The organism is Streptomyces achromogenes, from assembly GCF_030816715.1.
Taxonomy (GTDB): Bacteria; Actinomycetota; Actinomycetes; order Streptomycetales; family Streptomycetaceae; genus Streptomyces; species Streptomyces achromogenes_A.
Genome location: NZ_JAUSYH010000001.1, coordinates 288,358 through 345,818, shown reverse-complemented (window position 1 = coordinate 345,818; position 57,461 = coordinate 288,358). Strand labels below are relative to the sequence as shown.

Sequence of the window (57,461 nt, the reverse complement as noted above, 5' to 3'; positions counted from 1 at the left end):
GTCACCTCGGCCACGGGGCCGCATGACCGTCACGGGCCAGCCGGCCCGGCGCGCGCTCCTCGTCGACGCCGCAGTGCGCGGTGGATGGCCTCCCGAGACGTCCTGCGGGTGTCCCGGGAGGCCGACTGCCTGGGTCTGGACCTGTTCGGCTCCATTCACATGCATCCGGACCGGCACCGCCTGGGACCGCCGTCCGAGCGGGGGGCACGTGCTCAGCGAACGGCCGGCCACCAGGGGCCGTCATCTCTTCGCCCGGACCGCATGGCCGCTCAACGTCATCTGCTACCTGGAGTGTCGAGGCGGTGTCTTCTACCACGCCCTGGCGGCCCCCGCCCGCCGTCCGACGCCGCCGCCGGGAGCGGGGCCTGAACCAGGACTGCGGCGTCCCCCGCCCCGGCCGGGGCGGCCCTGCGACCTCGAGGGCACCGGCCGTCAGTGGGCGGCGGCGCGCCGGACACGGCGGCTGGGGCGGACATCGTGACATCCGCCACCACTACGTCCGCTCGTGTGGTGATGTCGGCGACGGTGTTCGGGTTCCGTGACCGGTTGGTGAAGGTCGCGTTCATGGCCGTCCGGCAGGCCCGCAACGCCACCCTGCCGTGCTCCCGGGCCGCTAGAGTGCCCGCACCGTCGCCACAGTTCCGGAATGCGCCGGCCGCCCCACACCGCCGGTGCGCCCCTCCGGGCCTGGCCGGCGCGGTGCCCGCACGGGGACGGTTCCCCGCCCCCCATCGCCCCGGAAGGCGCACGCCGTGACCACCCGCACCACCCGCACCTCCGCTCCCGCACGTCGTCTCGCCATAGCCGTCGTCGCCTGTGTCTCTCCCCTCTCGCTGGCCGCCTGCGGCCTCGTCGACTCCGTGGGCGACGACGCGAAGGCCCCGTCCAGGAACGACGACATCACGGTCGGCCTTCTCCTGCCCGACACCGAGACCAGCCGCTTCGAGAAGTTCGACTACCCGCTCATCAAGAAGGACGTCGCCCACCTCACCGGCGGCAAGGGCACAGTGAAGTACGCCAACGCCGGGGCGGACCCGGCCGTGCAGCTGAAGCAGCTCAAGGGCATGATCGCCGCCAAGGTGGACGTGATCCTCGTGGACGCGGTGGACGCCCGGGGCATCAAGAGCGGCGTCGAGAAGGCCAAGGAGGCCGGCATCCCCGTCATCGCCTACGACCGGCTCGCCCAGGGACCGATCGACGCCTACGTCTCGCACGACAACGAACTCGTCGGCGAGGTGCAGGGCCGCTCGCTCCGGGAGGCGCTCGGCGACAAGGCGGCCACCAGCAAGATCATCATGATGAACGGCTCGCCGGAGGACCCCAACACCGCCCTGTTCAAGGAGGGCGCGCTCAACGAGCTCAAGGGCAACGTCGTCATCGCCGAGACCTACTCCACCTCGCGATGGCTGCCCAGCGTGGCGAAGGCCAACATGAAGAAGGCGATACGAGCGGTCGGACTGAACGGCATCGCCGCCGTCTACTCGGCGAACGACGGCATGGCGGGGGCCGTCATCGACGCGATGAAGGAAGCGGGCGCCACCAACCTCCCGCCGGTGACCGGGCAGGACGCGGACCTGGCCGCCGTGCAACGGATCATCTCGGGCGAGCAGTACATGACCGTGTACAAGCCGTTCCTGCTGGAGGCGGAACAAGCCGCGAAGATGGCGGTGGCCAAAGTGCAGGGGCGTTCACTCGAGTTCGACGCGCTGACCCGCGACAAGGTCGACAGCCCCACCCAGGAGGGGATTCCGGCGAGCCTGGTGCCGGTGGTCGCCGTCACGAAGGACAACATCGAGGACACGGTCGTCCGAGACGGCGTATACACCGTCAAGGAGATCTGCACCGCCGAGTACAAGGCGGACTGCGCGCGGATCGGCCTGAAGTAGCCTCCACGGCACGCACCTTCACGCAGCCCCGCACCGCACGCCCCGCACCGCAGGCCCCGCACCGCGCGCCCCGCACCCCGCGGTCGCATCCGGCGAGGCACTTCCCGACCCGCGCAGGGTGACTGTTGCCGCAGTCGGTGTCATGAGAACGGTGGTGCGGGGCACTCGCGTCGGCATGCACGGAGATGACACGTATGTGGGGAGCGGCGCGTACGCCGGTCGTGGACCCGGGGCGCAGTCCTCGCCGCAGCGCGGCGGGGGCAGGCATCGGCGCCCCGGCAGGCGAGAGGGCCGGTGGCGCCGCAGGTTTCTGGCCTATCGCGCCGTTCGGCTGATGCCCGCGGCGTCTCCTCAGGGTCCGGACGAGGAGTGCCTGCTGCTGGTGCACGTCCGCAAGGTGGTCGGGCAGGTGACGTACCGGGTGTGCGGCGAGTGCGCGGACGGCGTGATCACCGAGGTCGTCCTCGACGAACCGTTCCGTGCCTGCGGGCTGGGTACGAGGGCGGTGTCGCATCTGCGCGCCCGGTATCCCGAACTGACGTGGCGCACCACGCTCGACACCCGGCTCACGCGCGACCTGATGCACCGGCTGCGCATCCCCAGGGCGGGCGCGGCAGGAATGTGCTCTCACGTCAGGTCTCCCGCCGCCTCCGCTGCTTCCGCCGGTCACCGCCAGGCGTAGGCGCATCCGCACGGCACCGACACCGCGTGGGGTGGCGCGCGGCGAGGGGGGCGCCGGCTCGGGTGTGCTGCGCTGTCGCGGGGCTGGTCGGGGGAGTGGTCTGTGCGGCGTTCCCGGGCGAGGGGACACCGGCGGTTACGCTCACGCCGTGTGAGGGGGCCGTCGGGCAAGGAGGGCGCAAGGGCAGTGCTCCGTCGTGAGCGTCTGTTGAGGACGTTGACCTTCTGTCTCCGGCCCGCTTTCGCCCTGCGCGTCGTCGGCCGGTTCCAGGCAGTCATCGGGTTCGACCGTTCGATGGCGCTGGCTTCGAGCGCGTTCACCGCGCTGGTCCCGCTCACGCTCCTGGCCGGGGCCGTGCTGGGCGACATGGTCCAGGTCGACGCGGCACAGTGGATCATCCAGCGGTACGACCTGGCCGGGGCCGGCGCGGAGGCCGTGACGTATCTGTTCTCGCCGGCGCAGAAAGCGGACGCCGGCACCGGCGTGCTCGGTGTGCTGTTCCTGACGATCTCGGTGCTGAGTTTCGCGCGTGCTGCGCAACGGCTGGTCGAACAGACCTGGGGGCTCTCGCCGTTGAGCGTGCGCAACTCACGCAACGGGCTGTATTGGATCTTCTCTCTCGGCGGCTACGCCCTGGTCGGCGGATGGATCTCCGCGGTGCTCGGCGGATGGGCGGGAGGGCTGCCGGCGACGGTGTGCGGGGCGGCGGTGAGCGCGGTGTTCCTGGTGTGGAGCGGCTGGATCCTGTCGGCGAAACGGATCCCGGGCGTCGAGCTGATCCCGTTCGGGATCACCGGCGCGGTGCTGGTCGGCGTGTACTCCTGGGGCGCGACCCTCTACCTGCCGCGGCTGTTCAACTCCTACGCCGACCGCTACGGCGTGGTCGGCGCCGTCTTCGCCATGCTCTCGGCGCTGTTCGCCGCCATGCTCGTCATCGTCGCCTCGGCGGTGCTCGGACGTGAGGTGAGCGAGGAGCTCGCGCGTATCCGCCAGGGGCTGCGCCCCTCCGAGCACGAGGTCCGCCGCCAGTGGGAGGACGTGCGGGAACAGGCGCGCGCCCGCTGGCGCACGGTGCGCGAGGACGTGGTCCGTCGCCGTGGGAAGCGCGGCGCGACGGGACGGTGAGCGGGGGGAGGGGACGCCGTGGCCTACGGGCCGGCCCGGCAGCCGCGCGCCTCGTCGTCGACGTTGCAGGACGCGGAGCCGCGAGCGGCGCCCGGCATGACAAGCTGTGCTTTCCACTGCCCGGTCCCAGGAGGTCACCATGGCTGGAGAGTCTTCACCGTCCGAAAGCGCGGAGCCCGTCGACGGCGAGGAGGGCGCCCCCGCGCCCGACGACGACGGCCAGGACGACTTGAAGCGCAAGTTTCGAGAAGCCCTGGCGCGCAAGCGAGGGTTGCAGGCGGACGCCGCCGACGTAGCCGCGAACAGTGACACGTCGAAGGTGCACGGCACGCACGGTCCGGCTGCCAGCCAGCGCTCGTTCCGTCGCAAGAGCGGCTGATTTCCGGGGCGTGTTCCGAAAGCGGCCTCGTCTGCCCGCAGGGCGGACAACGCTTTCGGAACACACCTCCGGCGGGCATGCGTCGTCCCCACTGCCCTGGGGGGGTGGGCGTGGGGACGACGGAGCTCGGTGGCCGGGGGGAGGGCCTTGTTCCGAGCTGTAGGACGCGCATGCTCGCGATCGGCGGATGTACGCGCGCGAGACCGTATTTGTGGCGTAGATCACACCGCGTGCGGTGGCCTCCCGCCTCGTCGCCCTCGCCGCAAGGGTGTCAGCCGACGGTCCACTTCTGGCTCGTCGCGCCCGTGCCCGTCAGTTGGACGACTGCCGCTCCGGTCGTCGTCGCGTTGTTCAGCACACCGATGTTCAGTCCGCTGTGCACGGCCACCAGCATGTAGACGCTGCCGGTGTAACTGCCGACCAGGTCGAAGAAGAACTGCTGGTTGGTGCCGCCGTTGCAGGCCCACTGGATGAGCTGGCGGTTCTCGGCGGTCGACTTGCTGGGGACGTCCAGGCACAGCCCGCTGTTGACGTTCTTGAGCGTGTAGATGTTCGAGGAGACCTTGGTGAGCGTCCATCGCTGGCTCGCCCCGCCGGTACCGGTCGCCTGGACGATGTTGGCGTTGGAGGCGGCGGACCCGCCGGCGACGTCGAGCAGCAGGGAGTCGGCGGAGTTCGTCAGGGTGTGGGCCGCCGCTGTCGGTACGCCGCTGTTGGGCGTCCAGGTGCCTGCCTGGACATCCAGCGACCAGGTCGGGTACTGGCCGAGGTTCACCGTCGTACCGCTGATGGTCAGCGGCAGCCAGATGAGCTGGGACGCGCCGAGGTCGGAGGGGTTCCAGCGGTCACCGGCGTAGATGTACGTCGTGCCGGAGGCGCCGGCCACCGTGATGATGTTGGCGGTCTGGCTGCCGTACGTCTTGGTGCCCGGGGCGGCGAAGTTCCTCATCGCCGACCATGTGCCGCTGACGGAGGTGGCGGTCGAGTAGACGTTGTCGTTCAGGCTCCAGCCCGTCAGGTGCGAGGCCAGCAGGTAGTAGACACCGTTGGCCTTGACCATCGCGGGCGACTCGAAACTGTTGGCGCCGCCACCGCTGCCCAGGATGGCGACCGTGCTGACCGGGGTGAGGTAGTCGCTGGAGAGCAGGTCGATGCGGAGGCCGTTGTTGCGGTCCTCCGACATCAGGTAGGCGGTGCCGTCGGTGTCCTGGAACAGGCCTATGTCACGGCTCAGTTGGCCGAGCGGGCGGGAGCTGCCCCGGTAGTCGTAGGGACCGCACGGCGTGCTGCTGGTGGCGACGCCGACCTTGGCCTCGGAGTAGTCGGGGCTGTCGATGTGCACGTACATCACGTACTTCTGGGTGGTGGCGTTGTAGATCACCTTCGGCCGCTCGACCACCCGGGAGGGGCCGAGGTCACCACTGGCCTGCAGGGACAACGCGTCGCCCCGGTACGTCCAGTTGGCCAGGTCGGTCGAGCTGTAGCAGGCGATGGCCTGGAAGGCCGTGTTGGACGAGGTCTCGCCCGACTTGTTCTCACCGAAGCCGTACCAGGTGTCACCGACCTTGATGATGCCCATGCCGTGCAGCTGCAGGGCGTTGCCGCTGGTGTCGGTCCGTGACGCACCGGTCGTGAACGTCACGGTGCTCGCGGCCTGGGCGGCCGAGGCGGGCATGAGGAGTGCGGCGGCGGCTGCCAGCAGGCTCAGCAGGAGGGCGACGGCGGCGCGCCCTGCTCTGCGGCCACGGCCACGGCCGGAAGACGTTCCTCGGGACATGCTTCTTTCACCTCATCTTCGAGGTCCCGGACTCGTGTCCGTTCGGACGCGGCGCGGCGGTGCGGCGTGCGTGACCGAAGCGGGGAGGGGGAGCCGGGCGCGGGCGACCTGGGCGGGTAAGGGCCTGGTACGGCTGAAGCCCGGTAGGGCTGCATCGGGTCCGAGACCGGCTGACGGGAGGAGGTGTGTGTCTGCCGTCTGGCGGCTCAATGACAACGGGTGTCTGAAGCCCTGTCAAGAAGCGTGCGTTGAATTATGTTTCCTTTTGACTGCTGTCGTCGGGCGAAGAGGGGAGGGAGGCCTCGCGATCGGCGATCGGCCGTAGGTGGCTTCCGGCCCTCGCGGGGACCGGAATGGCGGCCATTCCCCGCCTACTCGACGTGCCCGTCCAGGCCCTACGTGGCCTTTTGTCGCGGTCTGCTCCCCCCTTCGAAGAGCAGCTTCGACGCGGACCCGTCGGCCGCCGCGCGGTCGATGCGCACAACGGCTCGGCAGGCCGCTCAGGTGGGTTACTGGTGGGTTTTGTTCGAGCGGCGGGACGGCCCGGCACCGCACATATCAGGCCAGGGACACGCGGGTTACCGGGACCTCACGGCCGCGCAGCCGGCGGACCGCCGGCTGCGCGGCTGGGCTCGGGGGAACGCCCGCATCCCCCGAGCCGACCTGCGGATTTCAGGGCCCGCCCGTCAGGACCGGGGGCGTGCCGACGACGGGGCGCCGGTCAGCCGACCGGTTTGATCGTCCACAGCAGGTTGGTGCTCTGCTGCCACGTCCACTGTTTGGTCACGGCCCCCGAGGTGACGTGCCCGCCGCCGTCGAGGACCAGTCCTGTACGGCGGTTGGCGATCGAGTACCGGCCCTGGCCGCGGTGGGTGATCTGCCACTGCTGGGCGTCGCCGCCGTCCCAGGCCTTCTGCCGCGCGGGGTCGCCGTCGGCGGTGGAGCCCCAGCCGTCGGCGACCATGCCGTTGGTGCGGTTGACGAGCCTGTAGTAGCCGTTGCCGAGTTCGACGGCCTGCCACTGGAGATTGGTGGAGTTCACCGCCTCCCACTGTTTCAGGTTGGAGCCGGCGGCGACGTTGCCGCCGCTGTCCAGGACCAGGTTGTTCGTGACGTTGGTCAGGCGGAAGTACGTGGCGGGGGCGAACGTCACCTTCACGGAGGCGATGGCGTCGTTGTTGCCGGTCACCCGGAGGTCGGGGGTGTCCGAGGTGAACGTCCAGGCGGTGCCGGTGAAGTTGTCACCGGAGTAGCCCGTCACCCGGAACCCGGCGGGCACCCGGAGGGAGGACGCCATGGCGGGCCCCAGACCGGCGGCGGAGAGCTGGGAGGAGGTGTAGCTGCCCAGCGGCAGGTCGGCGCGAGTGCCCTGGTAGTCGACGTGCTGGAACACCGCCGGTGCGGAGGGGCTCACGGGCATGCCCTGGACCTCGACGCACACCACGGAGACCCTCGCGTCCGGCGCGGCGGCCGGCACGGTGACGCTGATCTGGTCGGTGGCGGTGTACGGCAGCGAGACCGACGGATCGTTCATCAGGTAGACGCGGTTGATCGTGTTGTCGATCGCGGGGATCCGGAGCTTGCCGTCCGTGGGCCAGGTGAAGACATGGGCGAACAGCTTGCCGCTCTTCTTGGTGAGCCTGCCCCATGCGGGCTCGGTGACCGACGGGCTGCCGCTGGTGCCGTGAATGCTGTCGCCGTACGTCGACATCCACGAGGCCAGGCCGTTCAGGACGGTCTGGGTCCCCGTGGTGACCGAGCCGTCGCCCTTGGGGCCGATGTTCAGCAGGAGATTGCCGTCCCGGGAGACGACCGTGACGAGCTCCTGCACGATGTCCGTGACGGATCGGTACGAGTTCTCACGCGACGCGTTGTAGCCCCAGGCGCCGTTCATGGTGGCGCACCGCTCCCACGGTCGGCTCATCGGAGCGCCGGGTATCCCGAACTCCGCGACCGCGTAGTCGCCGAGACCGCGGTCCCGCTTGACCCGTTCGTTGACGATGAGGCCGGGCTTGCGGGCGATCAGCCAGTTGTAGAGGTCGACGCCGTCCGACGTCACCCACCAGTCTTCGAGGGTGGGGCTGGACGGCTCGTCGAACCAGTCGCCGTCGAACCACAGCAGAGCCGGGTCGTAGCGGTCCAGGAGTTCCTGAAGCTGCGCCTTCAGGTCGGCGATGTAGGCGGTGCGGGCGGCCTGCGAGGACATCGTGGTGAGACCGCCCTCGTGACGGTCGGTCTGCGAAGGGTGGTTCCAGTCGAGTATCGAGTAGTACAGGCAGAACTTGATGCCACGGCTTTCGCACGCCGCCTTGAGTTCCATGAGCGGGTCGGTCTGGACGCCGTGGTAGTCGTGCAGGTTGTACCGCTTGGTGCCCGTGGTGTCGGTGAAGCCGGCCACGTCGGAGTCCCACATCGCGAAGCCCTCGTGGTGCTTGGCGGTGATCACGAGGTATTTCATGCCGGCGTTCTCGGCCAGCTCGGCGATGGCGGTGGCGTCGAACCGGGTCGGGTCGAAGTTCTGGGTGACCTGGGTCTGGTAGTTCGCCTTGCTCCACTGCTGGCTGTCGAACGCCCACTCGCCCTGGCCGAGGTGGGAGTAGGACCCGAAGTGGATGAACATGCCGAACCTGGCCTGATACCACCAGTCCATCTTCGAGGGGACGGTGTACGCCTGGGCCGCGGTGGGCCACAGGCCCTGCGGCAGACCGAAGGCCGCGAGACCTCCGGCGAGGGCGGCGGCCTTCATCAGAGAGCGTCTGCTGAGGCGGGCTGAGGACGAGGACATGGGGTGCGGCTCCGTGTGTCGGGGGGAGGGCGTGGGGGAGCGGACTGCCGACCGGGGCGCGGTCTTTCCGCCGCCCCGGAACGAGAGACATCGGATGGATTTATAGAGGCATGGCGGTGGTCGCGTCTAGGTGTGGGTAAGAGTCGCGACGAAAGGAGGGCGAAGATAGTGTGCTTTCCCGGGGTGTTGCCCACGACAGACAAGAACCCGACAGTGCAGGGGAGCGGATACATCGGATCTATGGGGGGTAGGTGTCCCTCGGTCAGACGGACGACCGGCCTGCGGCGGCACGCAGGGAGCAGGCGTTCACGTAGGCCGAGTTGTTCGCCGGGGTCAGGTCTGCGCGGCGCTTTCGGGGGCACACGGCGGTGCGTCGGCCTGCACGCCTCGGGTCGACACGCCGTGCCGTGCCTACCCGTGGGAGACCTGATGCCGACCGCCGCACCGGAAAGACCGGCCGAGTTTCCTGGCCGCAGACCAGGGACCGACCGGGTCGGCCGCTCGTTCGCGCTGCCTCGAGGAACCGGCCGGGCCGCCGCGCGCATAGGGGCACTGACGATCTGCCAGGGCGCGGTCATGGTGGGATGCGGACTGCTGATCACCGGCCCGGCTCGCGGACTGTGGCCGATGACGGTCGAGGACGACGTCGACGAGGGCTTGGAAAACGCCCGGACCGGAACCCTCACCACCCTGTCGTTCTTCGGATCGGAGGCCGGCAACACCCTCACGGTGATCGCCGTCACCGTCCTGGCCTGCGCGGGTCTGATCCTGATACCCCGGCTGCCGATGTGGCGTCAGGCGGCCTTCCTCGCCGTCGCCGTGTCCCTTCAGTCGCTGGTCTTCCTGGTCATCACCGAGGCGGTGGACCGCCATCGTCCCGAAGTGCACCGCCTCGACGCCTCTCCGCCCACCTCCAGCTACACCTCGGGCCACACCGGCGCGGCCACCGCGGTCTACGGCGGACTCGCGGTACTCGCGCTGTCCCGGCTCCGCGGGCCGTGGCGGCGGATCGTCGGCGGTCTGCTGCTGGTCGTCCCGGCGGTCGTCGCCCTCGCCCGCCTCTACCGGGGCATGCACCACCCCACCGACGTCATGGGCGGGCTGGTCAACGGCAGCCTGTCCCTGCTGATCGTCGGCCGCGCCCTGCTCACCGACGCCACCGTGACCGCCGCGGCCGACGTGAGCCCGGCGCCGTCCTCGGCGAGTACGCGCACGGGCACGGCAACGCGCACGGGTGCATCGGGCGAAGGCCGCGCCGCGGTGATCATCAACCCCACGGTGACCGGTGCAGCCGATCGCGAGGCGCTGCGCGGCATCCTGGACAGACACGGCTACCGCGCACCGGTGTTCATCGAGACCACGGCCGAGGACCCGGGCACCGGTCAGACGGCGGGCGCACTCCGGGACGGCGCGGGACTGGTCGTGGTCTGCGGCGGCGACGGCACCCTGCGCGCGGCGGCGGACGCACTGGCCGGCAGCGGGGTACCGCTGGCCGTCGTGCCCTGCGGCACCGGCAATCTGCTGGCCCGCAACCTCGGACTGCCCCTGTCTCCCACCGACGCGCTCGATGCCGCACTGCGCGGCACGCCGCACCGCCTCGACCTCGGCCGCATCGAGGGCGACGCCCTCCCCGCCACCCACTTCGCCGCCATGTCCGGAGCGGGTCTGGACGCGGCGATCATGGAGCACACCAACGATCGTGCCAAGTCCGTCCTGGGCTGGCCCGCCTACGTACTGGCCGGTATCGGCACACTGCGCACACCGCGGATGCGCCTGACCGTCCGGCTCGACGACGCCCCCGCCCTGCGCCGCACGGCCCGCATGGTGCTCATCGGCAACGTCGGCACCGTGCAGGGCGGGACGACACTCCTGCCCGCCGCCCGCCCCGACGACGGCCTGCTCGACCTGCTGCTCCTCGACCCGCGCGGCATCGGCGGCTGGACGCGCGCGCTGGCCACGCTGGTGCGCGGCGGCGCGAAGGGGGTCCGGCCGTCGGCCGCCGACACCCCTTCGACGGAGGACGGCGACCGCAACGGCGTCCCGGTGGAATTCTTCACCTTCCGACGGGCCGAGCTGGCGTTCGACTCCGTGCAGTCCCGAGAGCTCGACGGTGATCCCGTGACGCGAGGCCGACGGCTCACCGCCGAGGTCAGGCCGGGGGCGCTGACCGTGCTGCTGCCCGCGGGAGGTGAGTGACGTGGGTACCGCGACCAAGGTTCCCGAGACCCGCGACATGCGGGGCGACGAACTGTCCGCCGACGAGGCACTGGCCGCGTTGCGCCGTTACGGCCGCTGGGCCCTGCTGCGTGACTCCTTCGTGCGTTTCCGGTACGCCGACGGCTTCACCCATTCCCGCGCGCTCGCCCTGCAGACCGTTCTGTCGGTGATCCCGCTGGCCATCGCGTTCGTCGGGCTCTCCACGACGCTGCACACCGAGAACATCGGCCGGATCGCCGAGCTGACGATCCACCGGATCGCCGAGGGACCCAGCGTCGAGGTGGTCGACGACGCGCTGAGCCGCAGCCGTCGCACGGCGGGCGACGGTGCGCAGATCGCGCTGTGGTTCGGTCTGGTCTTCTCGCTGGTCAACACCACCACGGCGATGTGCCAGATCGAGCGCGGAGCCAACCGTATCTACGGCAACGAGCGCGACCGGCCCTTCCGGCAGAAGTACCTGCGCGGTCTGGTGATGTCCGTCTCCGCCGGACTGCCCCTCGGACTCGGGTTCGTCGTCATGGTGGCCGGCGGCGACCTCGCCTCCGCGGCGGTGACCGTCTACCGGCTCGACGGAGGCGCCCTGACCGCCTGGCAGATACTGCGCTGGCCCTTCGGACTGCTGCTCGCGCTGATCTCGGCCAGCGTGATCTTCCGCCGGGCACCCCGCCGCAGACAGCCCGGGTACACCTGGCTGGCGTTCGGCGCGGCCGTGTACCTGGTGCTGTGGACGACGCTCACCTGGCTGCTGAGCCTGTACCTCGGGATCAGCGGCTCCTTCGACACGGTCTACGGCCCGCTCAGCGCCTTCATGTCCCTGCTGTTGTGGGCCTATCTGACCTCCATCGCCCTCTTTCTCGGGCTGGCGTTCGCCGCGCAGCTGGAGGCCGCGCGGGCCCTGCGGTCCGATCCCGTCGAACCCGATCCTGGAGTCTGAATGGCTGTGCGAGCCGCGGTCCTGCACCTTCGAGACCGTCGTCGCCGGGCGGCCGACCGCAGATTCGGCGTCCGACTCCTCGGGGCGGCCCTCGTCGCCGCCGTCGCCGCGGTGCCCTTCGCGCTGCTGCTGGTCCTCGTCGAGGGCCGCTGGGGCCCGTTGCGCCGGGTGGACATGGGCGCCGCCGAGCGACTGCACCACACGGCTGTGACGCATCCGGCGTGGACCAGCACCCTGCGCTTCCTCTCCGACCGGGTGTGGGACCCCGCAGTGCTGCGGACGGTTGTCGCGCTGCTGACCGTCTGGCTGCTGTACCGCAGGGCCTGGCGGCTGGCCGCCTGGTCCGCCGTGACGGCAGTGGCAGGCGGACTGATCGGACTCCTCGTCAAGACGGTCGTCGAGCGAGCCCGGCCGTCCCTCGAGGATCCGGTGGCACACGCGCCGGGATTCTCCTTCCCGTCGGGCCACGCGATGACGGCCACCACGTCGTTCGCCGTCCTGCTGCTGGTCCTGTTGCCCCTGGTGCCGCGGGCCTGGAGGCCTTTGTGCTGGTGCGTCGCGGTGGCGTCCGTGCTGGGCGTCGGCTTCACCCGCGTCGCGCTCGGCGTGCACTGGTTCAGCGACGTCGTGGGCGGCTGGCTGCTGGGTCTGGCCGTCGTCGCCCTCACCGCCTGGGCCTTCGAGGCCTGGCGCGCCGACGCCGGCCGGGGCCGCACCGAGGTGACCGAGGGGCTGGAGCCCGAACTCGTCGACGCCCGCCCCGAGCCCTGACCGGCGGAGACCGGGCCGCCTGCTCCCCCTGCCCACCCCCCCCGGGCATGTCCCCGCCGTACAGGCCGTTCTCCACCTGGCCGAGTGAGCAGCCCCATGGTCGCCACCTGTACCGCGAGAACCCCCGGGAGGCCCGACGACAAGCCGGCGAACCCGGGTTGCACGACCCCCGTCGACAGGGTCGACCGGGCCTGTGTGGTCGCCGACCTCTTCCGGCCGGCGGACGGCTGCCGGCCGGTGGGCGGGTGGATCAGCGCAGTCCGGCGAAGAGGTCACTCTCGGGAGTCGCCGCGCCGGTGGTGTCCTGGACACGCACGAAGGTCTCGACGCCCATCAACTCGGTGAACCTCTCCTTGCCCATCCTGAGGAAGAAGATGTTCTCGCCCTGGCTGGCGTGTGCGGCCAGCGCATCGAACTTCTGGCCGCCGAACGCGGAGGTGTCCACCCAGGTGGTGATCTCCTCGTCGGGGAGCCCGATCTCGGCCATCGCCGCGGTCTCCGCGGGATCCGGCTCCTCCTGCCCTTCCACCCCGAACTCGCGCATGGTCTCCCCGAACCGCTGCATCATCGAACGGGGCGCGGTCGTCCAGTACACCTTCGGTGTCGGTTCGGCCATCGCCAGCGCCGCCATCGTGATGCGGTTGGCCTGGATGTGGTCGGGGTGACCGTAGAAGCCGTTCTCGTCGTAGGTGACGACCACATCGGGCTGGTAGCGCCGCAGGAGTTCCGCGAGCCGGGCGGCGCCTTCCTCCACGGGTGTCTGCCAGAACGAGCCGGGGGCGTCATTGGTCGGCCAGCCCATCATCCCGGAATCGGCGTAGTCCAGGGTCTCCAGGTGACTGATCTTCAGGACTTCGCAGCTCGCCTCGAGTTCCCTGCGCCGCATCAAGGCGACGGCCGCCGGATCGTGCCCGGGGTCGCCCGGTTTGACACCCCCCGGTCCGTCACCGCAACCGCCGTCGGTACACGTCACGAGGACCGTTCGCATACCCTCCGCCGCGTATCGCGCCAGTACACCCCCGGTCCCGGTGGCCTCGTCGTCGGGGTGGGCGTGCACGGCCATGAGCGTCAAGGGCCGGTCAGTCATGAAACATCCTCCTGTGTGGACAAGGCTTTGGTCGAAGTCCGCGGCGGGCCGCCGAGCGGTCGCTTTCACACTCACCGCGCTTCTGCGGGCGGTCCAGCGCGAACTCGACACAGGCCCCCTCCGTGACCTGGACGGACGTGCGTCAGCGTGGTCCGGCCATCCTGGCAAACCGCCCGAGGGCCGCGTCCATTCCCGCCGGCGCGAAGCTCACCGCACCCGGGCACGCCGAAGCGGGACGGCCCGACGAGCCGAGCGCGGAGGCCGGGCGCCTGCGCCCGACGTCCGGCAGACGCATGGACAGTCTGCGAGCGCTCCGGGAGGCAGGCGCCGCGACGAAGGAGGGCCAGGGCCGGCCGGAGGCGCGCTGGGCTACGAAATCATCGCCCCGGCGGCGGTCGGGCCGGTGCCGCTCACGGCGCCGTTCGCAGTGCGCTGACCGTGGCGAGCAGCGGCAGGTCGTTCGGACGGCGTTCAGACGACGCGTTCAGGCGGCGAGCGCCGACCTCACCGCACCGCGGTGAGGGTCGCGTAGACCACGAGGTTGCCCTGGTAGCCGGTGTGCTCGGAGTAGCCGCCACCGCAGGTGATGACCCGCAGTTCGGCCCGCGCGGAGCTGCCGTACACCTTCTCGCTCGGGAAGCGCTTCTTGTCGTAGACCTCGAGGGCGTCGACGGTGAACACGGCTGTGCGCTGGTCTGCCCGGGTGATCTCGATGGTGTCGCCCTTGGCCAGGGCGCCGAGCAGGTAGAACACGCCCGGGGCGCCGGTGGGCAGGTCCACGTGGCCCGCGGTGACGGCTGTCCCGGAGGATCCCGGTGCCGTGCCCTCGCTGTACCAGCCGGCGCGGTGGGGACGGTCGGCGGGCGGAGGTTCGAGCGCTCCCGATGCGTCCAGGTGCAGCTTGGTGACAGGGGTGTTCACGTTGATGGCGGGGATCCGGAGCCAGAGCGGTTCCGAGGGCGGGAGCGGGGCGACGGCGGGGCCCGCCGGGGCGACGGCGGGGGCCGTCGAAGCGGCGGTGCGGGGGACTGTGGCCCCGGGCCGGGGTGAGAACGCCTGACCCGCTGACGGCTGGGGCGGCTGCTCGTCGTGCACCGCCCCGGCCACCAGCAAAGCCCCCAGCACGAGTGTCCAGGCCAAAAGCCTGGCCGAAGGGATGCACGAGGGAGAGGGGGAGCCGGCGGAGCGCCTGGGAGTCATCGCGGTGAGTCCTCTGCTCGCAGCGGGGAAGAGGGGGGCGAGTGACGAGTGACGAGGGGGCGAGGGTGGTCATGGGCTCCGGCTCCCGGCGGCTCCGCGGACGAGGGGGCTCCGGACAGCCGCCGGGGTGGGTGAGCCCGTGGACACCGGGCGGTCAGTCGCCGTTCACGTTCGAGCGGTGACGCCTCCTCACCAGCGCTCCGGCGGCGGCCGCGGCGACCAGCGCCGCGCCCACAGCGAGTTGCGGGACTTCCTGCCCGGCGTCTCCGAAACCGGCCTCGACGGCGCCGTCGGGCCGGCGCGTCGGGAGCTGGTACGAGTCCGTGATCCTGGTCCGTGGCGGGCACTTGACGGTGACGGTGTCGGTGCCGGGTGAAGCAGTGTCCGGCACCGTGAACTCACCGGTGAGAACGCCCTTGCTCTCGCCTTCGAAGAGGTGGAACGCCCCTGCCGTCTCGGACTCGCCCTTTCCGTAGGTCACGTCGGCCCCACACGCGGTGGTGCTGACGGTGACCGTGGAGCCGTGGGCGGTCTGCCGGATACGGATGTCGAGAGCTGAGTCGCCGGCAGCAGCGGCGACCGGAACCTGAAGAGCCAGGAAGCCGGCCATCAGGCCGATGCCGATGCCCACACGTGTATTGATCACAAGAACCCCTCCAGCGAAGCGGCGTCTGTTGCACGGTGCCCGAGGCGCGCACCACTGCCGAGACAACCGACGCTGTGTCACCTCCGCAACGTGACGGATCGACACGTGCCTCGCCCGGACGGGCGTATCGATGATGCGGACACGGGCGTTCACGCAGGTCAGGGATGCGGGAAGCGACGTGGTGGGAGAACCGGCAGAGATCGGCGAACAGGCTAACCGAACCGGGCGGGGGTGTGCCCGCACCCATGTCGTGGCGAACGCCCGGACGTCCCGACTGTGCGCGGACCGCGGTGTGTCACCCGTGCCGGTGATCGTCAGCGGGACCGCCCCACAGCCGCGCCCGTCGCCGCCATCCTGATGGCATGCGCCGCCCGCTCTCCCTCGCCGTCGTGTTGGCCAGTGTCCTGCTCGCCGGAGGTTGCGTCTCCGTCCCTGCCGGCGCCCCGCCGCCCGTTCCGCGCGGGGACACGGTCGCCGCACGCACGCCGTCCCCGCCGCCCCCGGCGACCCAGGCCTCCACTCGCACCGCCCTCGTCGACACCACCCCCGTCCAGAAGACGGCGAAGCGGCACGCGGAGCGCCATGCCGTACAGCGGCGCTCCTCGGGCGCCACCCGGCGCGAGCGCTCCCGCCGCCCGCCGCAGCCCCGGCAGCCGCACAGAGCCGTGCGGTCCGCGCCGACCCGGCCCGTGACACCGCGCACCCGCCGTCCCGGCCCCGCCCCGAAGCCGCCCGGCCACAGGTCGACGCGGCCGCCTACCGCCCGGCCGTCGCCGACCTACGACCTGAGCACCGTGTGCGGCTGGGCCCACCAGGTTCCCGCCCCCTCGGGCGCGGCTACCCTCTGTGACTCCTACGTGCGCTGAACCTACCCGGGCGGCCAGGCCCGGCTAGGAGTTGTCTTCAAATGTCACGCCCACATCAGGAGCGATGCGAGGGTGACGGCTGCCTGGTAGGACTCGGCGGTCTTGTCGTAGCGGGTAGGTGCGCCACGAGGCGCCATGGAATCGAGTGAGGTGAGAGACCTTCACCACCGGGTTGTCGTAGCAATCCGGTTGAAGCTGGGGGCAGTTCGGTTCGGGGGATGCCGAGCCGAGCGGTAAGCAGCCCCGACAACGCCGGGACGGGTTGGTACTGCCAGACGACCCGGGTCCGGCTAGCGAGACAGGAAGGTGCACGCGAGAAATCAGTGCCTGACGCCCCGTAATTACGACACCGGCTCGAACCTGGCGGATCTGGGCCGGACGCAGTGCACGACCACCAGCGCTCGTCGGTGGTCGACTCCGAAGCCGACTCTACTCATCGGTGGGGAGGCCACGCCGAAAGTCTGCGGCGTAAGCGTGGCGATGCTGCCGGGGTAGAGCTGGGCACCTCACCTGTCGATCGATTTCGTGGTGAACGTGGGAACTGTCCGCGGTCGCCCTCATATCGGACATCCAGTTCGATCGGGAGCAGGCCCATCGCCGGCTGATGGCCGTCGGGCAGGACGGAGGCTTCGTAGTACTCCGAGGCCGGGAAAGCCGGTCACATGGGGAAGGGGGCCAGCAAGTCAGCAGTAAGGAAACTGGAATGCCAGGAGGCTGTCGCCGGTGAATACCGACGAGCTGGAATGGGCCTTGATGAAGGCCGAACGCCGGGTACTGGAGATCCAGACCAAGCTGCACCGTTGGGCTGCCGATGATTCTCATCGCAGGTTCGACGACCTGTTCAACCTCGTGGCCGACCCTGCCTTCCTGTTGGTGGCGTGGGACCGTGTCCGGGGAAACAAGGGTGCCCGCACGGCCGGAGTAGACGGGAAGACCGCCCGCTCCATCGAAGCCGGGCAGGGAGTCGAGGCGTTTCTCGACAAGCTGCGGACCCAGCTCAGAGACCGCAGCTTCCATCCGGTTCCTGTCCGCGAGCGGATGATTCCCAAGGCGAACGGCAAGCTTCGTCGTCTCGGGATTCCGACCGTGGCGGACCGAGTGGTCCAGGCGTCCTTGAAACTGGTGCTGGAGCCGGTATTCGAAGCGGATTTCCTCCCGTGTTCCTATGGGTTCCGCCCGAACCGCCGAGCTCACGATGCGATCGCCGAGACTCGCTACCTCGCCAGCCACGGATACGAGTGGGTGGTGGAGGGCGACATCACGGCGTGCTTCGACGAGATCGCGCACCCGGCCCTCATGGAGCGGGTGCGGAATCGAATCGGGGACAAACGGGTGTTGTCCTTGGTGAAGGCGTTCTTGAAGTCTGGGATCCTGTCCCGTGACGGAGCCTTCACGGACACACGCACCGGGACCCCGCAGGGCGGGATCCTGTCGCCGCTGCTGGCCAACATCGCACTCTCGGTCCTGGACGAGCACATCGCCCAGGGCCTCGGAGGCCCAGATGGCACCTCCGAGGATCGGCGCAGGAGACGGCGCCGAGGATTGCCCAACTACCGGCTGGTCCGGTATGCGGACGACTTCCTCGTACTCGTCTTCGGGCGCCGAGATCATGCCGAGGAACTACGCGACGAGGTCGCAGAGGCATTGAAGCCAATGGGCCTTCGCCTGTCGGTGGAGAAGACAAAGATCACGCACATTGACGAGGGCCTTGATTTTCTCGGATGGCGCATCCAGCGTCACCGGAAACTTGGCACTGATCGGCAGTACATCTACACCTACCCGGCACGGAAATCAGTACGTTCCGTCACGGGCAAGGTGAAGGAACTGACCGGACGGCAGAACGTCGGCTTGTCGCTGGAGTCCTTGCTCCACCGACTGAACTCGGTGTTGCGAGGATGGTGCGCGTATTTCCGCCCCGGAGTTTCGAACGTCGCTTTCTGTTACCTCAGCCACTACGCGTGGATGAGGGTGACACGATGGATCCGACGCAAGCACCCCGGGATCACTTGGAAACAGCTCCGTCGACGCTATTACGGCGGCGGCTGGTGGCCCGTCACAAAGGAAGCGGAACTGTTCAACCCGGCAAAGGTAAGCACGACCAGATACCGATACCGGGGAAAACTCATTCCGGCTCCGTGGCCCACTACGGCATGAGGAACTGAACACCCCGGAACGGGATTTGTGGAGAGCCCGGTGCCCGGAGACGGGCACGCCGGGTTCGGGAGGCGGCTCGGGGAAACCCACGGGTGGAAACACCAGCAGGGCGCCCCGAGTCGACCTCACCGATACCGCGCCACTGCTTCAGGCGGTTGAAGCACCGTTCCACCACGTTGCGCCGCTTGTAGAGCTGCTTGTCGAAGGCCGGCGGGCGCCCGCCTCGGCTGCCGCGTCGGAGCCGGTTGCGGACCTGGTCGGCCCGCTCGGGGATGGTGTGTCCGATGCCGTGCCGTCGCAGCCAGGTGCGGATGGCCCGGGAGCTGTAGCCCTTGTCGCCCAGCACGTGGGCGGGCCGGGTGCGGGGCCGTCCGGGGCCGAGGCGGGGCACCCGTATCGCTTCCATCACGGCGGTGAACTGGGTGCAGTCGTTGGTGTTGCCGCCCGTGAGCGTGAAGGCGAGCGGACGCCCAAAGGCGTCGCAGGCCAGGTGGATCTTGCTGGTCAGGCCGCCCCGGGAGCGTCCGAGCGCGGGGCTGCGGCGCCCCCTTTTCGGGCCCCGGCGGCATGCTGGTGGGCGCGTACGACGGTGGAGTCGACCGACACCAGCCAGTCGACCTCTCCCGCCGCGTCCGCCCGGGTCTGGGCGGCCTGGAGCATCCGCTCGAAGGTGCCGTCCAGGGCCCACCGGCGAAAGCGGGTGTGCAGCGTGTGCCAGGGGCCGTACCGCTCGGGCACGTCCCGCCAGGCCGTGCCTGTCCGGAACTTCCACACAATCCCGTTGAGCACGGTTCGATCGTCCAACCGCTTCCGCCCACGCAAGGACTCGGGCAACAGCGGACGGAGGAACTCCCATTCCCCATCGGACAGTTCATGGCGACGTATCACCCAACCATGATCCACCACTCAAGATCAATTGAAGACACGACCTAGTGGCCTCGGGGCGACATGGATCTGCCTCCCGACGAGTCGAACGGCCGAGGACGAGGGCCGGCCGCCCGGTGTCCTGTACCAGGCCCGCACCGGCGGTCGAACCGTGAGACAGTCGTAAGAGGCGCCGAGGCGGGGAGACGCGGGCGCGCCGGTCCGAGACGGCGGCCACCGCCCGGCACCGTACGCACACGGTGCGGCAGCGGAGGGATCCGTCATGACCGAGGCGAGTGAAGCGATCCGCGCGGACCAAGCGCTGAAGGCGAGACACCGGGCCATGTGGGCGCTGGGTGACTACCCCCTGGTCGCCACGGACGTGATCCCTGATCTGGGGCCGGAGCTCATCCGGGCAACCGGCGTGCAGCCGGGCTGGCGCGTGCTCGACGTCGCGGCGGGTTCGGGGAACGCCGCCGTCCCGGCCGCTCTCGCGGGAGCCGACGTGGTGGCCGTGGACCTGACACCGGAACTGCTGGAGGCCGGACGGCGGCTCGCCTCCGAGCGCGGCGTCCGACTGGACTGGCGCGAGGGCGACGCGGAGGCACTGCCCTTCGCCGACGCCGCATTCGACGCCGTGGTCTCCTGCGTCGGCGTCATGTTCGCCCCGCACCACCAGCAGGCGGCCGACGAACTGGTCCGTGTGTGCCGGCCGGGCGGCAGCATCGGCCTGGTCAACTGGACCCCGGAAGGGTTCGTCGGGCAGATGTTCGCCGCCATGCGGCCGTACGCGCCCCCACCCCCGCCCGGAGCGCAGCCGCCACCGCTGTGGGGCGACGAGGAGCACGTGCGTTCTCTCCTCGGCGACCGCGTGAGTGCCTTCGACGCCCAACGCCGGGGGTTGCGCGTCGACCGATTCGCGCGGGCCGAGGAGTTCCGGGAGTTCTTCAAGTCCTGTTACGGCCCGACGCTCGCGGTGTACCGGGCCATCGCCGACGATCCCGACAAGGTGGCCGCCCTCGACGCGGCGCTCACGGATCTGGCCGCCAGGCATCTCGCGGACGGGACGATGGAGTGGGAGTACCTGCTGGTCAAGGCCGAGCGGAACACCGGCTGACAGGGGCGTCGCGACGAGCGCCGGCGGGCCGGCCGCGCGGCGTTCACGTGCGGGCGGCTCCGGCTGCCGACGGACGTCGCGACCACGGGGAAAGCGACGGTGACGCCCGTGTCGGCCGGACGAAGTTCGAAGAGCGTCATTCCTGGTGGTGCGCCGTGTAGACGGTCGCGGTCATCGCCGCCGTCACGGGACCGGCGCCGAATCGGTCCGTCATCTTCTGCGTGACCGAAGCCCGGATGGACTGTGCGTCGGGACCGGCTTCCAGGGCGGCGCGGATCGGTGTGCCGGTGAGGAACCCCGTGGCCACGGAGGCGGCCGAGGCCGCGACGCCGTCCAGCGTGATCTGGTCGGCGGCGCCCAGGGTCAGCCCGGCGGCCGCGAGGTCGGAGGCGACCAGGGCCGGATCCGTGTAACCGTGGGGCACGTCTTCGAGGAACGCTGGCGCCCTGCCGGGCATGGCCTCTTCCAGGGCGTCCTGGAAGGCCGCGCCGAATCCGTGGGTGGCCAGTGGACCCCAGCTGTTGAACAGGAATCGCCCCCGCGGGGCCAGGACCCTGCGCACCTCCGCGTAGGCGGCGGGTCTGTCGGGAAAGAACATCACCCCGAACTGGCACACCACGAGGTCGAAGCCGCCGTCCTCGAAGGGCAGTTCCCGGGCGTCCGCACGGTGCCAGTCGGCTCGCGGCTCGCGCGCGGCTCCGGCGGCCACCATCGCTTCGTTGAGGTCGCTGGCCACCACCGACGCCGTGGGCGCCACGGTGAGCAGGGCCGAGGTCAACGCCCCGGTCCCTGCGGCGAGCTCCAGCACCGTCCGGGGCCGCAGCGCGGCCGCCCTGGCTGCCAGGTCGGCGGCGAACGGGCGGAAGAGGACCGGCACGAGGTGGCGTTCGTAGGCCTCGGGCATGGACCGTGTCCACCGCCGGTTCGCGTCGTCTGCGTTCACTCGACAGACAGTAGCCCCGGGCCGGGCGCGACGGCGGACGGCAGGCGGGGCTCTGCTCCCCCTGACCCGGACGGGCCTGACGCTAGACAGCCCGTGTCGCGCGAGAGGGGTGCGCCTCGCGGGGCAGGGGCGGCCCCTGCCCCGCGAGGCCGGCTCACACGCGGTCGGCCGCGATCAGGACGTGCTGGAAGGAGCCGTCCCGATAGGACTCGATGAACGCCTCCTCGATTCCGGTGACCAGCGACGACGTGGCCCGCAGCTCCCAGTAGGGCAGTGTGTCCGGGGTGAGGTCGACGATGGTGTGCGGCACGAGCCGGTTGTCGGCCATGGCGCGCAGATACTCGCGCCGGGAGTGGATGTTGCACTCGAAGTGGGCGTTGATCTGGGAGACCCACTTCGACGGCTGGCCGTACCGGGGGTTCCAGCAGCCGGTGATCGTGACGTACCGGCCGCCCACCTTCAGAAAGCGCGAGTGCTCGGCGAACAGGTCATGGAGATCGACGTACATGGTCGACTCGTTGTTCCACGAGGCCGCGATGCTGCCCTTGGCGAAGGGCGTGTCGAGCATGTTGCACACGCGGGAGCGGACGTGGTCCTCGATCCGCAGTTCCCGCGCGCGCCTGTTGCCGAAGTCGGCCTGGGTGGCGGAGAGGGTGACGCCCTCGACCTTGCAGCCGAAGCGGCGGTGCGCCATGACCATCGACCCGCCACGCCCGCAGCCGGCGTCGACGAGGGTGTCGTCGGGACCGACGGCGCCGAGGTGGTCCATGAGGAACTCCGCTTGTGCCGACTCCAGCCGGTGCAGTTCCGCGATGAGCTTCTTCTCGTATTCGCTGTGGGCAGGGTCGCCGAGCGCGGTGTGGTCCACGTCCCCGATGCCGTAGTGGTGGTGGTAGAGCCCGTCCACGTCACCGAGGCGGAGGTTGACCGGTCGTGCCTCGTTGTTCCAGTAGCGGGCGATGTCCTCCTGGTACGCGGTCGCCGGAGCCGGGATCTTCGCGGTGGCGGTCGCGGTGGCGGTGGAGGTCGTCTCAGTGGTCACAGAAAGGGTCCGTTCTCTACCAGAAGTCGGGCAGGCTGTATCGGTAGGTGTTGGTGCGGTGCCAGTCGTGGTTGCCGTCGACCCAGGCGGCCACTCCCCGCAGGAAGCGCAGGACAGGGGGCAGGGGGCAGGCCTTCGCGAGGTCGGCCGCGGCGGCCTCGAAGGCGTGCTGGAGGTCGTTGTGGACTTCGACGGCCTTCAGGTAGGCGTCGCGCTCGGAGAGCTGTTCGTGGTGCGCGATCACCACCGGCAGGTTCAGGTGAAGGCCCGGGCTGTCGAGTTCCTTGGTGTACGAGTAAAGGTCGTTGACGATGGTGGTCGCGTTGCCCGCGAGGGCGATGACCCGCTGCATGTCCGGCCGTGCGTGGAGATCCGCGGGCAGTTCGTAGTCGCCGACGGTGTCGGTGATGGTGGGGCACGGACGGAAGTTGTTGAACTGACGCATCGCCAGGTACTCCCACACCTGCGGGACATGGCCGGTCTGCGCCCACGCGGCCTCGGCGAGGTAGCCCAGGTGCAGCCGGGCCATGTCGTGCCGGTAGCGGTCGGCCTGCGAGGGTGTGGCCGCGCGGACGAAGTGGCCCATCGCGCTGCGGTACGCCCGTCGCGGGGCGTCCGAGAGGAGGGACTCCTGCCACGCCGACGCGTACTCCGCGGTGGTGTGGACATGGTCGAGCGCCGTGTGCGCGAGGAGGAGGCGCCCGCCGAGACCGACGGGTGACCCGCCGTGGTCCTCGCAGTAGCAGTCGTCCACCGCGTTCTCCGCGACCATCAGGCGCGTGGCGAGCATCAGGTGGTCGACCGTCGGAGCGTCGGGGTGGCAGGCGACCATGTAGCGGCCGACGGAGAAACCGTCGAACTGTCCCTCCCACTCCTCGGGATAGAGCTGCACCTCGTCCTCGGCCCAGCGCTTGATCCGGCGGCTGACCTCCTCGACGCGCGAGGGGTCGGGCTCCGGGACGGGATGGTGGTAGAGACCGGGGACGGCTCGCCCCGCGGCGGGCGGAGCGGGTGCCGCGGACACCGGTTCCGGGAGCGGGGGTCTGTCCCTGACGGACAGGGCGAGGGAGGTCGTGCCCAGTCCCGTGGGTCCGCGCAGGATCCCCTGGAGATCGATCTCCGGGCGGGTGATCCCCGGGCGGGCGATCCCCTGGGGGCCGGTCCCCTTGAGGGCGGAGCCGGACGCGGCCGTGTCCGGCGGGCGCTGTACGGCGGTGGCGGGCGTCGGAGGCGGTGGGCCGGGGAACGCGACCGGCGGGTGCAGTGCTGCCAGAAAGCCGGAGACCGCCGGCGGGGCCGCAGGGTGCGCGACCACCGGCGAGGGGGCGTCCGGCACGGTCGTGTGCGGCGTCGGCCGCAGTTCGGGCGGGGATGATCCGAGGGGCCCGGGGTCGGGCATCGTCGGCTCCTTGGTGCGGTGGGGTGGGCGGTCCGTCGTGCTCGGACGTGTCAGGCGTGGGCCTGCGGCGGATCAGGGCTTCAGCGCGGCCTGGGGGCGATCTGCACGTTCTCCATCACGCCGAGGGCGTCGGGCAGCAGCACCGCGGCGGAGTAGTAGGTGCTGACGAGGTAGGAGATGATCGCCTGTTCGTTGATGCCCATGAACCGCACGGAGAGCCCCGGTTCGTACTCGTCCAGCAGTCCCGTCTGCCGCAGACCGATGACGCCCTGGTTCTTCTCGCCGGTGCGCATCGCGATGATGGAGCTGGTCTGCTCCTTGCTGATCGGGATCTTGTTGCACGGCAGGATGGGTACCCCGCGCCAGGCGGGGACGGACTGCCCGCCGAGGTCGACATGATCGGGGTAGAGACCGCAGGCGTTGAACCCACGTCCGATGGCGGCGATCGTCCTGGGGTGCGCGAGGAACATCTTGGTGCCGCGCCGACGGCAGAGCAGATCGTCCATGTCGTCCGGGGTCGGCGGGCCGAAACGAGGCTGGATGCGTTGCTTGAAGTCCGCGTTGTTCAGCAGCCCGAACTCGGGGTTGTTGATCAGCTCGTGTTCCTGTCGCTCTCGCAACGCCTCGATGGTGAGCCTGAGTTGCTCCTCGCTCTGGTCCATCGGACCGTTGTAGAGGTCGGCGACCCGGGTGTGGATCCGCAGCACGGTCTGCGCGACGGACAGCTCGTACTCGCGAGGCTTCGGCTCGTAGTCGACGAAGGTGCCCGGCAGTTCGGCCTCGCCGACGTGACCTGCCGACAGGGCGATCTCTGCCTCGCCGTGTTTGTTCTGCCGCTGCCGCGTGCGGGAGCTGAACGCGTCGACGTGGGCCTGTAGACGGGGTGCGCGGTTCAGGACGGCGGTGAAGTCGGCGTGGGAGAGGGTGAGGAGGGTGCCGGAGGTCTCGGCGGTGACGGTGCAGTCGTGACGGGCGTCGCAGTCCGACAGGGCGTTCTCGCCGAAGTGGTCGCCGTCAGCGAGCACCGCGAGGGAGTTCTCTCCGCCGTACTGGCCCTCGGAGGTCTGGATGAGCCGGCCGTGGGCGATCAGGTGGATCCGGTCCGCGGGGCTGCCGCGCTCGACGAGGACCTCGCCCGCGGTGAAATCGCGCTGCGTGCAGCGGTCGGCGAGGGAGGTGAGCACGTCCGTGTCCTCGAAACCGCGCAGTAGGGCCAGTTCACCGAGCTCTCGGGGGATCACCCGGACCGTGGCGCCCTCCTGGACGAACTCGATGCGTCCGTCGCCGAGGGTATGGCGCAACCGGCGGTTGACCCGGTAGGCGCCGCCCTTGGCCTCCACCCAGGGCAGCATCCGCAGCAACCAGCGGGAGGTGATCTCCTGCATCTGCGGGGCGGACTTGGTGGTGGTGGCGAGGTTGCGGGCGGCGGCGGTACTCAGGGACTGCTGCGCCGCGACGGGTGTGGTGGGAGTCTCCGGAATGCTGTCGACGGACATCGGGGGCTTTCTCCTTGCGCGGCAGGTCGTCCGGGCGCACACGGGTGCGCCGGACGGGAGACAGGGAGGATGGGGCGACGAGCGGGAAGGATCACGGGTATCCGTCCACCTGCAGAAAGCTAGCCGCTGAACCGCCCGCATCCACCGGGGAGACGGGATGCTTACCTCGAAGCGGTGACAATCAGTTGAATGCGGTTTATCAGCCCGCCATGCGTCATCGCCCCCGCGCCGCGCAGAGTTGTCCGGGCGAGCCACCGGTGCAGGCTGTCACGGCCGGCCTCCGCCGTTCAGCGACCGGGTCCCGGCCGGCTGACGGCCGGCTGTACAGCGACCGGGTCCCGGCCCGGAGGCCGCCGAAGCGGGCCGCACCGCTGCGGGTGGCGGGCACCTGGTGATGTGGGCTCAGAGGCGGGTCGCTGCGCGGATCAGGTCGGCGACCGGGCGCAGGCGGCTGTGCGACGGCGAAGCGATCGCCGTGGTGACGGGCAAGGCGAACAGGGGGAGTTGAGGCGGTGTGGTGACCTCGACCGGCCGGAGGTGGGGGGCGTCCCCCAGTACGCGGAGGAGTTGAGGGGCACCGGCATCCTGATCGGCAACGCCTGCCCCGGGTGTGTGGCCACCGATCTCGACGGATTCAGCGGGACGCGGACCGCCGCGCAGGGCTCGGCGTCGCCGCCGATCGCGAGCCGGGACGACCCCGCCCCCTCCGGCGGTACGCCGGCGACCTCGGCCAGACCCCGACGCCCGTACAGCGACAACTTCACAGGGCTCCCCGAGGCGTCGAACTCGACGTACTTGCCGCCGAAGCCCTTCGCCGCCTTGAGGACGCGCTCGACAGAGAACCGCTTGCTCGCGGCCATGTCCGCCACGCCCAGCAGTACGACGATCTCGTCGATCTGCCGGCTCTCCGGGCCGGAGTCCTTCTCAGGGGCATCGAGGCGTCGCAGGCCGCGCGGGGCGGTCAGCGGGGCGCGACGGGGAAGAGCATGCAACTGCTGATGGCCTGGGCCAGCAGCCGGTCCTCGGAGTCACGCAGCTCCGCCTGGGCGAGCGCGGTACGGCGGCCGCCGTGGAGCACGGTGCCGATGGCGCGGATTTTGCCGGTGTCGACGGTGACCGGGCGCAGGAACTTCAAGGTCAGGTCGAGCGAGGTGTAACCCGTGCCCTGAGGCAGCACGGACTGGACGGCGCAGCCTGCCGCCGAGTCGAGGAGCGTGGCGAAGACGCCGCCGTGGACGCTGCCGATCGGGTTGTAGTGCTCCTCGCCCGGCACCAGCACGAAGACCGCGCGGCCGTGCTCGGCCTCCTCCAGGGTGAAGCCCAGGGCGGCGGCGACCGGCGGTGCGGGCAGCCGGCCGGCCAGGATCTCGCGGAGGAAGTCGAGACCGCTGTGACTTCCGATGGCTCCGGCAGAGACGGCGGGGTCCGACCACTCGAACGTACGTGACCTGCGCATTCCCACTCCCTGACATGGCTGACTTCTGCAATTGAAGTTAGCCGCGCCCCCCTCTGGCTGTCAATCACGAAGCCAGCCTAGGATGGGCGCATGAGGTGGCTGGAGACGAGCGCGGAGAACTGCACGGTCCATCGCACTTTGGACCTGGTCGGCGAGAAGTGGTCGCTGTTGCTGATCAGGGACGCCATGAACGGCGTCCGGCGTTTCGACGACTTCCGGCGGCACGTCGGACTGTCCGAGGCCGTCCTGGCCGACCGGCTGCGCAAGCTGGTGGCGGCCGGGATCCTGGAGACCGTCGCCTACCGCGAGCAGGGCCGTCGTACCCGGCACGAGTACCGGCTCACCCGCAAGGGCTGGGATCTGTGGCCCACGATGATCGCGCTCAAGCAGTGGGGCGACCGGTACACGGCGGACCCGGAGGGGCCGCCCCTGGAGGTTCGCCATGCGGACTGTGGTGAACCTCTGCGCGCGGTGGTCGTCTGCGCGGAGGACCACGGGCCGTTGAATCCTCGGGAGGCCCGTACGCGCCCGGGCCCGTCGGCGCAGTCTCTCGGTTGAGGGGCAGGACGCCGCTCGCCAGGCCGGAGTCAACGACACCGGGGTGCTCCGCCCGGTCGTCGACCCATCCGCCGAGAGGGAGGCCGAGCGGGCCCTGGCCGAGGGGCCCGGGAGCGTGGCCTGGTGTCAGCCGGCCGGGCTGCCCGCGACCCACTCGCTCCACGGCACGTTCCAGTCGCTGAGGCCGTTGTCCGGGGCCGGCATGGTCTTGTCCTTGGGGTTCTTGACGATCACGACGTCACCGATCAACGAGTGGTCGAAGAACCACGCGGCCGGCAGCCTGCTGTTGCCGCCGTTCCTGACGTCCTTGAGACCTACGCAGCCGTGGCTGGTGTTGACCTTGCCGAAGACCGAGTCGGCGCCCCAGTAGTTGCCGTGGATGAACGTGCCCGAGTCGGTCAGACGCATGGCGTGCGGCACGGCCTTGATGTCGTACGAGGGCTTGCCGTTCTTCTCCTTGAGGCCGACGCTCGCACCGTTCATGTGGATGTGCCGGAACTTCTCGGATATCACCATCCGACCGTTGTACGTCGGGTGCTCGGCGCTGCCGGACGAGATCGGGATGGTTCTGATCGTCTTGCCGTTGCGGACGACGGTCATCTGCTTCGTCTTCGCGTCCACGGTGCTGATCTGGCTCCGGCCGATCGTGAACGTGACCGTCTTCTGGACGCCGTAGCGGGTGAGCGTGACGGTGACGGTGGAGCCGGGCATCCAGTAGTTCTCGGGGCGGAAGTCGAGGCGGTGGTCGGTGAGCCAGCGGCCGACGACCTGCTGGCCGCTGCTGGAGCTGACCTGGATCTCCGACTCCACGGCGGCCTTGTCGCCGACCGCCCTGTCGAAGGTGACCGTCACCGGCATGCCCACGCCGACGGTCGAGCCGTCCTCGGGGGAGAGGTGGCCGATGAAGTCGTTGGCCGGCGAGACCGTGGTGATCGTGGCGTTACCGCTGGCGGGGCGCCTCTTGGCGTCCTCGGCCTCTGCGGCGATCTGATACGCGGTGGCACGCTCCAGCGGGCCGTTCGGCTTCCAGGAGACGCCGTCCGCGGACACGGTGCCCGCAACCTCGGCCCCGGTCGCGACGGCGGTCATGGTCACCTTGGTGAGCTTGCCCTTGCTGACGGTGACACCGACCGGGTCGTCGATCCCGACGTTGTGGGTGCCCTGCCCGGGCGTGATCTGTATGCGGGCCTCGGAGGTTTCCGCAGCGCCCTCCTGCTGCGCCCGCGCCGGTGACGCGGAGTGGGTGCCGGGGCTGGGGCTGTCGGTACCTGTGGCAGCGATGCTTGTACCGCCGAGGGCCGTGACCGCGAGTACGCCGCCGAGTACGCCGGTCGTAGCCACCAGTCCGGTGCGTCGTTTCCTCAGCATGATCAAACACTTCTCCCATGGCACTGTCTGTCTCTGCATCCCTGCGCTGATCACCGAAGAAGCGCAACCAGCCTTGAGACTACTTATAGCCATGCGTATGTCCATAAATGGGTAAATTGTGGCGAAGGCCACGCTTTGCTGAACCCGTGCGCGGACGTCGCACTCAGCAATTCGGATGACATCGTGATCCGGCGCTGTCTACGGTCGAGCCATGGCCTTCGACCTCGCAAGTCTCACCCGCCGCCCGATCGCCGCGAGGGACGCCGCCGCCCTGGCCGAACTGCTCAACGCGATCGAGGCCGCCGACGTGTTCGGCGAGTACTACTCCGAGTCGGATGCCGCCGAGCAGATCAACGCCCCTCTGCTCGACCTCGGCCGGGGCACGGTCGGCGTCTTCGACGGCGACCTCATGGTGGGCTACTCCTCCGCAGCCCACAAGCCGCTCGCCGAGGGGGTGCACCGGGTGGGCGTGAGCGGCGGCGTGCATCCGGACTACCGGCGCCGGGGACTCGGCGCCGAGCTGCTGGCCGCCGGGATCGCGAGCGCCAAGGTGCTGCACAGCATTCATCACCCCGGCCTGCCGCTGGCCGTCGATGTCCAGAACAACGCGCTCAACGACAGCGCCCTCGCCTGCTACCGAGCCGCGGCAATGACGCCTCTCCGCTCGTACTCGCACCTGCGGCATCCGCTCGGAGCCGCCATCGTCGACGTGCCGGCACCCGAAGGCTTCGTCTTCGAGGGCTATTCCGCCGACAACGACCCCGAGTTCCTCGCGGTCGGCAACGAGGCCTTCCTCGAGCGTCGGGGCGGCGTTCCGATGCCCCCGGAGCAGTGGCGTGGGCTGCTCGGCTGGCAGGCTTTCCGCCCTGGCCTCAGCTTCCTGTTGCGCGACGCGGGCAGCGGTGCGGCCGCCGGCATGCTGCTGACCTTTTCCTGGGACGCCGACACCGAGGCGACCCGTGTTCGTGACGCACACTTCATGCGCATCGGAACCCGCCCCGCATACCGCCGGCGCGGCGTGGCCGGCGCGTTGATCAGCCATGCCCTGCGCTCCGCGCAGGACGACGGATTCGACCGGGCGAGCCTCGACGTGGACGCAGACGGCCTGACCGGAGCGAACGGCCTGTACGAGCGGGCCGGATTCATCGTCGCCCGCACCGAAGTCAGCTACACCCTCAAGGTGTGAGGACGGGGCCTCGGTCGCCCGGAGGCGAAGCTCGACCGCTCGCCGCCGACCGCGCTCCACGGGGTCCATGCACGCGTAGCCGTGCCGGCGAGCCCTTCAAGGACGTGCGGCCACGCAGTCTCGCCCAGGAGTGCGTCGGCTTGGGGCGTACCTCCGTACAGGAAGTGCGGGGAGGCCTGCGCCCGGGTGTCGCCGGGAAGGCGTGGTCGGCGGCCCGCGTCGTGACGGGCGATCAGATGCGCGGTGGTCCCGGCTGAGCGTCTGCGCCGCGCGGCAGGGGCTGCCCCCGCCATGTCCGGGAAGAGCGATACGGGCGCTGTTCCCCGTCGTGCCCCGGACCCGCATCGCACCGGACTCCGGCAGCTTCTCGAATCCACCGCTCGAGATGACAGCCGCCTGAGAGGATGGGGGGACCAGCATACGAACGGAGCGTAGAGCGTGCTTGTGCTCATCCTGTCGATTGCCCTTCTGCTCGTCATCGGTGGCTGCGTCTGCGTCTTCTGGGATGCCCGCGGTGACGCCCCTCGCTGGGCGCGCGGTGTGGCGAAGGCGACGCTGCTCGGCAGTGAGCTGGCGCGCAGCGCGAGCAGTGGGAGTTCCCGCTCGCGGCAGAGCAGCGGGGACGATTAGGCGCCGTCCGGTGGATCGGCACCGAAGCCGTCACCGGACCGCCGTCGCGGTGACAGTGGCGTGAGAGACATGGGCGCGGTCGTCCTGCCGCATGGATTCGAGCCCGTTCCGTAGCGTGCGAACGCCCGGGTGGCGTGCCGCTGTCCGGGCCCTCGACCTGAGCGTCGTCCTCGGTGGATCGAGGGTGATCGCCGGTAGGCTGCTGTGGTGCGCACGGTCGAGGTATTGCTGGATGAGGCGGCGGACGTGGCCGTGCGGGAGGCGTGGCGGCGACTCGCGGATGCGGGGCTCCCCAGTCAGGCGCGCCACCGTTCTCCCACCAACAGCCCGCATCTCACGCTGGCTTCGTGCGGGGAGTTGACCGCCCCGATTCGCTGGGAGCTCGCCGAGGTGGCGGCTGCTCTGCCGCTGGCGGTGAGGTTCACCGGTGTGGTCCGTTTCGAGCGGCCCACATCGGTGCTGGCCTGGGCTCTGGACCTCGACAGGGCGCTGGCCGACCTGCACCGCCGGGTGTGGGAGGCGGTCTCCTCGGACAGCCGGCCCGAAGCCCTCAACCCCTTCCACGAACCCGGACGCTGGAGCCCGCACGTCACCCTCGGACGGACCCGCCGGGCCGGGGCCTTCGCCGACCGGCGGATCCCCGAACTGCTGCCGGCGCCGCCGTTGTCGGTCCGGCTCACCACCTTGCGCAGCTACGACACAGAAACCGGAGCCCTGGAAGTACTTGAGCCTCGTTCCTGACCGGCCGCCTCCGCTGCACCCCTACCGCATCCAGAGCCCGCGAGGCCAACGGGGCGGCCGTGCACGTGCGTTGGCGGCCGGTTCGCGTCCGAGGATCGTGCTGTTCGTCGACGGCGGCCCGGCCTGGCGTGTGGCCGCCGGGCGGGCGGGACGAGTCGAACCGGGCCCAGCGCAGGTCAGCGCGCCCGGTCGTCGCCCTGGGCCCTTCTCGTCTCCTGGACGGCACGACGCAACACGTCCTTGAACCAGACCCCCACCGGGTCGTCGCCGAGGCCGACGTGCATCGAGCCCGCCTCGGAATGGTTCGACCAACGTGTGCACACGGAGACGCCGCTGTCCATGACGAGCCGTGGATCGACCTCGGTCACGGTCATGTCGTCCAGCCGTCCGCAGAGCGCGGTGGTCGATCCCGTGCGCACATGGGTCACCGCCAGCAGCAGATGTCGCGGCGTCAACACGGCGGCGGTCAGGGACGTCTGGGTCGGGCCTCCGCCGAGCAGCCGGGGCAGGACGCCGGGACGGCGGCGCGGGACACTGCGGGTCTCCACACAGGCGGTCACGACGGCCGAGAGGTCGCCGAGCCCTTGCAGCTCGGCCTCGGCCAGCAGTGCCGCCCGCAAGGAGGGATCGAGGGCGTCGAGCGCGCAGCGACGGCTTGCGCGGTCGTACAACTGGTCAGGCATGCGCGGCCGCTCAGGGACAGTCGTACGTGAGATCGGTGACGACCGTGCGGTCGACCGGGGAGAGGAGATGCAGTTCGGCCCGGGCCGCGTAGTGGCTCCTGCCCTGGAAGGTCCACAGCAGGTGCAGGCGTGCCTGACGCTGGCCCCCGGCCACCACTTCCCGCAGGACACCCGAGGCCGTCCCGTCGCTTCGGACCCAGCGGTACGAGAGCGTCCCCGGTCGGCCGTTCGTGGCGACGAGGCCGACGACGTCCGCGGTGTCGTCGCACCCCACGACCGCCGGCCGCGCCACTACCTGCACCGCGCCCGCTTCGAGGGACGGGCCGAGGCGCTGCCAGGCGAGAAGTGCGATGACGCCGATCAGCACCAGCGCAGGCAGGGCATGTCTGCGCAGACGCCGCCGCGAGGGCGCGGGAGGAGACGGCATCGAGGGCAGCGTCCGGTGGGTGCGCTCGGCGACCGCGGCGGTCACGCCCGGGCCGAAGCGCAGCACGGTGCCTTCGACGCGGTCCGGTGCGGGCGTCGGCGTCACCTGCGTCTGCGTGAAGGGCGGCGTGACGAGGGTCGTGTCCGCCTCGGACGGCCGTTGGATCCAGTGACTGGCCAGCACGGTGGCGCTGTACTCGGCGTCCTCCGGGCCGGGCTCGGAGCTCCGCGCGTGCTCGCCGAGGTCGCCGAGCACCTGGGTGGGCCCGGCTGCGCCGCCGAGCACCTGGGTGGGCTCGCTGTCTTCGGCGGAGAGCGGGGTGCTGTCGTGGTGAGCGGTCATCGGATCTCACACTGCCTGGTCAGAAGTTGTCGCGAGCCGCCGCCGTCGGCGGAAGCGGGTGTCGTGGTCGCCCCTATCGCCCAGTAGCAGCCAGTGCCCCGGAAGGTGTGGTCGACGGCGAGGGTGTACTGGGTGGATCCGCTTCGCGCGAAGGACTGGGACGCGCCGTCCGGTGTGCCGAGCCCGCGGCCGCCGGCGCTCGTGTACCACGCGATGTCGACGGAGAACGGGCCGGTTCCGTCCGTCGTGACGGTGATGGTCGCGGTGGCGGTCGTCGGCCCCGTCTGCCGGAAGCCCGTCACCGTGACGCCCTTCACGGCGGGAGCCGACGGCGGGCTCGGGGAGGCGGTCGTCGGCGTGGCCCCGGTGGTCGGACCGCTGGAGGTCGTCTCCTCGACCGGAGCCACGGTGGCGGACGCCGGGGGTTCGCCGGGGTCGGCCGTCACCGGGGCCGAGACCGAAGCCGAGTCCGACGGGCCGGGTGACGCGCTGGACGACGCGCTGGAGGACGGGGACGCGGAGGGGTCGGCCGACGTGGTCGGAGCGGTGGACATCGCCGGCCCCGCGGCTGCCTGGGCACTACTGGTGGCCAGTGCCTGCGCCGCCTGTTGCGGCGCCGCGTCCGGGGCCTGCCGCAGGCTGTAGGACAGGAGGACGCCCAGGATCACGGCCGCGGCGGAGACGAGCATCCCCGCCCGGCCGGGCAGCCACGCCCGCGCCGTGCCGTGGGCGGCTTCGCGGCCCAGGACCGTGCGCGCGGTGTCCGTCGTGGTGCTGGGCGGCGCGTTGCGGGCCGAGGGCAGGAGCAGCGGCACCAGTGCCACCAGCGCGGCGAGCCGGCCACGTCCGCGTTCCTCCCAGTCGGCCCCGTAGGCGGCGCCCGCGGCCGCCTCCAGCTCCGCGACGAACGCCTCGGCGTGCGCGGGACGTTCCACCGGGTCCTTGGCGAGGCCGCGCCGCACCAGGTCCCGCACCGCCTCGGGGGCCTCGTCGGCGGGGATCGGCCCATCGACGTGCTGCAAGGCGAGTTCGGCGAGATTGTCACCGGTGTAGGGCCGGTGGCTCGTCAGGCACTCGAAGAAGGTGGCCGTGGCCGCGTACACGTCGGCGGCGGGCGAGGCGGGGGCGCCGGTCCACTGCTCCGGGGCCATGTAGGAGGGGGTCCCGGCTGCGCCGGCGCTGGCGCCGACGTCCACGGCGATCCCGAAGTCGACGAGCCTGGACGATCCGTCCGGCACGACCAGGACGTTCTCCGGTTTGTAGTCGCGATGGACGACGCCGACGCGATGCGCGTCGGCCAGGCCGAGCAGCGACCCCTTGAGGACCACGAGCGCGGCCTCGGGCTCGAGCGGGGCCGCCCTGGTCAGCAGGGTCCGCAACGACACGCCGTCCACCAGCTCCATCACGATGGCGGCGCCGTCCGGGCTCTCGACGTACTCGTACAGGTCGGCGACGTAGGGGCTCTCCAGCCCGCCGAGCAGCCGCGCCTCAGCTCTGAACCCCTGCACGAAGCCGGGCCTGGTACGCAGTGACTCGCTGAGGTACTTGACCGCCACCGGAACGCCGGTCTCCTCGTGCACGGCCAGGACGACCCGCCCGCTCGCCCCTGCCCCGAGTTCCAGTGACTCGGTGTATCCGGGTACTGCCCATGTGTCCATTTCCATCCCCCCACGGCGGCCGTTCGGCCCGACCTCCGCCCCTCCGAAGCAGCGAGCCACGCGTGAGGAGACACCGTTTCGGCCGCCGCGGTTGCGGTGCGGCGCCTCCGCCCACGTTCCCGACCGGTCGCCGGAGCGCGCGGTGGGGAGCGTACTCGCCGAGGGGAACCGCCCGGTAGTGCCGCGGCGTGTCCGGTGAGGGAACCCCCTGTGCCTCGCCGGTCGTCGTTGTCCCTCCGTCTTCGTCATGGTGAACAGCCGGATACCGACGTACCGTCGAGGCCGGCCGTGCCCCGTCCACGAGGGCGCCTGTCTCGGTCGGTGGTGCCGGGATCGCCCGCGTGGCGTCCTTGCCGGAAGGGACCCGATCGGCCGGCTCGATACGATGCAGCGCATGGCCATCAAACTGGAGAACGTCGGCATCGCGGTTCGCGACCTCGAAGCATCGATCGCCTTTTTCACCGACCTCGGCCTCACGGTCCTCGGCCGTGACACGGTCAGCGGTGAGTGGACGGACACCGCCGTCGGCCTCGACGGCAACCACGCCAACATCGCGATGCTCCAGACGCCGGACGGTCAAGGTCGTCTCGAGCTCTTCGAGTCCATCCACCCCGAAGCGATCGAGACGGATCCCACGCGTCCCAACGAGATCGGCATGCATCGCGTCGCCTTCTCGGTCGACGACATCGACCAAGCCCTTGAGACAGCGGCAAAGCACGGATGCCATCCGCTGCGCGGGGTGGCGACCTATGAAGACGTCTACAAGCTCACGTACGTCCGCGGCCCCAGCGGCATCCTGGTGATGCTCGCCCAGGAGCTGAAGAAGAACTGACGGCCGATCGCGTCATTCGGCCTCTCGCGCTCCGCGCTGGAGTTGTTCGTGGGGGGCCTCGCGGGGCGGGACGCGGTTCACTCCGCGAGGCGGTGGGCAAGGCGGAGCAGATCTGCCGGCTTCGGCACCCTTTGGTCGAAGCCCGGGAGGGGGACGTGAAGCGGCTGGGTCCAGTGCGTCATGTCGTCCCGAACAGCGTCATGTCGTCGTGGGCGACGTCGATACGCTCGACGGGTTCATCCACATGACCTGCCAGCCGTGGCCGTCGAGGTCGTAGAAGCTGCGTGAGTACATGAAGCCGTGGTCCTCGGGGCCGTCCGCCTCGACGCCGCCCGCGGCGAGCGCGGCCTCGACGACCGTGTCGACCTCATCGCGGGCTGACACGCTGAAACAGTAGAGCGCCAGCGTGTGCGTGGTGGGATCGGCCATCGGCAGCTTCGCGAACTTCGCGAACGTCTCGCGGCTGAGCAGCATGACGGAGGCCTGCTCGCCGACCTGCATGCAGGCGGCGCTCTCGTCGGTGAACATCGGGTTGTAGCTGAATCCGAGCCGCGCGAAGAACGCCTTGCTGCGCTCGACGTCCGCCACGGGCATGTTCACGAAGAGCATGCGACCGGCGTGTGAGGGAGTGGCCATGATGGTTCTCCAGTCCTAGGTTCGACGGGTGTTCGCCGGGTAGACAGGTCCGGCCCGCGGAACTCATCGGTGGACGTCGGAAGTCGCATCAAATGGTCTGGCTCCGGTCGCGGGCGGGGGAATCTCACGGACGAGCAGGGGGCGCGCTGGGGTCGGCGAGCCGGTGTCACCGACTCGCGCGACGACCTCAAGGCGGACGACCTCAAGGCGGACGACCTCAAGGTGCTGATGCGTTGCCCCGCTGCCCCGCTGCCCCCGCCTCGTCGACGGGGCCCGCCGCGACCCCTTCACCCGCCTGCGACACGGTTCACCCGTCGTTTCCCATCCGGGTCACGTCGCGGTCGTTTCCTCCGCCGGGACGCGGTCCGGTTTCTCGTCCGGTGCGGCGGGGGTTCCGTCACCGGCCTGCTCCACGGCAGCCGCTGGTCCGGTCGTCAGGTCGTGCCCGGGCCCGTCGTCCTCGATGACGGCGCGGCTCTCCTGGCGGACCGCCGTTCCGGTCGGTCCGCCCACCTCCGACAGCGTCATCTGCGCCCGGTCGTCGACGAGGCGGGTCACGAGATGTTGTGCGGCCCCGAAGACCGCTGCCCACGCGAGTACCTGCGCCCGGCTGTCCAGGTCGCTGAGCCCGGGGACGAAGGCACCCCGGATCAGCAGCACCCCGAGAAAGGCCGACAGGGCCCCGGTCGGGATCTTCAGCGCCGCCGAGGCAAGAGGGAGCATGTAGGGCGCGCTGGTGCCCCGGATGCGGCGCAGCGAGGCGATGACCGTGAGTGCCGCTCCGAGCAGCCCGGCGATCTCGACCGTGAGGATGTCCTGCGACCGGGCGAGGTCGCTGGGAACGGTGTTCGCCGTTCTGTCGTGGTACTCCGCGCTGGGACAAACGACGTGCATCTGGTTCGGGTCGCCGGCGCTGGCCTTGGGTGCGAAGCACAGGCTGAGCGCGCGGGGGGCCAACGCACCGTAGAGAGCGAGGCCCGCCACGCCGATGAAGACGAGGATCGTCGCGGTCCAGAGCATGTTGCGCAGGCTGCGGACCCGGGCCAGCTCGGCGTCCAGACTGCTGTACGCGCTGTCGAGCGCGCGGGCCAGCAGTTCACGGTCGTCCGGGGTCAGCCCACCGGAGACGATATGGCGGATCCGTTGCGTGAGCCGGACGCGCCGCGGGTCGTCCCTGTCCAGATGCCGTTTGACCAGCGCCATGACCTCGCTCGCGCGGCCGACGGCCTCCTCGTCGGGCACCAGGCGGAGCAGCAGCACGTCGGCGCCGCGCAGATTCGACCAGACGCCCTCACGGGCGATCGAGCCGGACCAGGGCCGCCGCCACCCGAACTCCTCGTCGGCCGCGGATCGGGCCTTCTCGAGATGCGCCCGCACTCCGTCTAGATAGGCCTTGCGGCCGTCGTCGCACGGCCGCCTGGACTCCTCTCGTTTCAGTTGCACCTCGAGGCAGGCCAGTCGCGCTCTTGCCAGGGCCCGCCAGCGCGACCGCGGTGGCGCGCCACGCGGTCCGAGAGAGGGCCGTGGGGCACCGGGCCGGGTTGTTTCACCAGCCGTCAGAAGAACGCCCATCGCCGGCCCTCCTTCGGTCAGGGCACCGGGCAGCTATTCACTCATGTGGAGAGCCGGTACATGGAGTTTGTCCCACGATTTCCGTCCCGGAATGCCGTCGGCGTCACTGCCGATGAAGCCGAGTTTCCGCTGCCACTCGGCGTAGGATTTCCGGTCGGCCTCGCTCCACTGGAGGTCCGGCTCGTCGGCATACGCCGAGCAGCCCTCTTCGATGAGGCGCCATCCCATGACCTCGATGATCGGGCTGCTCACGGACGACTGGAAGAAGTCCTTGCCCGGGAAGGGCTCATCGTCGTTGTCCGGCACGTCGGTCGGCGCCGCCACGCGGACCCGCTGGCCCGGGTGAATCAGGTTCGGATTCTTGATCTGGGGGTTCCACTTCTTTACCTGGGCCAGTGTCACATCGAACATGGCCGCGATTTCGGAGAGCGTGTCGCCCTCCCTTACCACATAGAACTCCGGTGTCGCATTCATATGGACCATGTTAATGAACAGTCGAGAAGAAATCGAACGGACGGCACGTCGAGTGGGTCCGGTTGAATTTTCGCCAATTGAAGGTTCGATTGAATGGCCTACGAAATTACCCGCGACGGGCCGGTGGTCGGCCGGCCCGTCCCAGCGGCTCGCACCAGCTCTACGCCTTCCGTGCCAGTCCGGCGGCGATGAGGTGTTCCCAGACCGTGAGCTCTCGTTTGCCGGCGCTGGTCCACGGGTTGTCGGTCTCGTCGGGACGCCACAGGGACGCGGGCACGATCCCCGGATCGAGGATCTCCAAGCCGTCCAGGAGGGCGGCGATCTCGGCGTCCGTGCGCCACCGGCCGCGGCCGAACGTCTGCTGGAGGACCTTCTCGGCCTCCTCGGTCTCCGGGTTGTTGCCGGAGCGGAAGTGGCTGATGAAGAAGTAGCTTCCGGAAGGGACGTGGTCGCGCCAGTAGCGGACGATGCCGGCCGGATCCTCGTCGTCGTTGACGTGATGGAGGATGGCGCTGAGGATGACGGCGACGGGACGGTCGAAGTCGATGAGTTCGACGGTGTCGGGATGAGTGCGGATGCCTTCGGGGTTGCGCACGTCGACCGCGACCACACGGGTCCGGTCGTTGTTCTCCAGCAACGCGCGGCCGTGGACCAACACTTGGAGATCGGTGTCGACGTAGACGACCCGGGACTCGGGAGCGTGCCGTTGCGCGACCTGGTGGACGTTGTCGGCGGTGGGCAGGCCGCTGCCGAGGTCGATGAACTGCCGAATGCCGGTGGTCTTCGCGATCTCCTTGACCGCCCGGGTCAGGGCCGAGCGGTTGGCGAAGGCGATGGCGACCGAACCGGGCAGGTCGCGCTTGAACACATCGCCGATCTCGCGGTCCACGGCGTAGTTGTCCTTGCCGCCGAGCAGGTAGTCGTAGACGCGGGCGATGCTGGGCTTGGCCGGGTCGATGGAGGAGCCTTCGTACGTCATGGCGGCCATTCTCCCCCCAACCTCGCCTGCGTACCCGCGCTTTGAGACCCTCCGACCGCTTGATCACCGTCCTACGGGACAAGTGTGAGACCCGGGTGTGCCGTCCGGGCCCGAAGAGGGCCTGCACGAGCGCGACTTGGGTCTCCTCGCGGTCCGCCCCGCCCCTGCCGCCGGTGCGCTGGCCCGCACTGACCGTGCACCCCCTCGCGGGCGGCGCGCCGGCGCACGGACGGGACCTCGCGCGTCAGCCGGCTCGCCACACGTCGAGTGCCGTGAGCGCCACGTGGAGCTCGGTGCGCTGGTCGCCCGATTCGAGGTCACGGGCGAGGAGGCGCTCGACGGTGCGCAGGCGTTGGTACAAGGTCTCGCGGGAGAGGCCGCCCCGGCGGGCGGCGGTCGTCTTGTTGCCGGCTGCCTCGAGGTAGTGGCGCAGGGTCGTCAGCAGGTCGGTGCCGTGCTGGGCGTCGTGGTCGAGGAGGCGCCGGAGCTGCCGTTCGGTGTACTCCTGGACCCGGGGTTCCTCGCGCAGGGCGTAGAGCAGGCGGCGCAGACCGATGTCGGACAGCTCGTGGAAGGAGCGGTCCCGGGGGAGGGGCTGGCCGGGCGGGGTGGCCTCGGCGACGCGGGCCGCGGCCCGGAACGAGCGGGCCGTGTCGGCGATGTCCGCGACCTCGCAGCCGATGCTCACGACCGCCCCCGGGACCAGACCCAGCACCGTGCCGGACAGGCGCTCGACGACGGGACGCCACGGCTGGGAGGCGCGCAGACCCAGCAGGATGCCGAGACGGCCGGGGGCCAGTTCGCCGACCAGGGCCGGCACGCCCGCCGTGCTCAGCTCCCGCACCAGACGGGACTCGGTCTCGGCTCCTCCCTTCCCCGCGCCCGCGCCTAGGTCCACCAGGCCGGCCAGGAAGTGGCTCCGATCGGTCGGCAGGCCCAGTGCGGCGCAGCGGGCGCGGGCGTCCTGCGCGGAGCGGTGGCGCTGTTCCACGAGATCGAGCAGGGCGTTGCGGTGTGCGGTGCGTTCCCACGGGGTGGGGTGGATGAGGCGTGCCACGGTCAGGGCCATGGCGGCCCGTTCCAGCACGGTGACGTCCTGCGGCCCGAACGCCGGTCCGTCGGTGCGCGCCGGGAGCATGGCCACGCGACCCCAGCGTTCGCCCCGGTACTCGACGGAGGCGGTGAGCCAGCCCTCCGGGCCTCGTGTCGCCGTGTGGTCGCCGGGTCCGGTCGCCCTGGAGCGCCGCTCCCAGTCGGTGAGTGCCTCCTCGACGGTGAGCCCGGACGGTTCGCAGATCAGCGCCTGGTGCGTGAGGTTCTCCAGGACGACCGTGCGGCCGCTCGTCTCCGCCGCCGCGCGCACCACGTCCTCCGGGCCGGCGCCCCGCAGGGTCAGCGCGGTGAACGCCTCGTGGATGCGCTGGGTGCGGCGCATCGCGTCCGCCTGGTTGCCGAGCAGCAGGGCGTGCACGACCTGGGTCACCTCGAGGAAGTTGACGTCCTTGGCGAGGGTGACGAGGGGGAGTCCCCGCAGGCGGCAGGCGTCGACGAGCGCGTCCGGCGGGCGGTGGTAGCGGCGTACGAGTTCGATGACCAGCGCCGCGGCTCCGACGTCGGCGAGTTCGTCGACGTACCGGCGCACGCCGGACGCGTCCTCCGGAAGCGGCATCCCGGTCGTGAGGACGAGTTCGCCGCCCTTGAGGAACGACGCCGGGTCGGTCAGTTCGGTGATGTGGACCCATCCGACCGGCCGGTCCAGCTGAGGCGCGCCGGTCACGACCTGGGGCTGCCCCGCGGCCAGGACCGGAAGGGCCAGGACGTCGGCCACCGTGAGCGGAAGAGTGGGCCCATGGCCGGCCGGTCGGTTGTCGTTCACGGTGTTCTCCACGGGGTCCCTGCCGGGCACGGCCAGCGCCCGGGAGTGCCCGGCCACTGTGACAAGCGTCGCTGACCGGCGCAAGAGCGGTCCGGGAGCGGGGGAGCCCGGCGCCCCTCCGCCAGGCTGACACATCTCCGACGACTCGGTGCTGGTCAGGTCGGTCATGGCGGCGCGCAGGACGGCGTCCACCCCACCGACGGCGGCCGCACCTTCACCACCCTCGACCTGATGCGGTCCGCCTCCGCCCTGGGCCTCGGCAAGGCCGCGCCCGGCGCCTCCTACCGGGCCGGGCCCTGTACGTGGTCGACGCCGTCAAGGACGTTCCGTGTCTACATCGGCACCAACGGACGCGGACTCCAGTACGGCGACCCGTCCTGACCCCGGCCCCGCTCCGACGCCGGCCGCGGCGTGGAGGGTGGGTGAGAAGTGCTCCACCGCGGGGAAGGCAGGGAGGTCCCGCCTTCCCCGGGCCGGGCGGAGGCCGCTCGTTCGCGGGCCCCGCCCGGCACGGTCACGAGCTGGTGATCACGGGTGTGCCGGTCAGCGCTGCAGGGTGAGCACGCCGGGCCGGTAGGGCAGCTGCTCGTAGGGTGTGCCCTGCGGCGGGTTGGGAGCCTGGCCCTGGTAGAGGAACTGCAGGTTGCACGGGTCGATGGTCATGGTCTGGTCGGGGTTGTTCCGGACCAGGTCGCCGTGGCTGATGTCGTTGGTCCAGGTGGCGCCGCTGTTGGCCTTGCCCGCGAAGGGGCTGCTCTCGCTGGTGGCCTGCGGAGTCCATGAACCGTTCAGGCTGGAGGCGGTGAACGAGCGGAAGTAGCGCACGTTGCTGGACGTCTTCGCCTCGACGATCATGAGGTACTGGTTCTGGTCCTTGACCTTGTAGACCTGGGGCGCCTCGAAAAGGTTGTTGGCCGTGTCGCTCATGACCGTGGTGTACGAGGAGCCGAAGTTGCCCGGGAAATTCCCGATCGGCATGGTCGCCTTGTAGATCTTGCCGTTGTCACCGGCGAAGAACAGGTACATGTTCTGGTCGTCGGCGATCAGGGTCTGGTCGATCGGGCCGGTGCCGGACTCGGTACGGGGGATGGTGCCGGTGAACAGCGCCTGCGGCGCGGACCAGCCGTTGGCGTTGGTGGGGTCGCTGGAGGTGCGGTAGATGAAGGGCCACGCGCCCCACTGATAGGCCAGCACCCAGATCTTCTTCGGGGCGAAGTAGAACAGGGACGGCGCCACCGCGTTCTCGTTCATGCCGGTCTGGGAGGCCGTTGCCATGTCCGACCAGTTCGTGAAGGGGGCGAACGCCATCGAGCCCCACTTCCCGGTGGACGTCGAATAGTTCGTCCCGTAGACCAGGTGCTTGCCGTTGTACGTCACGGTGGTGAAGTCCTTCAGCGAGGACCATCCGTTCGACGGCTGCGCCAGGGCGCCCGTGGAGGTCCACCGGTACGTCGACGGCAGGGAACACGTGCTGCCGGTCGAGGCCAGGCCGGTCCACTTCTGGTTGCTGCCGCCGTTGCACGTCGCGAGCTCGACCGCGGTGCCGTTGGCCGTACCGGATCCCGTGGTGGCAAGGCACAGCCCGGATTCCACGCCGACGATGGTGCCGTCGGAGTTCACCCGCCACTGCTGGTTCGCGCCTCCGGTACAGCTCCAGATCACCGGCCGGGTCCCGGGCGTGGTGGCGTGGCCCGGCGAATCCAGGCACTTGTCGCCGTACACGGTGAGCTGGTTGCTGTCCGTCGACGTCCACTGCTGGTTGGTGCCGTTCCAGCAGTCCCAGATCTGCAGATTCGTGCCGTCGCTCTGGCTGGCGCCCGGAACATCGAGACACCGCCCGGAGCCCGTACCGCGCACGGCGCCACTGCTGGCCGCGTGAGCCGGGTTGACGACGAGCGTCGCCGCCGAGGCGACCAGGGCCGCGAGCGCCACGGACAGATGCCTGCGGCTGAATCCAGGTCTGTGCATGGGGGCCTGCTTTCTTTGAGTGAGCGATTCCGGCCGGCCCCGTCGGGGCCGGCCGGACTTCTGATGCGCGGCCATGTTCGTCATATCGAACATGGGTCGAAGCGTCGAGCGGAATGAAGGGGTGGACGATCAGGATCCGCTGGGCGACGGACCTCAGTTCCGCAGGATGCGCCAGCGGTTGTCGGCGGTGCCGTCGTCCGAGTCCTGGACCGCGAACGCCCCGACGGCGGTGGAGTTGCTCGCGATGGCGAGCAGCTTGCCGCTGTTCACGTTGCGGATCTTGTAGGTCCCGTCGCCCTGGTCGAGTAGCGTCCATCGGTGGTCGGCGGTGCCGTTGTCCGACCACTGCAGCACGGTGGCTCCGTCCGCCGTGGACATGTCCAAGATGCCGAGCACCTTGCCGCTGTTGGCGTTGCGGAAGCGGAACGCGGTTCCGTCGGTGATCATTTCCCAGTTGTGGTCGGCGGTGCCCGAGTCGTTCCACTGCAGGGCGCGGCCGCCGTTGGCCGTGGACATGTTCTGGATGCCCAGCACGAGACCGCTGCCCACGTTGGCCAGCCGGACGGTGGCCGTGCCGCTGGTGTTCCAGTAGACGGTGTAGTTGTGGCCGTGCGCGTTGTGGAACGGGCCCAGGTTGACGGTGGAGCCGTTCGCGGTGGCCGTGAAGTTGAGCGACGTGCTGCTGGTCCGTGTGATCGAGGACGTGTCCAGTGACGGAAGCGCACTGAGCGTGGAATTCCCGTAGTCACCGGACAGGACCACCGGACCGTAGGTGATCGCGGCGACGTTCGCGTTGTCGTTGGCGGCTCGCATGACGATCCGCATGGGCAGGCGGACCGTGACCGTGTCGCCGGAGGCCCACGCGCGGTTCAGGGTGGCGTAGCTGCCCGGCGTGGTGGTGACGGGCTGGGCGACGCCGTTGACGCTGACGGTGGCCCCGGTGGTCCAGCCCGGGATGCGGATGCGCATCGCCCAGGTTCCGCTGACGTTGCCCGTGAGCTGGAGGGTCGTGGTGTCGCTGTCGGGGAACGACGTGGTCTGGGTGACCGTGATTCCGCGTTGCGACCAGTTGAGCACCGAAGGCACGAACAGGTTCACGATCAGCGTGTTGTCGGTGCGGAAGTAGATGGAGTCCGTCAGCCTGGTGTGCATCTCCAGGCCCGTGCCCTGGCAGCACCAGAAGGTGCCGTAGTCGGTGCTCCAGGTGCCGCCGCCCCACGCCGGGCCCACACCGCGTCGGCCTCCCGGGTTGAGCGGGGTGAAGTAGGTGACGTGGCCGTGGTCGTCGGCAGGGTTCTGCTGGCCGATCATCTGGTTCAGCCATGCACGTTCGTAGTAGTCGAACAGCGCGACCCGGTCCGGGTCCAGGGCGAACAGTTCCCGGGTGAGGGTGAGCATGTTGAAGGTGTTGCAGCTTTCGCAGGTGTCCGTGTTCAGGTAGCCGGCGAGGGCGTTCGGGGCGCGGAAGTGCTCCGCCTGGCTGTTGCCGCCGATCGCGTAGGTGTGCGAGTTGACGGTGGTGTTCCAGGCGTTGTTGGCGATGTTCCGGTAGCGGGTCGTGCCGGTGGCCTTGTACTCCCGGGCGGCTCCGATCCACTTGGGTACCTGGGTGTTGGCGTGCAGCCCGTTGAGTTGGTCCTGGCCGGCGGCCAGGGGGTCGAACACCGCGGCGTGGTCGAATCGTTGGGCCACGGTGAGCCACCGCGCGTCATTGGTCTGCTGGTAGAGATCGGTCAGCACGGTGTTCATGCCGCCGAACTCGGTTCCCAGCATGGCCTGCATCTGCTGGCCGCTCAGCCGGCCGGTACGTCCGTCCACCCACCCCGCCAGGGCGAGGAGCACGTCACGGGCCTGTGTGCTGCCGATGTGGCGCCAGACGTCCAGGAGGCCGGCGAGGGTCTTGTGGATGGTGTAGTACGGCACGTTGCCGTTGGTCAGGGTTCGCTGCTCGAGAGCGGTGAAGTCGGACTCGGGGTAGCCGGAGAGATACCCGGCGCTGAAACCGGCGGCGCTGTTGTTGGCCTGGCACTTGGCCAGTTCCGCGACCATGGTGGTCGCCTTGTCCCGGCAGACGGTGTCCCCGGTCACGGCGTACAGCTGTGCCCACGCCGTCAGGAAGTGCCCTTGGACGTGGGTGCGGAAGGGGAACGTCGGGGCGTCCCAACCGCCGGTGGCGGCCGCGCCGTTGGTCGACAGCCGGTGGTTGGCGCGGAAGTTGTACAGCAGCCGGTCGACGTCGACGAACCGCAGGTAGTTCCGCGTCCGGTCCTGGTTGTCAAGCCACCGGCTCGCGCTGAGCCGGACCTGGCCGAGGTCGAAGGGGTACACGGAGACCCCGATGTCGGCCCTTGCGGGAGGGACGGCCGCATGGGCGGGTGCGCCGATGAAGGATCCGGTGGCAGAGGCGGCGGCGGTCGCCCCGGCTATCTGCAGGAGACGCCGTCTGCTGACGGAGGAGGTCATCTTGCACCTTTCGGTGAGGGGGAGCGACGGCTTGGTCGTCGATGTGCCGGGCACGCACGTCCGGCGGTCGGGTGCAGCACGTCACGGACGTGTCTGCCGCCGATGAAATTCATATGTCCAACGGAGTGACCACGAGAAGGCCCGAGGTCCACAGGGACCTCGGTCCCGTCGATCCTGTCCATTGATACATGGGATGGATTAACGGATATGAACATCGCCCGTGTCTAGCCCTGCGACACAACTTCCTTGACCATTTCAGGATGTGAGCCCGGCGAGCACCTTGGCCCCGATTCAGACATTGGATGTGCCGAGTGCGAGGAGTACGGGAGCGCGTCGGTGCCGCACAAGGCGATGCCGGGGCCCGGCGGACGCTGCCGTGGTGCGTGCGGGCGGGCGCGGGCGCGTGAAGGCAGTGCCGCCGCGGGTGGGATCCGCGACGGCACTGCGGAGGTGGGTCGGACGGGTCAGGCCCAGGGGCTGACCGCCGTGAAGGAGCTGTCGGCCCGGAAGGTGTCGGTGTTCTGGTAGAGGTCCACGCGCAGCGCGTAGTTGTAGTGGCGCAGGTAGCGGCCGGGGTAGTTGTACGACTCCAGGCTTACGGAGCCGGATGTGCGGCCGGGGCGGGCACAGTAGGTGGCGTCCTTGTTGAAGGTGTCGGTGCCGTTGGCGGCGTCGAAGCGCACCCGGAAGTCCCAGTGGCGCAGATAGCGGCCGGCGGAGTCGCGGAAGGAGTAGCAGTTGGCGTCGGCGAGTCCGGGCAGGACGGTGAAGGTGGCGCTCTGCTTGACGGCGGTGCTGCTGGAGGCGCTCACCGGGTCGACGTAGCCGAGGCTGTCGGAGCGCACCACGGCGTAACGCCCGGGGAAGTTGACCGACTGCAGTGACCTGGTGGTGTTGGTGGGCAGGGTGACGCCGCCGGGGACCGTCTCCTTCAGCACGGTGGCGTGGCGGATGAAGCCGGACAGCCCGGGCACCTCGTTGGGCGTGGACCAGGTGGCGAAGTTGTCGAAGCTGTCGCTGTACCAGTACTTTCCGGCGCGGTAGCCGTCGTAGTAGATGCGCCAGCCGCCGTTGTCGAGCTGGACCAGGGCGGGGCCCTCGACCCAGCTGCCGAATCCGGCCCAGTCGCCCGTCTTGAGGATGGTGTACGGGCCGGTGAGGCTGGACGCGGTGGCGTACTCGATGTACTTCGTCGTCTCGTTCTTGGTGAACGCGTGGTAGGTGGAGCCGGTCTTGACGATGAAGGTGTCGATGTTGTTCGGGCCGATGCCGGACAGCTGGGCGGGCGCGGACCAGGTGGTGAGCGCGGAGTCGGTCGCCGTGAGCTTGTAGGCGGTGAAGTGGGTGGCGGTGCTCGCCGTGGTCAGGGACACGATGACGTTGACGCTGCCGTCGGTGTCGATGAACCACTCGGGGGCCCAGGTGCGGGTCAGCCCGCTGATCGGGATGGTGTAGTTGTACAGGAACGTCCAGTTGACTCGGTCGGCGCTGCGGGCGAAACCGATGGTGTTCCCGGTCCAGTTGGTGGTGTAGGTCATGTAGTAGAAGCCGTCGGTGTGCCTGAAGATGCTGGGGTCACGGATCAGGCCGGACGGCGGTGTGTAGGCGGGGCCCTTCCGCAGGGTGAACGCGGTGGCGTCCGCCGAGTCGTACACGTACATGTTCGACTCGCTGCTGTTGGTGAACGCGGTCATCGTGTACCGCGTGGTCTGCCCGGCCGGCGGGGCGGAGGCGGAGGCGGTGCCCTGAAGCGCGGGGACACCCAGCAGCACCATCAGGAGCGGGCCGAGCAGGGCGAGCAGGGTTCTTACGGGTCTGTTCAACTCTTCCTCCGGACTTCGGCCAGTCCGCTTGGCCGGTCGCCGTAGTGAGGGAATTGTTCGCTATTACGAACAATGTGCGGCAGTTCGATCAAAAGATAAGATTGAGTCATGGTTCCGTCAATATTTTCGACAATTTCCGTTCCGATGGGTTCCGGTCTCCTGGCACACCGACGCCAGCGCGACCACAGTGCCTTCGCCTACGGCGGCTTGGATGTCAGTGCGGCCCGGGGAGGGACTGCGCGCACCAGATCGTCTTGCCGTCGGTGGTGTGCCGGGTACCCCACCCCTGGGTGAGCTGGGCGACGAGCAACAGGCCCCGGCCGCCCTCGTCGAAGGCACGGGCCCGGCGCAGGTGCGGAGCGGTGTTGCTGGCGTCGGAGACCTCGCAGATCAGGGAAGTGTCGCGAATCAGCCGCAGCCGGATGGGCGGCTCGCCGTATCTGATGGCATTGGTGACCAGCTCGCTGACGACCAGTTCGGTGACGAACGCCGCCTCCTCCAGGCCCCAGGCGTCCACCTGGTCGACGGCGAACTTCCTGGCGCGCGGCACCTGCTCGGTGTCGGGCTCGACGTCCCAGTCGGCGACATGACGGCGAGCCAGCGCGTGAGTGCGAGCGAGCAGCAGGGCCGCGTCGTCGGTGCGGCGTTCGGGGAGCATGGCGTCGATCACCGTGTCGCACAGGGCCTCCAGTGAGGCGGCCGAGTGGTTCAGGGCGCGCTGCAGTTCGGTGATTCGCTGGTCGACGTCGCGCTCGCGGCTTTCCAGCAGTCCGTCGGTGTAGAGGGCGAGCAGGCTGCCCTCGGGCAGTTCGAGCTCGGCGGCCTCGAAGGGCAGCCCGCCGATGCCGAGCGGCGGTCCTGGATGGGCGGCTACCGGGGTCCTGGTGCCGTCAGGGGAGATGATCAGCGGCAGGGGATGGCCGGCGCTCGCCAGCGTGAGGCGCCGGGAAACAGGGTCGTAGACGGTGTACAGGCAGGTGGCGCCGGACTCGCCGGTCGGCTGGAAGTGACTGTCCGGCCGCAGGTCGCTGGCGAGGTGCAGGACCAGGTCGTCCAGATGGGTCAGCAGTTCGTCCGGTGGCAGGTCGACGTCGGCGAGGGTGCGGACCGCCGTGCGCAGTCGGCCCATGCTGGCCGAGGCGTGCAGACCGTGGCCGACGACATCGCCGACGACCAGGGCGACTCGGGCGCCGGACAGCGGAATGACGTCGAACCAGTCGCCGCCCACTTCCGTGCCGGTCCCGCCGGGCAGGTAGCGGGAGGCCACCTCGACCGCCTCCTGGCTGGGCAACCCCTGCGGCAGCAGGCTGCGTTGCAGAGTCAGCGCGGTCGTGCGCTCGCGCGAGTACCGGCGGGCGTTGTCGATGGCGACGGCTGCCTTGGCGGTCAGCTCTTCGGCGAGGATGAGGTCGTCGGCGGTGAAGGCCTCGGGCCGGTCGAGGCGGGAGAAGGCGACGACGCCGAGCAGCGCGCCGCGCGCCCGGAGCGGCACGGTGATCCGGCCGGTCAGTCCGTCCGCGGCGATGGACTCGTCGATCACCGGGTTGCCCGGCGGCCAGTGGGCCGGGTCCGCGGCGAGCCCGGGTCCGAAGGCCCACTCGCCGCCCTCGCCGGGCTCGACGGCGAGCTCGACCGTGGACCTGCCGGTGGCCATGCAGCGGGCGGCGACGGAACCGGGAGCATGCGTGACCAGTGTCGTCGGCCCGGGCGCCCGGTCGGCGTCCTCCTTCGCGCTGTGCCGGGCGGCACGGCTGAGCTCGATCGTCTGACCGGGGGTGAGCGCGGACCCGGAGGGCGGCTCCTCTCCGCGCAGCACCTCCTCGAAGAGATCCACGCTGACAAGGTCGACGAATCCCGGCACCGGAGTCCTGGCCAGTTCCTGGGCGGTTCCGATCACGTCGAGTGTCCGGCCGATGCCACCGCTGGCCTGGTTGAGGAGGAGCAGGCGCTGCCGAGCCCAGTACTCGGCACTCATGTCGAATCCCCAGTTGGCGACCGCGCGGACCCTGCCCTCGGCATCCCGGACGGGCCATATGCTGGTGGCCCAGGCATTGGCATAATTACTGCCCAGCGGACGGAACACGGTGATGAGACGCGTTGCCTCGCCCGTCCTCGCCACTTCTGCGAGCGCGTCGGTGTAGGGCCTGTCATTTCTCTCGGGAAACAGCGTGCGGTCGAATTCGGGCAACACCTCGCGGTACTTCTTGCCGAGCACCTGCTCCTCGGAGTGCGCGATCACCCGGCCCGAGGAGGCGTTGATCCACAGGAACCGCAGCTCAGGGTCGTAGACGCCCAGAGCGAACGGGGACTGCTCGAAGGCCTGGTCGGCGATCACCGGGCGGCGTCCCCAACGCTGCATGGTCACCACGCGGCCCAGCGCCCGCCCGTCGGGGCCGAGCAGTGCGTGAGCGGTCACCACGGCGTCCACCGTGGAACCGTCCCGGTGACGCAGGGGGACGAACCCCGTGGTGTCGGGGCCGGCGCCGTAGCCGTCGAGGAGGCCGGGTGGCGGGGAATCCACCAGCAGGTCGGTCACGGGGCGCCCGACGGTGTCCTCCGCCGTCCAGCCCAGCAGCAGCCGGCCCCCCCGGCTCCAGCCGCTCACCATGCCGTCCAGGTCCACCACGACAGCGGCTGTGGGGGCATCCTGCCTGTCGGCCATTTTCACGCACCACGCCTCCGTCCGGACAGCCGTGCCCGTCAGGGCTGGATTCCAGCGGCTTCTTCCAGCCTAGATCGGCCCCCGCTCCGCGGCGCTCCGGCTGCTGCGTTCGAGATACGCGGCTCTCACGGCAGGCCGCGGCCTGTGGGTGTACTTCAACACCCCTGACGAGGGCTTCTTCATGTCGTCGGCCCAGTCGCCTGCCGGGCCCTGGGACCCGTTGACGGCGGTCCAGTACCGGCCTGCGTGGTACCGGATTGCCCCGGCCCGCACGCCGCGGCCGTAGCGGTTCATCCGGTCCCAGTTCAGCAGCGGTCCGATGCGGGTGACATCGTCGGCCACACTGCCGAGCGTCCGCCAGTTGACCAGATCCTTCGAGTGCAGGACGGCCATGCCGGGGGAGTACCCGAACGTGCTGGTGATGCCGTAGTAGTCGGTGCCGACCCGGATACAGTCCCAGTCGCCGAAGTCGCCCGGGAGGACGGGGTTGACGTAGCTGCCGTCGCCCTGGTCGCCCCACGTACCGGCCGGGGGTGTGGCCGCCGCCGCCCTGCTGGATGGCAGTACGCCCGGCGACACGAGCGCCCCTGCACCGATCGCGGCAAGCCGGCCGAGCTGCCGCCTGGTGAAGTCCAGGAACCCGTTCCTTGGTGCGAAGCCCGCCAGTCATCACATGTCTGGGCGGCTTTTCGAGGGGAACATCGTGCAACTACCGACATGAAGGGGTAGAGCGCGATCCAAAACAGGGGATGGAAAGAGCTTCTCGCCGCGCGTCATGCCCGGGGGGCGGACGGTCGGCCTCTCGGTCTGCAGGTTCGAGGGGGCGTTGATGCGGGATCTATTGACGCACCCTGTTTCCCGGACTTAAGGTCTGCCCGGCCTTACGAACAAGGTTCGATATATCGCACAATTTGCTTGGTTGGAGAGTGAGTTGACCACGACAGCTTCCGTCGGCCGAGCGCGGGGAGGGGACGCCGTCGGACGCCACACCGGTCAGTACGACGAGGTGCAGACCCGGTGACCCACAACCACCGCTGACGTCGCCGCTCTCGAAGGGCGGAGCCGCCGAGCCTGGAGCAGCGAGAACAGGAGCCGCTGAGGCAGGACACCGAAGCGTCGCCCACCTGAGCGCATTCACGGTCGCCGAAAGGCACAGACCGTCCGACCGGTCCGCAGGACAGCCGGCCGTCCCACCGGCCGGCAGAGTCCTGCCTTCGCGGCAGAAACAGCCGTCACGCCGCCGAACATCCCCACAGAGCCACTGCCGACGCATCGGCTCGCGTGCCCGAGCCCGGCGTCACCGCAGCGAGATGCACCGCAACGGGGGTACACGCCGTCGCCCCGTCCGTCCCCCTTCCACATCGTGCGATACCCGACCTGTCCCGCTCACACCGATACCGGGGGCCTTCCCCGCCACCCCGCTTCGTCCCCTCGCTCCGGTGGCGCCTGCACGACGACAGGAGATCCACATGTCCGCGCTCCGCGCCCGGCTGACGGTGATATTGCTCGCCGTCAGCCTCCTCTTGACAGGCCAGGCCCTGACCGCACCCCAGCGGGCGGCCGCCGCCGACCCCGGCTACCTGATGGTGCACTTCACCGGCGACTCCGCGACCGGTCAGATGCTGTACCTCGCGCACAGCGCGGACGGCCTGCACTGGAACGACCTCAACGGCGGAGCGCCGGTCCTGAACTCCACGATCGGCACGAAGGGAGTGCGCGACCCCGCGCTGGTGCGCTCTCCCGACGGCAGCAAGTACTGGATCATCGCGACCGACCTGTGCATCCGCTGCGGCTCGACGTATGCCAACGGCAGCCCCGACTTCGTGGTGTGGGAGTCGACCGACCTGGTGACCTGGTCGAAGCCGTGGCTGCTCGGCGCCGCCGGACTGATCCCCGGCGGAAAGAACGCGTGGGCGCCGGAGGCGATTTGGAACCCCGAGACCAACGACTACGTCCTGTACTGGTCCACGAACGCCACGGTGAACGGCATCTTCAAGTACCGCATCTACTCCGCCCGCACCAAGGACTTCCGCAGCATCACCACCCCGCAGATCTGGATCGACCCCCCCGGCAGCACGCCGGTCGTCGACGCCCAGATGACCGAGGTGCCCGCCGGTACCGGCCCCTACCGCTATCTGCGGGTCGCCGGCGACAACCAGAACAATGTCGAGGGCAGCAACTCGATCCTGGGGACGTGGACCAACCTCGGCAACCTCTCCAGCATCGGCCTCGCGGGAAACGCGGTCGAAGGCCCGGTGTGGATGAAGTTCGGCGACCGCAATGAGTGGGCCCTGTACATCGACTACAACAACCCGCAAGGCGTACGCGAATACAGGCCGATCCTGACGGCCAACCCGTTCGACGTCAGCACCTACCGCCTTCAGGATGCGACCGGCTACGACATGGGCGGCACCCCGAAGCGTCACGGCGCGATCATGGCCCTCACGGCCGCTGAGGAGAGCCGCGTGCTCGCCCGCTGGCCCAACACCCCGGCCCAGCGGCTCCAGTCGTACAACTTTCAGGACCGGTACGTGCGCCAGACCAACTTCGACGTGCGCATCGATCCCGACGTGAGCCCCGCCGACGACGCCCAGTTCCGGATGCGGCCCGGCCTCACCGGCACCGGCACCGTCTCCTTCGAGTCGGTCAAGTTCCCCGGCTACTTCCTGCGCCACGCCAACTACGACTTCCAGCTGGTCCGCAACGACGGCACCGCCCAGTTCGCGGCGGACGCCACCTTCCGCCAGGTCGCCGGCCTCGCCGACCCGGCATGGTCGTCCTTCCAGTCCTACAACCATCCCGACCGCTACATCCGCCACTACGCCTACCAGCTCCGACTCGACCCGATCACCACCACGACCGGACGAGGCGACGCCACCTTCCGGGTGACGAGCTGACCCGACACCGACAGGGATGCCGGCGCTTCCGCGGTGCCGGTATCCCCAGGCGTGCGTCACCCTGACGACAGTCCACCACGCGTCGACCACAGGCACCGCGAGCAGCGGTGGCGCCGACGCCCGTCGCACCACCTCACCGCGGCGCCACCTCAGTGCGCGCCAGGACCCCCGCCGGCTCGCCGGCACCCCCGGAGCTGACGAGCAGCCCGCCCAGAATCCTGTGCCGAAGGCGGTCGACGCCGCACCGGCACGGAAGCGTCATCGCCTGCGTCGTCCGCACAGTCGGACATCTGGGATGGATGGCGCTCGCATCACACCCCACCCTGAGAAGGAGTTTCTCCGTGATCAAACCTCCCTGGATACGCAGTGTCAGACGCGCGCTGCTGGCGGCCGGTGCCACCGCCGCGCTCGCCGCCGGCCTCCTCACCGCCACGGCCACCACCTCGCAGGCCGCCACCCAGGGGCCGTGCGACATCTACGCCGCAGGGAGTACTCCCTGCGTTGCCGCACACAGCACCACCCGCGCCCTGTACGGCGCGTACAACGGCCCGCTGTACCAGGTCAAGCGCGCCTCCGACAACACGACCAAGGACATCGGCCCGCTGAACGCCGGAGGTGTCGCCGACGCCGCGCAGCAGGACGCCTTCTGCGCGAACACCAGCTGCGTCATCACTGTCATCTACGACCAGTCCCCCAAGGGCAACAACCTCACCCAGGCGCTCAGGGGCCACTGGCCCGGGCCGGCCGAGGGCGGGAACGACAACCTGGCCAACGCCTTCGAGGCGCCGGTCACCGTCGGCGGCCACAAGGCGTACGGCGTCTACGTCGCCCCCGGCACCGGCTACCGCAACAACAACACCAACGGCATCGCCACCGGCGACCAGCCCGAGGGCATGTACGCGATCTTCAACGGAAAGCACTTCAACGGCGGCTGCTGCTTCGACTACGGCAACGCCGAGACGACCGGCAACGACGACGGCAACGGCACCATGGAGGCCCTCTACTTCGGCAACAGCAAGGGCTGGGGCTGGGGCAGCGGCAACGGCCCCTGGGTCATGGCCGACCTGGAGAACGGCCTGTTCTCCGGGGTCAACCGCGGATTCAACGCCAATGACCCCAGCGTCAACAACCGGTTCCTGACCGCCATGCTCAAGGGCGGCCCGAACCAGTGGGCCATCCGCGGCGGGGACGCCCAGTCGGGCGGCTTGTCCACCTTCTACAGCGGCGCGCGTCCCAACGCCACCGGCTACGACCCGATGAAGAAGCAAGGTGCGATCATCCTCGGCATCGGCGGCGACAACAGCAACACCGGCCAAGGCACCTTCTACGAAGGCGTCATGACCCAGGGCTCCCCCTCTGACGCCACCGAGAACGCCGTGCAGGCCAACATCACCGCCGCCGGCTACGACAGCGGCTCGACCAGCACCGGAACCCTCACCCCCGGCTCCCGGATCTCCCTGCGGGCCACCACCGCTCCCTGCTGCACCTCGCACTACCTCCGCCACAACGACGCCGACACCAAGGTCGTCATCTCCAGTATCAACTCCGCCAGCTCGGCCACCGACAAGGCCGATGCCACCTGGATCGTCCGTGCCGGCCTGGCCAACACCTCCTGCCTGTCCTTCGAGTCCGCGGACAAGCCCGGCCAGTTCCTGCGCCACTTCAACTACCAGCTCAACCTGAACTTCGACAGCGGCTCCAGCGCCTTCGCGCAGGACGCCACCTTCTGCCCCACCGCGGGCAACAGCGGAGTCGGCACCTCCTTCCAGTCCGTCAACTTCCCGACCAAGTACATCCGCCACTACAACTACACGGCCTACATCGCCGCAAACGGCGGCACCAACACCTGGGACAACACGAAGTCGTGGGCTCAGGACACCAGTTGGCTCATCGCATCTCCCTGGAGCTGACGAGGGACCGGACCCGTGGGGGCCTCCGCCCGGAGGCGCCCACGGGTGCGCGGCCACCCACGGTCGTGCGGCCGCGCTGCCCACGCCCGTGGGCCGCAACGGACAACGTGATCTCTCGATGCGACCACTTCCGGGTTTCGCACGCCCTTCGGAGGCACCCGATGAGCGCCACCCCCTCCCGTCGCGCCGGCTGTTCTTCGGCATGACCGCCGCCGTACCGTTGTCCATGACGGGCGCGCTGACCGTCGCCGGCCAGTCCGCGAGCCCCGCGACGGGCTCCCCGTTCGTCATGGGCTACTTCACCCAGTCACCCAGAGGCCGCGGTACGGACTACGGTCTCCACCTGGCGGTCAGCACCGACGGGCTGCAGTGGATGCCCCTGAACCAGAACAACCCGTCGCGACCCCGACCGGGGGCGACGGTGGTCTGCGCGACCCCTTCATCCTGCCCAAGCAGAACGGCACCCACGTCGTCATGGCGACCAACCTGAAGGGAACCGACTGGACCAGGCAGAGCCAGGTCATCCACGTCTGGGACTCCACGGACCTGCGTTGTTCTACACCTGGCAGACCAACGACCTTTCCACCGGCACCCGGGCCGCCACCGACCGACGCGTCTACACCCAGCCTCTGAACCCCAAACACGCCACCGTCCAGCCGATCCCCCAGACGGTGTACGACAACAAGGTCGCCCAGTGGGGCGAGCCCGACTGGAGCCGACTACATCCTTCAACTTCCCGGACCGCTGCATCCGGCACTTCGACCACGTCCTGCGCATCGATCCGATCTCCACCGCCGACGCCACGTTCTCGGTCCGGCGTTGAGTTCCTGCTTCTCGGAGGCCTGCCCCTTCTTGATGACGTTTCCGGTACTGAGACGACACGCCTCTGGGGCCCGCACGGAGGAAGCCGCCGGCTGGCCGGCACCGGTCAGTGAAGGAGGACGCAGTCCCGACCTTCGCCGGGTCGGTCCGCACCCACCGATGCACCAGAGCCAGCGCGGGTGGCCCGAGCCGTCCGGACAGTCGTGTCCGCCTCGCGCTGGTGTCCGGTGGCACTCGTTGAGGAGGCAACCGGGCCCGGACCCGTCCCGGTCAGCGGTGCACGGGGAACGGACCGGGCTGGAAAGTGCCGTAGCGGCCGCGGTGGAAGAGCAACGGGGCATCGCTCTCGCCTACTGCCAAGTAGTGAACGTGGCACAGTGCGATCACATGGTCGCCGGCCCAGTACTCGTCCCGCAGGGAACATTCGAGCCAGCCGCTCGCGCCCGCCACGAGCGGTGCTCCGCCGGGGGAGAGGTGCCACTCTGTGCCATGAAGCTTGTCCGGGCCGCTGGTGGCCAGCCGGTCGCAGACGGGTAGTTGGCGGTCGGCGAGGATGCTCACCCCGATCCGCTCGGCCGGACGGATCCGCGGCCAGCTGCTGCTTGTCTCCGCCACGCAGAAGGAGACCAACGGCGGCCGGAGGGAGACCGAGGCGAAAGAGTTCACCGCCAGAGCGGCGAATCGGCCGACGGCGTCCAGGGCCGCGACGGCGACGATGCCCGTGGCGAACCTGCCGAGAACCCGACGGAACTCTTCGGACGTGACGGTGTCTGCCTCGCGCGACGTCGGTATCGGGTCGGTCACCTGGGGCGCCTCGCTTCCTGCTTGGAACCGGGTCCCCGGAGCAGGCTCGTGGGCCGCGCCGGGGACCGTGGCAGCGTCGACGGTTCAGAGAGTGACCTCGAGGAGCAGTCGACGGCGCGCGCTGCTGCTGCTGGTGATCTGGTGACGGTTCACCAGCTCCCGCTGGGTGTTCAGCTTCAGGCCCTCGGCCGCCAGCTCCTTCTCCAGGGCGTCGAGCGGCGCCAGATGCGTCCAGGCGGTGTACAGGGCGGTGTCGACGACCTCGCCGTTCTGCAGGCGATTTGCGAGGATGCTGGTGGAGCGCAGGCCGTCCGGTTCGATCCGGTCGATGAAGGTGCACAGAACCGGCGAACGGTCGTCCTTCGTCGGGAACACCGAGGTGTACTCGAAGGCAGCGGGCGCGCTCTCGAACCCGGCGATGTCCAGCACGGTCAGCAGGAAGCGGCCGTCCTCGGCGAGGTGCTCGCGCACACAGCGGAACAGCTCCGCGCGCTGCTTCTGAGTGAGGTTCCACACGGCCGTCGCGCCGAGCACGATCAGGCCGAACCTGCTGTCCAGCGAGAAGTCCGTCATGTCGCCCTCGACGGTGCTCAGACGGCTCGCGTACTCCTGGTTCTCCGGCTCCCGCATCCGTTCGTCGAGGATCTCCAGCATCGACGGCGAGTTGTCGAGCCCGACCACCTCGAATCCGTTCGCGAGGAGCGGCAGGGTCAGCCGTCCGGAGCCGCAGCACAGCTCCAGCACCGGGCCTGGCCGCCCCTCGGCGGCGTTCAGCAGCTCCTCCACCTCGGCGTTGTCCCGCAGGGTGAACGAGTGGTAGAAGGCGGCACCCTCCGAGTCGTACATGCCGTGCTGGTGGATCTTCCCGGCGAACAGCCCCACCAGAGCCGCGGCGGTGCCCTTGAGCTGGTATTCGGTCATGCTTTCCTCCGGTCGCCCATCGTTGATCGAGACCCTAGGCCGGGGCTCTTACAGGCGGCTTGGGCCTCGCTTAAGCCGCCCCGGCCAGGGGATTCAGAGCCGGGAACGGGCCGGCAGCAGACGCGGATCCATGCTCAGCAGGACACCCCGGCTGCCCCCGTCGACGGGGAGTGAGACCCCGGTGGTCGAGCCCGCGGCCGGGCCGACGAGATAGCAGATCGCGGTGGCCACCTCCTCCGGTGTGACCAACCGCCCGTTCGGCTGCCGACCGCTGACCGCGGCGAAGGCGGCCTGGGGGTCGGGGGCGGCGTCCACGAGCCGGCGCACCCACGGTGTGTCGACCGGGGCCGGGGTCACACAGTTGACTCTGATGCCCTCGTGCAGGTGGTCGGCGGCCATGGCG

Annotated in this window: 47 protein-coding genes and 1 pseudogene (1 of these 48 running past the window's edge); 19 read left to right on the top strand and 29 right to left on the bottom strand. The window is 69.8% G+C overall.

Annotated elements, in window-relative coordinates; genetic code table 11:
• Nucleotides 1-752 precede the first annotated feature (752 nt).
• From QF032_RS01435 to QF032_RS01420, 4 genes are all read left to right on the top strand, one after another.
• The gene (locus tag QF032_RS01435; protein ID WP_307054515.1) at nt 753-1,886 is read left to right on the top strand and encodes a sugar ABC transporter substrate-binding protein; all 1,134 of its coding nucleotides are present in this window, start codon (nt 753-755) and stop codon (nt 1,884-1,886) included.
• A gap of 334 nt (nt 1,887-2,220) precedes the next feature.
• Nucleotides 2,221-2,568, top strand: coding sequence for an N-acetyltransferase (locus QF032_RS01430; RefSeq protein ID WP_307054513.1), 348 nt, complete (start codon nt 2,221-2,223; stop codon nt 2,566-2,568).
• Nucleotides 2,569-2,784: 216 nt separating this feature from the next.
• Nucleotides 2,785-3,693, top strand: a complete 909-nt coding sequence (locus tag QF032_RS01425; protein WP_307054512.1) for a hypothetical protein — start codon at nt 2,785-2,787, stop codon at nt 3,691-3,693.
• Nucleotides 3,694-3,832: 139 nt separating this feature from the next.
• Nucleotides 3,833-4,072 carry a DUF5302 domain-containing protein gene (locus tag QF032_RS01420; RefSeq protein WP_306945856.1) on the top strand — a complete coding sequence of 80 codons (240 nt, stop codon included), beginning with the start codon at nt 3,833-3,835 and terminating at the stop codon, nt 4,070-4,072.
• 271 nt (nt 4,073-4,343) lie between these two features.
• Here the strand turns inward: QF032_RS01420 and QF032_RS01415 are convergent, their stop codons facing one another.
• Both QF032_RS01415 and QF032_RS01410 read right to left on the bottom strand, forming a co-directional pair.
• The gene (locus tag QF032_RS01415; RefSeq protein WP_307039255.1) at nt 4,344-5,849 is read right to left on the bottom strand and encodes an RICIN domain-containing protein; all 1,506 of its coding nucleotides are present in this window, start codon (nt 5,847-5,849) and stop codon (nt 4,344-4,346) included.
• Between the two features lie 721 nt (nt 5,850-6,570).
• Entirely contained in the window at nt 6,571-8,634 is a 2,064-nt protein-coding gene (locus QF032_RS01410) for an alpha-L-fucosidase (RefSeq protein WP_307054510.1), read from the bottom strand.
• Between the two features lie 429 nt (nt 8,635-9,063).
• Here QF032_RS01410 and QF032_RS01405 point away from each other — a divergent pair, with 429 nt between their 5' ends.
• Genes QF032_RS01405 through QF032_RS01395 form a run of 3 tightly spaced genes read left to right on the top strand, consistent with a single transcriptional unit; the run spans nt 9,064 to nt 12,556 of the window.
• Nucleotides 9,064-10,830 carry a diacylglycerol kinase family protein gene (locus tag QF032_RS01405; protein ID WP_307054508.1) on the top strand — a complete coding sequence of 589 codons (1,767 nt, stop codon included), beginning with the start codon at nt 9,064-9,066 and terminating at the stop codon, nt 10,828-10,830.
• 1 nt (nt 10,831) lies between these two features.
• The gene (locus tag QF032_RS01400; protein WP_307039249.1) at nt 10,832-11,785 is read left to right on the top strand and encodes a YihY/virulence factor BrkB family protein; all 954 of its coding nucleotides are present in this window, start codon (nt 10,832-10,834) and stop codon (nt 11,783-11,785) included.
• On the top strand, nt 11,786-12,556 hold the full coding sequence (locus QF032_RS01395; protein ID WP_307039247.1) for a phosphatase PAP2 family protein: 771 nt from the start codon (nt 11,786-11,788) through the stop codon (nt 12,554-12,556).
• Between the two features lie 250 nt (nt 12,557-12,806).
• Here QF032_RS01395 and QF032_RS01390 read toward each other — a convergent pair whose 3' ends face one another.
• From QF032_RS01390 to QF032_RS01380, 3 genes are all read right to left on the bottom strand, one after another.
• The gene (locus tag QF032_RS01390; RefSeq protein WP_306945845.1) at nt 12,807-13,643 is read right to left on the bottom strand and encodes a PIG-L family deacetylase; all 837 of its coding nucleotides are present in this window, start codon (nt 13,641-13,643) and stop codon (nt 12,807-12,809) included.
• Between the two features lie 504 nt (nt 13,644-14,147).
• On the bottom strand, nt 14,148-14,783 hold the full coding sequence (locus tag QF032_RS01385) for a class F sortase (RefSeq protein WP_307054505.1): 636 nt from the start codon (nt 14,781-14,783) through the stop codon (nt 14,148-14,150).
• A gap of 214 nt (nt 14,784-14,997) precedes the next feature.
• Nucleotides 14,998-15,489 (bottom strand): sortase, encoded by a 492-nt coding sequence (locus QF032_RS01380; protein WP_307039243.1) that lies wholly within the window; start codon nt 15,487-15,489, stop codon nt 14,998-15,000.
• Between the two features lie 362 nt (nt 15,490-15,851).
• Here QF032_RS01380 and QF032_RS01375 point away from each other — a divergent pair, with 362 nt between their 5' ends.
• Both QF032_RS01375 and ltrA read left to right on the top strand, forming a co-directional pair.
• Entirely contained in the window at nt 15,852-16,355 is a 504-nt protein-coding gene (locus tag QF032_RS01375; protein WP_307039241.1) for a hypothetical protein, read from the top strand.
• A 723-nt stretch (nt 16,356-17,078) separates the two neighbouring features.
• A complete protein-coding gene (gene ltrA, locus QF032_RS01370) occupies nt 17,079-18,509 on the top strand; it encodes a group II intron reverse transcriptase/maturase (RefSeq protein WP_307054263.1) in 1,431 nt (476 codons plus the stop codon).
• A 130-nt stretch (nt 18,510-18,639) separates the two neighbouring features.
• Here the strand turns inward: ltrA and QF032_RS01365 are convergent.
• Nucleotides 18,640-19,397: pseudogene (locus QF032_RS01365) on the bottom strand (IS5 family transposase); the annotation flags it as partial.
• Nucleotides 19,398-19,656: 259 nt separating this feature from the next.
• On the opposite strand from QF032_RS01365, the gene QF032_RS01360 reads away from it, so the two are divergent.
• Entirely contained in the window at nt 19,657-20,490 is an 834-nt protein-coding gene (locus QF032_RS01360) for a class I SAM-dependent methyltransferase (RefSeq protein ID WP_307039239.1), read from the top strand.
• Nucleotides 20,491-20,626: 136 nt separating this feature from the next.
• Here the strand turns inward: QF032_RS01360 and QF032_RS01355 are convergent, their stop codons facing one another.
• From QF032_RS01355 to QF032_RS01330, 6 genes are all read right to left on the bottom strand, one after another.
• Complete coding sequence (locus QF032_RS01355) at nt 20,627-21,394, bottom strand: class I SAM-dependent methyltransferase (protein ID WP_307049851.1); 768 nt, start codon at nt 21,392-21,394, stop codon at nt 20,627-20,629.
• A 193-nt stretch (nt 21,395-21,587) separates the two neighbouring features.
• Nucleotides 21,588-22,475 (bottom strand): geranyl diphosphate 2-C-methyltransferase, encoded by an 888-nt coding sequence (locus QF032_RS01350; protein ID WP_307054503.1) that lies wholly within the window; start codon nt 22,473-22,475, stop codon nt 21,588-21,590.
• A gap of 16 nt (nt 22,476-22,491) precedes the next feature.
• Nucleotides 22,492-23,874 carry a family 2 encapsulin nanocompartment cargo protein terpene cyclase gene (locus tag QF032_RS01345; RefSeq protein ID WP_307054501.1) on the bottom strand — a complete coding sequence of 461 codons (1,383 nt, stop codon included), beginning with the start codon at nt 23,872-23,874 and terminating at the stop codon, nt 22,492-22,494.
• Nucleotides 23,875-23,954: 80 nt separating this feature from the next.
• Nucleotides 23,955-25,370 (bottom strand): family 2B encapsulin nanocompartment shell protein, encoded by a 1,416-nt coding sequence (locus QF032_RS01340; protein ID WP_307039233.1) that lies wholly within the window; start codon nt 25,368-25,370, stop codon nt 23,955-23,957.
• 425 nt (nt 25,371-25,795) lie between these two features.
• The gene (locus QF032_RS01335; protein WP_307054499.1) at nt 25,796-26,362 is read right to left on the bottom strand and encodes a hypothetical protein; all 567 of its coding nucleotides are present in this window, start codon (nt 26,360-26,362) and stop codon (nt 25,796-25,798) included.
• On the bottom strand, nt 26,332-26,826 hold the full coding sequence (locus QF032_RS01330) for a PaaI family thioesterase (protein ID WP_307039229.1): 495 nt from the start codon (nt 26,824-26,826) through the stop codon (nt 26,332-26,334). Before QF032_RS01330 ends, QF032_RS01335 begins: the two co-directional genes overlap by 31 nt.
• 90 nt (nt 26,827-26,916) lie before the next feature.
• Between QF032_RS01330 and QF032_RS01325 the strand changes: the two genes are divergently transcribed.
• Nucleotides 26,917-27,384, top strand: a complete 468-nt coding sequence (locus QF032_RS01325) for a winged helix-turn-helix transcriptional regulator (RefSeq protein ID WP_307039226.1) — start codon at nt 26,917-26,919, stop codon at nt 27,382-27,384.
• Nucleotides 27,385-27,510: 126 nt separating this feature from the next.
• Here QF032_RS01325 and QF032_RS01320 read toward each other — a convergent pair whose 3' ends face one another.
• Nucleotides 27,511-28,752, bottom strand: a complete 1,242-nt coding sequence (locus QF032_RS01320) for a L,D-transpeptidase (protein WP_307054497.1) — start codon at nt 28,750-28,752, stop codon at nt 27,511-27,513.
• Nucleotides 28,753-28,963: 211 nt separating this feature from the next.
• Between QF032_RS01320 and QF032_RS01315 the strand changes: the two genes are divergently transcribed.
• The 3 genes from QF032_RS01315 (at nt 28,964) to QF032_RS01305 (ending at nt 31,309) form a co-directional block, all read left to right on the top strand.
• The gene (locus tag QF032_RS01315; RefSeq protein ID WP_307054496.1) at nt 28,964-29,938 is read left to right on the top strand and encodes a GNAT family N-acetyltransferase; all 975 of its coding nucleotides are present in this window, start codon (nt 28,964-28,966) and stop codon (nt 29,936-29,938) included.
• A gap of 438 nt (nt 29,939-30,376) precedes the next feature.
• Nucleotides 30,377-30,568: a hypothetical protein gene (locus QF032_RS01310; protein WP_307054494.1), complete on the top strand. Its 192-nt coding sequence runs from the start codon at nt 30,377-30,379 to the stop codon at nt 30,566-30,568.
• 207 nt (nt 30,569-30,775) lie between these two features.
• The gene (locus QF032_RS01305) at nt 30,776-31,309 is read left to right on the top strand and encodes a 2'-5' RNA ligase family protein (protein ID WP_307054493.1); all 534 of its coding nucleotides are present in this window, start codon (nt 30,776-30,778) and stop codon (nt 31,307-31,309) included.
• 176 nt (nt 31,310-31,485) lie between these two features.
• Here the strand turns inward: QF032_RS01305 and QF032_RS01300 are convergent, their stop codons facing one another.
• Genes QF032_RS01300 through QF032_RS01290 form a run of 3 tightly spaced genes read right to left on the bottom strand, consistent with a single transcriptional unit; the run spans nt 31,486 to nt 34,419 of the window.
• Nucleotides 31,486-31,992 (bottom strand): hypothetical protein, encoded by a 507-nt coding sequence (locus QF032_RS01300; RefSeq protein ID WP_307039219.1) that lies wholly within the window; start codon nt 31,990-31,992, stop codon nt 31,486-31,488.
• Between the two features lie 10 nt (nt 31,993-32,002).
• Nucleotides 32,003-32,761: a hypothetical protein gene (locus QF032_RS01295; protein WP_307054491.1), complete on the bottom strand. Its 759-nt coding sequence runs from the start codon at nt 32,759-32,761 to the stop codon at nt 32,003-32,005.
• Complete coding sequence (locus tag QF032_RS01290; protein ID WP_307054489.1) at nt 32,758-34,419, bottom strand: serine/threonine-protein kinase; 1,662 nt, start codon at nt 34,417-34,419, stop codon at nt 32,758-32,760. Before QF032_RS01290 ends, QF032_RS01295 begins: the two co-directional genes overlap by 4 nt.
• A gap of 394 nt (nt 34,420-34,813) precedes the next feature.
• Here QF032_RS01290 and QF032_RS01285 point away from each other — a divergent pair, with 394 nt between their 5' ends.
• Nucleotides 34,814-35,251, top strand: coding sequence for a VOC family protein (locus tag QF032_RS01285; RefSeq protein ID WP_307054487.1), 438 nt, complete (start codon nt 34,814-34,816; stop codon nt 35,249-35,251).
• A gap of 198 nt (nt 35,252-35,449) precedes the next feature.
• Here the strand turns inward: QF032_RS01285 and QF032_RS01275 are convergent, their stop codons facing one another.
• The 5 genes from QF032_RS01275 to QF032_RS01255 form a co-directional block, all read right to left on the bottom strand.
• Nucleotides 35,450-35,887, bottom strand: coding sequence for a VOC family protein (locus QF032_RS01275; RefSeq protein ID WP_307039209.1), 438 nt, complete (start codon nt 35,885-35,887; stop codon nt 35,450-35,452).
• A 330-nt stretch (nt 35,888-36,217) separates the two neighbouring features.
• Nucleotides 36,218-37,264 carry a hypothetical protein gene (locus tag QF032_RS01270; RefSeq protein WP_307054486.1) on the bottom strand — a complete coding sequence of 349 codons (1,047 nt, stop codon included), beginning with the start codon at nt 37,262-37,264 and terminating at the stop codon, nt 36,218-36,220.
• Between the two features lie 228 nt (nt 37,265-37,492).
• Nucleotides 37,493-37,933 (bottom strand): peptidoglycan-binding protein, encoded by a 441-nt coding sequence (locus tag QF032_RS01265; RefSeq protein WP_307054484.1) that lies wholly within the window; start codon nt 37,931-37,933, stop codon nt 37,493-37,495.
• 160 nt (nt 37,934-38,093) lie between these two features.
• On the bottom strand, nt 38,094-38,912 hold the full coding sequence (locus QF032_RS01260) for an SAM-dependent methyltransferase (RefSeq protein ID WP_307039205.1): 819 nt from the start codon (nt 38,910-38,912) through the stop codon (nt 38,094-38,096).
• A gap of 244 nt (nt 38,913-39,156) precedes the next feature.
• On the bottom strand, nt 39,157-40,788 hold the full coding sequence (locus QF032_RS01255) for a PucR family transcriptional regulator (protein ID WP_307054482.1): 1,632 nt from the start codon (nt 40,786-40,788) through the stop codon (nt 39,157-39,159).
• A gap of 231 nt (nt 40,789-41,019) precedes the next feature.
• On the opposite strand from QF032_RS01255, the gene QF032_RS01250 reads away from it, so the two are divergent.
• The gene (locus QF032_RS01250; protein ID WP_307054480.1) at nt 41,020-41,169 is read left to right on the top strand and encodes a hypothetical protein; all 150 of its coding nucleotides are present in this window, start codon (nt 41,020-41,022) and stop codon (nt 41,167-41,169) included.
• 162 nt (nt 41,170-41,331) lie between these two features.
• Here QF032_RS01250 and QF032_RS01245 read toward each other — a convergent pair whose 3' ends face one another.
• From QF032_RS01245 to QF032_RS01225, 5 genes are all read right to left on the bottom strand, one after another.
• On the bottom strand, nt 41,332-42,756 hold the full coding sequence (locus QF032_RS01245; RefSeq protein WP_307039201.1) for a non-reducing end alpha-L-arabinofuranosidase family hydrolase: 1,425 nt from the start codon (nt 42,754-42,756) through the stop codon (nt 41,332-41,334).
• A gap of 153 nt (nt 42,757-42,909) precedes the next feature.
• Nucleotides 42,910-45,219, bottom strand: a complete 2,310-nt coding sequence (locus QF032_RS01240; protein WP_307054479.1) for a beta-L-arabinofuranosidase domain-containing protein — start codon at nt 45,217-45,219, stop codon at nt 42,910-42,912.
• Nucleotides 45,220-45,683: 464 nt separating this feature from the next.
• Entirely contained in the window at nt 45,684-47,042 is a 1,359-nt protein-coding gene (locus QF032_RS01235; protein ID WP_307039199.1) for a glycoside hydrolase family 43 protein, read from the bottom strand.
• Between the two features lie 214 nt (nt 47,043-47,256).
• A complete protein-coding gene (locus tag QF032_RS01230) occupies nt 47,257-49,704 on the bottom strand; it encodes an ATP-binding SpoIIE family protein phosphatase (protein WP_307039197.1) in 2,448 nt (815 codons plus the stop codon).
• A gap of 69 nt (nt 49,705-49,773) precedes the next feature.
• A complete protein-coding gene (locus QF032_RS01225) occupies nt 49,774-50,283 on the bottom strand; it encodes a family 43 glycosylhydrolase (protein WP_307039195.1) in 510 nt (169 codons plus the stop codon).
• Nucleotides 50,284-51,173: 890 nt separating this feature from the next.
• Between QF032_RS01225 and QF032_RS01220 the strand changes: the two genes are divergently transcribed.
• The 3 genes from QF032_RS01220 (at nt 51,174) to QF032_RS40865 (ending at nt 55,334) form a co-directional block, all read left to right on the top strand.
• The gene (locus QF032_RS01220; RefSeq protein WP_307054477.1) at nt 51,174-52,601 is read left to right on the top strand and encodes a glycoside hydrolase family 43 protein; all 1,428 of its coding nucleotides are present in this window, start codon (nt 51,174-51,176) and stop codon (nt 52,599-52,601) included.
• A 341-nt stretch (nt 52,602-52,942) separates the two neighbouring features.
• Entirely contained in the window at nt 52,943-54,511 is a 1,569-nt protein-coding gene (locus QF032_RS01215) for an alpha-L-arabinofuranosidase B (RefSeq protein ID WP_307054475.1), read from the top strand.
• Between the two features lie 694 nt (nt 54,512-55,205).
• On the top strand, nt 55,206-55,334 hold the full coding sequence (locus QF032_RS40865; protein WP_444875756.1) for a hypothetical protein: 129 nt from the start codon (nt 55,206-55,208) through the stop codon (nt 55,332-55,334).
• Nucleotides 55,335-55,603: 269 nt separating this feature from the next.
• Here QF032_RS40865 and QF032_RS01205 read toward each other — a convergent pair whose 3' ends face one another.
• From QF032_RS01205 to QF032_RS01195, 3 genes are all read right to left on the bottom strand, one after another.
• Nucleotides 55,604-56,137, bottom strand: coding sequence for a flavin reductase family protein (locus QF032_RS01205; RefSeq protein WP_307039189.1), 534 nt, complete (start codon nt 56,135-56,137; stop codon nt 55,604-55,606).
• A gap of 84 nt (nt 56,138-56,221) precedes the next feature.
• Nucleotides 56,222-57,058, bottom strand: a complete 837-nt coding sequence (gene mpaM / locus QF032_RS01200; RefSeq protein ID WP_307054473.1) for a daptide-type RiPP biosynthesis methyltransferase — start codon at nt 57,056-57,058, stop codon at nt 56,222-56,224.
• A 93-nt stretch (nt 57,059-57,151) separates the two neighbouring features.
• Nucleotides 57,152-57,461 carry the final stretch of an SDR family NAD(P)-dependent oxidoreductase gene (locus tag QF032_RS01195; protein ID WP_307039184.1) on the bottom strand. 491 nt of this gene lie beyond the right edge of the window, so only the last 310 of its 801 coding nucleotides appear in the window; its start codon lies off the right edge, out of view — the gene reads right to left on this strand; the stop codon is at nt 57,152-57,154.

What these genes read in the sequence shown, in the direction of transcription:
- QF032_RS01430 (WP_307054513.1), top strand. Translation starts at nt 2,221, where the DNA reads ATGCCCGCGGCGTCTCCTCAGGGTCCGGACGAGGAGTGCCTGCTGCTG.
- QF032_RS01420 (WP_306945856.1), top strand. Translation starts at nt 3,833, where the DNA reads ATGGCTGGAGAGTCTTCACCGTCCGAAAGCGCGGAGCCCGTCGACGGC.
- QF032_RS01415 (WP_307039255.1), bottom strand. Translation starts at nt 5,849, where the DNA reads ATGTCCCGAGGAACGTCTTCCGGCCGTGGCCGTGGCCGCAGAGCAGGG.
- QF032_RS01410 (WP_307054510.1), bottom strand. Translation starts at nt 8,634, where the DNA reads ATGTCCTCGTCCTCAGCCCGCCTCAGCAGACGCTCTCTGATGAAGGCC.
- QF032_RS01405 (WP_307054508.1), top strand. Translation starts at nt 9,064, where the DNA reads ATGCCGACCGCCGCACCGGAAAGACCGGCCGAGTTTCCTGGCCGCAGA.
- QF032_RS01395 (WP_307039247.1), top strand. Translation starts at nt 11,786, where the DNA reads ATGGCTGTGCGAGCCGCGGTCCTGCACCTTCGAGACCGTCGTCGCCGG.
- QF032_RS01390 (WP_306945845.1), bottom strand. Translation starts at nt 13,643, where the DNA reads ATGACTGACCGGCCCTTGACGCTCATGGCCGTGCACGCCCACCCCGAC.
- QF032_RS01375 (WP_307039241.1), top strand. Translation starts at nt 15,852, where the DNA reads ATGCGCCGCCCGCTCTCCCTCGCCGTCGTGTTGGCCAGTGTCCTGCTC.
- QF032_RS01360 (WP_307039239.1), top strand. Translation starts at nt 19,657, where the DNA reads ATGACCGAGGCGAGTGAAGCGATCCGCGCGGACCAAGCGCTGAAGGCG.
- QF032_RS01355 (WP_307049851.1), bottom strand. Translation starts at nt 21,394, where the DNA reads ATGCCCGAGGCCTACGAACGCCACCTCGTGCCGGTCCTCTTCCGCCCG.
- QF032_RS01345 (WP_307054501.1), bottom strand. Translation starts at nt 23,874, where the DNA reads ATGCCCGACCCCGGGCCCCTCGGATCATCCCCGCCCGAACTGCGGCCG.
- QF032_RS01340 (WP_307039233.1), bottom strand. Translation starts at nt 25,370, where the DNA reads ATGTCCGTCGACAGCATTCCGGAGACTCCCACCACACCCGTCGCGGCG.
- QF032_RS01330 (WP_307039229.1), bottom strand. Translation starts at nt 26,826, where the DNA reads ATGCGCAGGTCACGTACGTTCGAGTGGTCGGACCCCGCCGTCTCTGCC.
- QF032_RS01325 (WP_307039226.1), top strand. Translation starts at nt 26,917, where the DNA reads ATGAGGTGGCTGGAGACGAGCGCGGAGAACTGCACGGTCCATCGCACT.
- QF032_RS01320 (WP_307054497.1), bottom strand. Translation starts at nt 28,752, where the DNA reads ATGCTGAGGAAACGACGCACCGGACTGGTGGCTACGACCGGCGTACTC.
- QF032_RS01315 (WP_307054496.1), top strand. Translation starts at nt 28,964, where the DNA reads ATGGCCTTCGACCTCGCAAGTCTCACCCGCCGCCCGATCGCCGCGAGG.
- QF032_RS01300 (WP_307039219.1), bottom strand. Translation starts at nt 31,992, where the DNA reads ATGCCTGACCAGTTGTACGACCGCGCAAGCCGTCGCTGCGCGCTCGAC.
- QF032_RS01295 (WP_307054491.1), bottom strand. Translation starts at nt 32,761, where the DNA reads ATGACCGCTCACCACGACAGCACCCCGCTCTCCGCCGAAGACAGCGAG.
- QF032_RS01290 (WP_307054489.1), bottom strand. Translation starts at nt 34,419, where the DNA reads ATGGACACATGGGCAGTACCCGGATACACCGAGTCACTGGAACTCGGG.
- QF032_RS01285 (WP_307054487.1), top strand. Translation starts at nt 34,814, where the DNA reads ATGGCCATCAAACTGGAGAACGTCGGCATCGCGGTTCGCGACCTCGAA.
- QF032_RS01275 (WP_307039209.1), bottom strand. Translation starts at nt 35,887, where the DNA reads ATGGCCACTCCCTCACACGCCGGTCGCATGCTCTTCGTGAACATGCCC.
- QF032_RS01265 (WP_307054484.1), bottom strand. Translation starts at nt 37,933, where the DNA reads ATGAATGCGACACCGGAGTTCTATGTGGTAAGGGAGGGCGACACGCTC.
- QF032_RS01260 (WP_307039205.1), bottom strand. Translation starts at nt 38,912, where the DNA reads ATGACGTACGAAGGCTCCTCCATCGACCCGGCCAAGCCCAGCATCGCC.
- QF032_RS01250 (WP_307054480.1), top strand. Translation starts at nt 41,020, where the DNA reads ATGCGGTCCGCCTCCGCCCTGGGCCTCGGCAAGGCCGCGCCCGGCGCC.
- QF032_RS01245 (WP_307039201.1), bottom strand. Translation starts at nt 42,756, where the DNA reads ATGCACAGACCTGGATTCAGCCGCAGGCATCTGTCCGTGGCGCTCGCG.
- QF032_RS01240 (WP_307054479.1), bottom strand. Translation starts at nt 45,219, where the DNA reads ATGACCTCCTCCGTCAGCAGACGGCGTCTCCTGCAGATAGCCGGGGCG.
- QF032_RS01230 (WP_307039197.1), bottom strand. Translation starts at nt 49,704, where the DNA reads ATGGCCGACAGGCAGGATGCCCCCACAGCCGCTGTCGTGGTGGACCTG.
- QF032_RS01220 (WP_307054477.1), top strand. Translation starts at nt 51,174, where the DNA reads ATGTCCGCGCTCCGCGCCCGGCTGACGGTGATATTGCTCGCCGTCAGC.
- mpaM (WP_307054473.1), bottom strand. Translation starts at nt 57,058, where the DNA reads ATGACCGAATACCAGCTCAAGGGCACCGCCGCGGCTCTGGTGGGGCTG.